This window comes from Streptomyces sp. NPDC001514 (assembly GCF_053597075.1).
The window spans coordinates 57,672-113,983 of record NZ_JBSFHO010000027.1; the positions used below are offsets into that span (position 1 = coordinate 57,672).

Annotated in this window: 47 protein-coding genes and 4 pseudogenes (1 of these 51 only partly in view); 27 read left to right on the forward strand and 24 right to left on the reverse strand. The window is 69.2% G+C overall.

The features are described from left to right. Positions 1 to 1,063 carry the 3' portion of an amino acid permease gene (locus tag ACWCXB_RS25485; RefSeq protein WP_450725850.1) on the forward strand. It extends 371 nt beyond the left edge of the window, so only the last 1,063 of its 1,434 coding nucleotides appear in the window; its start codon lies beyond the left edge, outside the window; its stop codon occupies positions 1,061 to 1,063. Between the two features lie 186 nt (positions 1,064 to 1,249). Here the strand turns inward: ACWCXB_RS25485 and ACWCXB_RS25490 are convergent, their stop codons facing one another. Then, positions 1,250 to 2,080 carry a helix-turn-helix transcriptional regulator gene (locus ACWCXB_RS25490; protein ID WP_450725852.1) on the reverse strand — a complete coding sequence of 277 codons (831 nt, stop codon included), beginning with the start codon at positions 2,078 to 2,080 and terminating at the stop codon, positions 1,250 to 1,252. A 103-nt stretch (positions 2,081 to 2,183) separates the two neighbouring features. On the opposite strand from ACWCXB_RS25490, the gene ACWCXB_RS25495 reads away from it, so the two are divergent. The 4 genes from ACWCXB_RS25495 to ACWCXB_RS25510 all read left to right on the forward strand — a co-directional run bounded on the left by ACWCXB_RS25495 (position 2,184) and on the right by ACWCXB_RS25510 (position 5,814). Then, entirely contained in the window at positions 2,184 to 3,029 is an 846-nt protein-coding gene (locus ACWCXB_RS25495; protein WP_450725853.1) for an NAD(P)-dependent oxidoreductase, read from the forward strand. 46 nt (positions 3,030 to 3,075) lie between these two features. Then, positions 3,076 to 3,705, forward strand: a complete 630-nt coding sequence (locus ACWCXB_RS25500) for a nuclear transport factor 2 family protein (RefSeq protein ID WP_450725855.1) — start codon at positions 3,076 to 3,078, stop codon at positions 3,703 to 3,705. Further along, positions 3,702 to 4,682, forward strand: a complete 981-nt coding sequence (locus tag ACWCXB_RS25505) for an alpha/beta hydrolase (protein WP_450725857.1) — start codon at positions 3,702 to 3,704, stop codon at positions 4,680 to 4,682. Before ACWCXB_RS25500 ends, ACWCXB_RS25505 begins: the two co-directional genes overlap by 4 nt. An 88-nt stretch (positions 4,683 to 4,770) precedes the next feature. Next, entirely contained in the window at positions 4,771 to 5,814 is a 1,044-nt protein-coding gene (locus ACWCXB_RS25510) for an SDR family oxidoreductase (protein WP_450725858.1), read from the forward strand. A 59-nt stretch (positions 5,815 to 5,873) separates the two neighbouring features. Here the strand turns inward: ACWCXB_RS25510 and ACWCXB_RS25515 are convergent, their stop codons facing one another. Continuing rightward, complete coding sequence (locus ACWCXB_RS25515; RefSeq protein ID WP_450725859.1) at positions 5,874 to 6,425, reverse strand: DUF6328 family protein; 552 nt, start codon at positions 6,423 to 6,425, stop codon at positions 5,874 to 5,876. Between the two features lie 108 nt (positions 6,426 to 6,533). Continuing rightward, positions 6,534 to 6,800 carry a hypothetical protein gene (locus tag ACWCXB_RS25520; protein ID WP_450725860.1) on the reverse strand — a complete coding sequence of 89 codons (267 nt, stop codon included), beginning with the start codon at positions 6,798 to 6,800 and terminating at the stop codon, positions 6,534 to 6,536. A gap of 406 nt (positions 6,801 to 7,206) precedes the next feature. Here ACWCXB_RS25520 and ACWCXB_RS25525 point away from each other — a divergent pair, with 406 nt between their 5' ends. From ACWCXB_RS25525 to ACWCXB_RS25540, 4 genes are all read left to right on the forward strand, one after another. Further along, complete coding sequence (locus ACWCXB_RS25525) at positions 7,207 to 7,431, forward strand: zf-HC2 domain-containing protein (RefSeq protein ID WP_450725862.1); 225 nt, start codon at positions 7,207 to 7,209, stop codon at positions 7,429 to 7,431. A 250-nt stretch (positions 7,432 to 7,681) separates the two neighbouring features. Then, positions 7,682 to 10,567 (forward strand): ATP-binding protein, encoded by a 2,886-nt coding sequence (locus ACWCXB_RS25530; RefSeq protein ID WP_450725863.1) that lies wholly within the window; start codon positions 7,682 to 7,684, stop codon positions 10,565 to 10,567. Between the two features lie 219 nt (positions 10,568 to 10,786). Then, positions 10,787 to 11,428: a sigma-70 family RNA polymerase sigma factor gene (locus ACWCXB_RS25535; protein ID WP_450725865.1), complete on the forward strand. Its 642-nt coding sequence runs from the start codon at positions 10,787 to 10,789 to the stop codon at positions 11,426 to 11,428. A gap of 196 nt (positions 11,429 to 11,624) precedes the next feature. Continuing rightward, entirely contained in the window at positions 11,625 to 12,191 is a 567-nt protein-coding gene (locus ACWCXB_RS25540; RefSeq protein WP_450725866.1) for a BlaI/MecI/CopY family transcriptional regulator, read from the forward strand. Between the two features lie 134 nt (positions 12,192 to 12,325). On the opposite strand, the gene ACWCXB_RS25545 is transcribed toward ACWCXB_RS25540, so the two are convergent. Beyond that, complete coding sequence (locus ACWCXB_RS25545; RefSeq protein WP_450725868.1) at positions 12,326 to 15,202, reverse strand: helix-turn-helix transcriptional regulator; 2,877 nt, start codon at positions 15,200 to 15,202, stop codon at positions 12,326 to 12,328. 317 nt (positions 15,203 to 15,519) lie between these two features. Between ACWCXB_RS25545 and ACWCXB_RS25550 the strand changes: the two genes are divergently transcribed. The 3 genes and pseudogenes from ACWCXB_RS25550 to ACWCXB_RS25560 form a co-directional block, all read left to right on the forward strand. Continuing rightward, on the forward strand, positions 15,520 to 15,897 hold the full coding sequence (locus ACWCXB_RS25550) for a hypothetical protein (protein ID WP_450725869.1): 378 nt from the start codon (positions 15,520 to 15,522) through the stop codon (positions 15,895 to 15,897). Positions 15,898 to 15,916: 19 nt separating this feature from the next. Beyond that, positions 15,917 to 16,624, forward strand: a complete 708-nt coding sequence (locus ACWCXB_RS25555; RefSeq protein ID WP_450725870.1) for a type VII secretion system-associated protein — start codon at positions 15,917 to 15,919, stop codon at positions 16,622 to 16,624. Between the two features lie 68 nt (positions 16,625 to 16,692). Next, a pseudogene (locus ACWCXB_RS25560) lies at positions 16,693 to 16,875 on the forward strand (DUF6924 domain-containing protein); the annotation flags it as partial. Positions 16,876 to 17,053: 178 nt separating this feature from the next. On the opposite strand, the gene ACWCXB_RS25565 reads toward ACWCXB_RS25560, so the two are convergent. After that, complete coding sequence (locus ACWCXB_RS25565) at positions 17,054 to 17,590, reverse strand: CAP domain-containing protein (RefSeq protein ID WP_450725872.1); 537 nt, start codon at positions 17,588 to 17,590, stop codon at positions 17,054 to 17,056. Between the two features lie 376 nt (positions 17,591 to 17,966). Between ACWCXB_RS25565 and ACWCXB_RS25570 the strand changes: the two genes are divergently transcribed. Then, the gene (locus ACWCXB_RS25570) at positions 17,967 to 19,001 is read left to right on the forward strand and encodes a zinc-binding dehydrogenase (protein WP_450725873.1); all 1,035 of its coding nucleotides are present in this window, start codon (positions 17,967 to 17,969) and stop codon (positions 18,999 to 19,001) included. Between the two features lie 40 nt (positions 19,002 to 19,041). Beyond that, the gene (locus tag ACWCXB_RS25575; RefSeq protein ID WP_450725874.1) at positions 19,042 to 20,016 is read left to right on the forward strand and encodes a competence/damage-inducible protein A; all 975 of its coding nucleotides are present in this window, start codon (positions 19,042 to 19,044) and stop codon (positions 20,014 to 20,016) included. A 437-nt stretch (positions 20,017 to 20,453) separates the two neighbouring features. On the opposite strand, the gene ACWCXB_RS25580 is transcribed toward ACWCXB_RS25575, so the two are convergent. From ACWCXB_RS25580 to ACWCXB_RS25600, 5 genes are all read right to left on the reverse strand, one after another. After that, positions 20,454 to 20,783, reverse strand: coding sequence for a polyprenyl synthetase family protein (locus tag ACWCXB_RS25580; RefSeq protein WP_450725876.1), 330 nt, complete (start codon positions 20,781 to 20,783; stop codon positions 20,454 to 20,456). After that, positions 20,711 to 21,364, reverse strand: a complete 654-nt coding sequence (locus ACWCXB_RS25585) for a polyprenyl synthetase family protein (protein ID WP_450725918.1) — start codon at positions 21,362 to 21,364, stop codon at positions 20,711 to 20,713. The genes ACWCXB_RS25580 and ACWCXB_RS25585 overlap by 73 nt, the downstream gene beginning before the upstream one ends. A gap of 815 nt (positions 21,365 to 22,179) precedes the next feature. Beyond that, a complete protein-coding gene (gene istB / locus ACWCXB_RS25590) occupies positions 22,180 to 23,019 on the reverse strand; it encodes an IS21-like element helper ATPase IstB (RefSeq protein ID WP_450725878.1) in 840 nt (279 codons plus the stop codon). Further along, a complete protein-coding gene (istA, locus tag ACWCXB_RS25595; protein WP_450725880.1) occupies positions 23,019 to 24,269 on the reverse strand; it encodes an IS21 family transposase in 1,251 nt (416 codons plus the stop codon). The genes istB and istA overlap by 1 nt, the downstream gene beginning before the upstream one ends. A gap of 596 nt (positions 24,270 to 24,865) precedes the next feature. Then, positions 24,866 to 25,813: a hypothetical protein gene (locus tag ACWCXB_RS25600; protein WP_450725881.1), complete on the reverse strand. Its 948-nt coding sequence runs from the start codon at positions 25,811 to 25,813 to the stop codon at positions 24,866 to 24,868. 358 nt (positions 25,814 to 26,171) lie between these two features. Between ACWCXB_RS25600 and ACWCXB_RS25605 the strand changes: the two genes are divergently transcribed. Beyond that, positions 26,172 to 27,572: an APC family permease gene (locus ACWCXB_RS25605; RefSeq protein WP_450725882.1), complete on the forward strand. Its 1,401-nt coding sequence runs from the start codon at positions 26,172 to 26,174 to the stop codon at positions 27,570 to 27,572. A 181-nt stretch (positions 27,573 to 27,753) separates the two neighbouring features. Then, positions 27,754 to 30,630: a SpoIIE family protein phosphatase gene (locus tag ACWCXB_RS25610; RefSeq protein ID WP_450725884.1), complete on the forward strand. Its 2,877-nt coding sequence runs from the start codon at positions 27,754 to 27,756 to the stop codon at positions 30,628 to 30,630. Between the two features lie 65 nt (positions 30,631 to 30,695). Here ACWCXB_RS25610 and ACWCXB_RS25615 read toward each other — a convergent pair whose 3' ends face one another. From ACWCXB_RS25615 to ACWCXB_RS25635, 5 genes and pseudogenes are all read right to left on the reverse strand, one after another. Continuing rightward, positions 30,696 to 31,742 (reverse strand): IS4 family transposase, encoded by a 1,047-nt coding sequence (locus tag ACWCXB_RS25615; protein WP_450725886.1) that lies wholly within the window; start codon positions 31,740 to 31,742, stop codon positions 30,696 to 30,698. A gap of 114 nt (positions 31,743 to 31,856) precedes the next feature. Then, positions 31,857 to 32,805: pseudogene (locus ACWCXB_RS25620) on the reverse strand (ISAzo13 family transposase); the annotation flags it as partial. Positions 32,806 to 33,152: 347 nt separating this feature from the next. Next, positions 33,153 to 33,980, reverse strand: a complete 828-nt coding sequence (locus ACWCXB_RS25625; RefSeq protein WP_450725888.1) for an SDR family oxidoreductase — start codon at positions 33,978 to 33,980, stop codon at positions 33,153 to 33,155. Then, the gene (locus tag ACWCXB_RS25630) at positions 33,977 to 35,626 is read right to left on the reverse strand and encodes an AMP-binding protein (protein ID WP_450725889.1); all 1,650 of its coding nucleotides are present in this window, start codon (positions 35,624 to 35,626) and stop codon (positions 33,977 to 33,979) included. The genes ACWCXB_RS25625 and ACWCXB_RS25630 overlap by 4 nt, the downstream gene beginning before the upstream one ends. A gap of 7 nt (positions 35,627 to 35,633) precedes the next feature. Continuing rightward, on the reverse strand, positions 35,634 to 37,391 hold the full coding sequence (locus ACWCXB_RS25635) for an acetolactate synthase catalytic subunit (RefSeq protein ID WP_450725890.1): 1,758 nt from the start codon (positions 37,389 to 37,391) through the stop codon (positions 35,634 to 35,636). A 247-nt stretch (positions 37,392 to 37,638) separates the two neighbouring features. On the opposite strand from ACWCXB_RS25635, the gene ACWCXB_RS25640 reads away from it, so the two are divergent. Further along, the gene (locus ACWCXB_RS25640; RefSeq protein WP_450725891.1) at positions 37,639 to 38,373 is read left to right on the forward strand and encodes an IclR family transcriptional regulator; all 735 of its coding nucleotides are present in this window, start codon (positions 37,639 to 37,641) and stop codon (positions 38,371 to 38,373) included. 97 nt (positions 38,374 to 38,470) lie between these two features. Here the strand turns inward: ACWCXB_RS25640 and ACWCXB_RS25645 are convergent, their stop codons facing one another. Both ACWCXB_RS25645 and ACWCXB_RS25650 read right to left on the reverse strand, forming a co-directional pair. Next, positions 38,471 to 39,961 (reverse strand): aldehyde dehydrogenase family protein, encoded by a 1,491-nt coding sequence (locus tag ACWCXB_RS25645; RefSeq protein WP_450725893.1) that lies wholly within the window; start codon positions 39,959 to 39,961, stop codon positions 38,471 to 38,473. A gap of 10 nt (positions 39,962 to 39,971) precedes the next feature. After that, entirely contained in the window at positions 39,972 to 41,264 is a 1,293-nt protein-coding gene (locus tag ACWCXB_RS25650; RefSeq protein WP_450725894.1) for a hypothetical protein, read from the reverse strand. Positions 41,265 to 41,634: 370 nt separating this feature from the next. Between ACWCXB_RS25650 and ACWCXB_RS25655 the strand changes: the two genes are divergently transcribed. The 6 genes and pseudogenes from ACWCXB_RS25655 to ACWCXB_RS25680 all read left to right on the forward strand — a co-directional run bounded on the left by ACWCXB_RS25655 (position 41,635) and on the right by ACWCXB_RS25680 (position 47,632). Further along, entirely contained in the window at positions 41,635 to 42,453 is an 819-nt protein-coding gene (locus tag ACWCXB_RS25655; protein ID WP_450725896.1) for an alpha/beta fold hydrolase, read from the forward strand. 188 nt (positions 42,454 to 42,641) lie between these two features. After that, positions 42,642 to 43,607 carry a phosphotriesterase family protein gene (locus ACWCXB_RS25660; protein ID WP_450725897.1) on the forward strand — a complete coding sequence of 322 codons (966 nt, stop codon included), beginning with the start codon at positions 42,642 to 42,644 and terminating at the stop codon, positions 43,605 to 43,607. Between the two features lie 130 nt (positions 43,608 to 43,737). Further along, complete coding sequence (locus tag ACWCXB_RS25665; RefSeq protein ID WP_450725899.1) at positions 43,738 to 44,181, forward strand: ATP-binding protein; 444 nt, start codon at positions 43,738 to 43,740, stop codon at positions 44,179 to 44,181. A gap of 570 nt (positions 44,182 to 44,751) precedes the next feature. Then, positions 44,752 to 45,447, forward strand: a pseudogene (locus tag ACWCXB_RS25670) (IS256 family transposase); the annotation flags it as partial. A gap of 4 nt (positions 45,448 to 45,451) precedes the next feature. Beyond that, a pseudogene (locus ACWCXB_RS25675) lies at positions 45,452 to 45,865 on the forward strand (Na+/H+ antiporter NhaA); the annotation flags it as partial. Between the two features lie 48 nt (positions 45,866 to 45,913). Next, the gene (locus ACWCXB_RS25680; protein WP_450725900.1) at positions 45,914 to 47,632 is read left to right on the forward strand and encodes a hydrogenase maturation protein; all 1,719 of its coding nucleotides are present in this window, start codon (positions 45,914 to 45,916) and stop codon (positions 47,630 to 47,632) included. Positions 47,633 to 47,690: 58 nt separating this feature from the next. Here ACWCXB_RS25680 and ACWCXB_RS25685 read toward each other — a convergent pair whose 3' ends face one another. The 4 genes from ACWCXB_RS25685 to ACWCXB_RS25700 all read right to left on the reverse strand — a co-directional run bounded on the left by ACWCXB_RS25685 (position 47,691) and on the right by ACWCXB_RS25700 (position 52,248). Then, a complete protein-coding gene (locus ACWCXB_RS25685; RefSeq protein WP_450725901.1) occupies positions 47,691 to 49,391 on the reverse strand; it encodes a beta-1,3-glucanase family protein in 1,701 nt (566 codons plus the stop codon). 136 nt (positions 49,392 to 49,527) lie between these two features. Continuing rightward, positions 49,528 to 50,379, reverse strand: coding sequence for a cysteine/serine endopeptidase inhibitor (locus ACWCXB_RS25690; protein ID WP_450725903.1), 852 nt, complete (start codon positions 50,377 to 50,379; stop codon positions 49,528 to 49,530). 217 nt (positions 50,380 to 50,596) lie between these two features. Beyond that, positions 50,597 to 50,869, reverse strand: coding sequence for an LOG family protein (locus ACWCXB_RS25695; RefSeq protein ID WP_450725904.1), 273 nt, complete (start codon positions 50,867 to 50,869; stop codon positions 50,597 to 50,599). A gap of 134 nt (positions 50,870 to 51,003) precedes the next feature. Beyond that, positions 51,004 to 52,248, reverse strand: coding sequence for a helix-turn-helix domain-containing protein (locus tag ACWCXB_RS25700; protein ID WP_450725906.1), 1,245 nt, complete (start codon positions 52,246 to 52,248; stop codon positions 51,004 to 51,006). A gap of 166 nt (positions 52,249 to 52,414) precedes the next feature. Between ACWCXB_RS25700 and ACWCXB_RS25705 the strand changes: the two genes are divergently transcribed. From ACWCXB_RS25705 to ACWCXB_RS25720, 4 genes are all read left to right on the forward strand, one after another. Beyond that, positions 52,415 to 52,717 (forward strand): hypothetical protein, encoded by a 303-nt coding sequence (locus ACWCXB_RS25705; RefSeq protein ID WP_450725908.1) that lies wholly within the window; start codon positions 52,415 to 52,417, stop codon positions 52,715 to 52,717. 32 nt (positions 52,718 to 52,749) lie between these two features. After that, positions 52,750 to 52,905, forward strand: coding sequence for a hypothetical protein (locus ACWCXB_RS25710; protein WP_450725909.1), 156 nt, complete (start codon positions 52,750 to 52,752; stop codon positions 52,903 to 52,905). A 237-nt stretch (positions 52,906 to 53,142) separates the two neighbouring features. Beyond that, the gene (locus ACWCXB_RS25715; RefSeq protein WP_450725911.1) at positions 53,143 to 53,994 is read left to right on the forward strand and encodes an IS5 family transposase; all 852 of its coding nucleotides are present in this window, start codon (positions 53,143 to 53,145) and stop codon (positions 53,992 to 53,994) included. Between the two features lie 70 nt (positions 53,995 to 54,064). Then, the gene (locus ACWCXB_RS25720; RefSeq protein WP_450725912.1) at positions 54,065 to 54,307 is read left to right on the forward strand and encodes a DUF7848 domain-containing protein; all 243 of its coding nucleotides are present in this window, start codon (positions 54,065 to 54,067) and stop codon (positions 54,305 to 54,307) included. 108 nt (positions 54,308 to 54,415) lie between these two features. Here the strand turns inward: ACWCXB_RS25720 and ACWCXB_RS25725 are convergent, their stop codons facing one another. From ACWCXB_RS25725 to ACWCXB_RS25735, 3 genes are all read right to left on the reverse strand, one after another. Further along, complete coding sequence (locus ACWCXB_RS25725) at positions 54,416 to 55,090, reverse strand: hypothetical protein (protein ID WP_450725914.1); 675 nt, start codon at positions 55,088 to 55,090, stop codon at positions 54,416 to 54,418. A gap of 89 nt (positions 55,091 to 55,179) precedes the next feature. Beyond that, positions 55,180 to 55,695 carry an LOG family protein gene (locus tag ACWCXB_RS25730; protein ID WP_450725916.1) on the reverse strand — a complete coding sequence of 172 codons (516 nt, stop codon included), beginning with the start codon at positions 55,693 to 55,695 and terminating at the stop codon, positions 55,180 to 55,182. After that, positions 55,692 to 55,919, reverse strand: a complete 228-nt coding sequence (locus ACWCXB_RS25735) for a hypothetical protein (RefSeq protein ID WP_450725917.1) — start codon at positions 55,917 to 55,919, stop codon at positions 55,692 to 55,694. The genes ACWCXB_RS25730 and ACWCXB_RS25735 overlap by 4 nt, the downstream gene beginning before the upstream one ends. Between the last annotated feature and the right edge of the window lie 393 nt (positions 55,920 to 56,312).

The window sequence follows — 56,312 nt, forward strand, 5'->3', positions numbered from 1 at the left end:
GGAGGCGACGGCGGGCGCGGTGATCCTCGAGGGCTGGGTCCCGGCGGTGCCGCAGTGGGCCTGGGCGCTGATCGTGATGGTCGTCCTGACGGTCACCAACCTGGCCTCGGTGTCGTCGTACGGTGAGTTCGAGTTCTGGTTCGCGGGTATCAAGGTCGTCGCCATCGGCGCGTTCGTGGTCGTCGGCCTGCTGGCTGTCTTCGGTCTGCTGCCGGGCTCGGACAATCCGGGCGCGGGCTTCGCGCACCTGACCGACGCCGGTGGTTTCCTGCCCAACGGTGCGGGCGCGATCCTCACCGGTGTGCTGATGGTCGTCTTCTCCTTCATGGGCAGTGAGATCGTCACGCTGGCCGCCGGTGAGTCGCAGGACCCGCGCCGCGCGGTCACCAAGGCCACCAACAGCGTGATCTGGCGGATCGCCGTCTTCTACCTGGGCTCGATCTTCGTGGTCCTGACGCTGCTGCCCTGGAACGACAAGTCGATCGTCGAGAAGGGCTCGTACGTCGCCGCCCTGGACTCCATCGGCATCCCGGCCGCCGGCCAGATCATGAACGTCATCGTCCTGACGGCCGTGCTCTCCTGCCTGAACTCCGGCCTGTACACCGCCTCGCGCATGGCGTTCTCGCTGGGCGAGCGCGGCGACGCCCCGAAGGCCTTCGCCAAGGTCAACGCCAAGGGCGTGCCGACGTGGGCGATCCTGGGCTCCGTGGTCTTCGGCTTCATCGCCGTCTACTTCAACTACGCGTTCAAGGACACGGTCTTCCTGTTCCTGCTGAACTCCTCGGGTGCCATCGCTCTGTTCGTCTGGCTGGTGATCTGCTTCACCCAGCTGCGGATGCGCGGAATCCTGATGCACCTGGCCCCTGAGAAGGTGACGGTGAAGATGTGGCTCTTCCCGTACCTGACCTGGGCGACGGCCGCGATGATCGTCTTCGTGCTGGGCTACATGCTCTACGACGACGCCAATCGCGAGGTCGTGCTGCTGTCGCTGCTGGTCGCGGCGGTCGTGCTGGCCGTCGGCTTCGTGCTCGACCTCAGGCGCAAGGCGGCCGCCAAAGCCTGAACCGCTCCCCAGCCACGCCGACCGGGCAAGCCCGGGTCACGCACTCTGCGGATTCCACAGGGCGTGGCACCACAGGACCGGTGGCTGGTCACGCCGCGAGCATTTCATACAGGTGCTCGGCTGGGACCTCCCAGCCGAGCACCTTGGCGATCAGGCGTGCTGCAACCGTGGCCGACGGATTGTCGGCTACCCGGTGAGTGCCTGGGTGCCTATGACGGCGAGGAGCGCGAGGCGTTCGGCGTCCTGGCTGCCGGGTTCGGCGGTGTAGATCATGATGCGCAGGTCGTTGCCGGCGACGACGAGTACGTCGCAGTCCAGCGTGAGAGCGCCGACGTGGGGGTGGTCGATGGTCTTGCGGGCGGACTGGTGCTGGCCGACGGCACCGGATTCCCAGAGGTCATCGAACTCGGCGCTTTTGATGCGCAGTTGGGAGATGAGGTGCTGCAGTCGCTGATCGGCCGGGTAGCGGCCTGCTGTTCTGCGCAGGTCGGCGACCTGCGCGGCACGTAGTGCGCCCCGGGATTCGGGGGTGTGACGTACGCGGGTGCCGGTGCCGAGGAAGTTGCGCCACACGGCGTTGAGGTCGTTGCCGTGCCATTCCCCCATCAGCGCCGTGTACAGGGGGTTGGCGAGCAGCTGGGTCCATGCGGCGTCGAAGACCACGACGGGTGTGCCGGCGAGCCGGTCCAGCATCCGCTGGACGTTGGGCGTGATGTACGCCGCGACCGTTTCCGGGCCCGGGGGAACGAGACCGGCGAGTTGGAAGAGATGGGCGCGCCCGCCGCCGGTGAGCCGCAGGGCCCGGGCGAGAGCTTCGACGACCTGTGCGGAGGGGTTGGTGGCCCGGCCCTGTTCGAGACGGGTGACGTAGTCGACGGAGATGCCGGCCAGCTGGGCCAGCTCTTCGCGCCGCAGCCCCGCGGCGCGCCGGCGGCCGCCGGCGGGAAGGCCCGCCGTCTCCGGTGAGACCTGGTCACGCCATCGCCGCAGGGCTGCGCCGAGTTCTGTCGTTGCCATACCGGACAGTCTCGCTCATGCGCCACAAGGCGCGCCTGGTACTGGCAGTCCTATGAAGGCGGGTCTACTGCCTGTTCCTGTGTTCTGTGCCCATCGTGGAGGCATGACAGCGACAGGAACATCTGCCGTCCCCGCGGTGGGCTGGATCGGACTGGGCGACCAGGGCCTGCCCATGGCGAGGGCCGTCGCCGAAGCCGGGTTCCCCCTGCACGCCTGGGCCCGGCGGCCCGTTTCCCTCGACGGGCTGAGCGGTGTGCCGCACGTCCGCCACAACGACATCAAGTCCCTGGCCGCCGCGAGCGACATCGTCGCCCTGTGCGTCGGCACGGACGACGACGTTCTGCGGGTGGCCGAGCGGTTGCTGGACGGGCTGCGTCCGGGGTCGGTCGTCGTCAATCACGGTACGGGCCTGCCCAGCGCCGCCGTGCGGCTCACCGAGGTGTGCGCCACGGCCGGCGTCGCGGTGCTGGACGCCCCGGTCAGCGGCGGCCGACCGGCCGCTGAAGAGCACCGGCTGACCACCATGGTCGGCGGACCGCAGCCGGTGGCCGAGCGGTGCGAGAAGGTCTTCACCTCCTTCTCCCGCCACGTCGTCCACCTCGGCGCCGCAGGAGCCGGGCAGGAGGCGAAGCTGTTCAACAACGCGCTGCTGATGCTGAACCAGGCCGCCATCGTGGACATCGTCGACCTGGCCACCCGGCTGAAGCTGAATGTCCCCCAGCTGGTCGGGGTGCTGAAACTGGGCAGCGCCTCCAGCGCCGCCCTGACCTTGCTGAACACCATGGTCACCCCCGACACCGTCGAGCACCTCTCCGCTGTCGAGGCGCTGGACATGGAGCTGTTCGACCAGGCCATGGGCGAGGCGGGCATCGACTCTGCCGCTGTCACCGCGCGGGGACTCGCCGGCGCCCGCGGGCTGCCCGGCCTCTTGGGCCGGCTCAACCCCTGAAATCCCTCTTCACCTCACCCGTCGGCAAGGGACAAGGAGGCCCGTCATGAGCGCGGAAGACGTCGCGCAGCTGGTGCTGCGTGAGCGGCAGAGCCGGGATCGCGGCTGGTACGAGGAGATGGCGGCCTGCTTCGCCGAGGACTCGGTCGTGAAGATGAGCTGGTTCTCCGGCAGCGGCGCCGGCTTCGTCCGGGCGACCCGAGACATGACCGGCCGCGGCGACCTTGCGGTCCACCGCCTGGGCCCGCCGACCGTGCGCATCGATCAGGACCGCGCGCTGGTGGAACTGCCACTGGTCATCGAGCGGCGTATCGATGTCGACGGGGTCGAGGCCGACATTGCTTCCGCCTGCCGCTCGCAGTACCGGGCCCAGCACGGCACTGACGGCGTCTGGCGAATCGTACGGATCACGTCGATCTACGAGAAGGACTCCCTCACCCCGGCCCTGCCCAACACCCGCCTGGCCATCGACCCGCAGCTCCTGGCCGCTTACCGACCCTCCTACCGGTGCCTGGCCTGGGACCTGAACCGCAAGGGCTACCAGGTCGGCGACGACCAGCTCGGCGACGATCGGCCGGAGGCCGTCCAGGCCCAGTACCGGGACGACATGACCTGGCTTCACGAGAGCCGCACCCCGGCCACCGCGGCCGGCGGCCGAAAGGACGGATCCGCATGAGCAGGGAACAGCGCCTCCGGGTTGACGCAATGCTGAGGCAGCCCCGCCCCGGGGGCCCGCAGTCGGTCGAGGCGTTCCGAGACCGATTCACGTCGGTGATGGCCCAGATGATCGTGCCGGGCGGCATCCGCACCACGCGGACGACGCTCGGCGACCGACCCGCACTGCACGTCGCGCCGGACAGCAACCCGCGCCTCGGGACGATCCTGTACTTCCACGGCGGCGGCTGGGTGGCCGGCTCCCCTCAGACCGCGCTGTCGATGACGGGACACCTCGTGGCCAAGACCGGGTTCACGTCGTACTCGCTGGACTACCGGCTTGCCCCCGAGCACCCGTTCCCGGCAGCGATCGACGACGCGCTCAGCGCCTACCGCGCCCTCCTCGACAGCGGGCAGGAGCCTTCGGCCATCGCGTTCGCCGGGGACTCCGCCGGCGGCGCCCTCACCGTCACCACCTGCCTCGCCGCCCGCGACGCAGGGCTCCCGCTGCCCGCCGCGATCGTGGCCTTCTCGCCCTCCCTGGACGCTACCGGGTCGGGCGAGAGCATGGACACCAAGGCGGGTACCGACCCGATCTTCACCCGCGAGTACCTCAAGGAAACCATCGCGCCCCTGTACCTCGCGGGTCAGGACCCACACCAGCCGATGGTGAGCCCGGCCCTGTCCGCCGACCCGACCGGCTTCCCGCCGATGCTCCTCCAAGCGGGCACGAACGAGGTCCTCCTGGACGACTCGACCCGCATGGCCGCCCGCGCCCGCACCGCCGGCGTGAGTGTGATCCTCGACATCACCGCCGACGTGCCCCACGTGTTCCAGTCCTTCGCCGGCGTTCTCGACGAGGCCGACGCGGCACTGGAGCGCGCAGCCCTCTTCCTCACCCAGCACGTCCGCAGCGGCGAACCGGCGGCCGTGTCAGCGCGGGTAAGGCCCGGAGCCGCCCGGCCCTCCAGCAGGCGGGCTCCGGGCCGGGCTGCCTGACGGCCCGAACAGGTGTCAATGGCCCAGTGAGCTGGGCGAGCAAGGAAGGAAGACAGATGATCAACACGCAGTCCCCAGGGGTGCAGACATGACCGCGCCGCAGCCTCGCGTCCTCGTCACCGGCGGGTCCGGCTTCATCGCCGGACACTGCATTCTCCAACTGCTCGAGCAGGGATACCGGGTGCGCACGACCGTACGCACCCTCGGGCGCGAGTCCGAGGTCCGGACGCAGCTCAGCGACGCCGGGATGGTGAACGGCGGTGGTTTGAGCTTCGTGGCAGCGGACCTCACAAGTGACGCAGGGTGGGCTGACGCCGTCGCCGGTTGCGACTTCGTCCTGCATGTGGCCTCTCCCGTGCACGTGGAGCACGTCGAGAACGAGGACGATGTCATCCTTCCGGCGCGTGAAGGCACTCTGCGCGTGCTGCGTGCGGCACGCGATGCCGGCGTCAAACGGGTTGTCCTCACCTCTGCGTTCCATGCGGTCGCCTACGGATACCCGCGCACCGACCACCAGTTCACCGAGGAGGACTGGAGCGTCCTCGACGGGCCAGGCGCCACCGCGTACACCAAGAGCAAGACGCTCTCCGAGCGCGCCGCGTGGGATTTCATCGACACCGAGGGCGGTTCGACGGAACTCGCCACGATCCTTCCCGTCGCCGTCATGGGACCCGTGATGGGCAAGTCAATCTCCGGATCGAACCACCTCGTTCAGCGAATCCTCGACGGGGCGATGCCCGGCTATCCCGATCTGTGGATCCCGATCGTCGACGTACGCGATGTGGCAAGCGCGCACCTGTTGGCCATGACGGCTCCTGAAGCTGCTGGTCAGCGCTTCGTCACCGCCGGCGGACCAGCGATCCCGATGAAACAGATCGGCGACATCCTCAGAGCCAACCTCGCAGACGCAGCCAAGTACGTCCCGGCCCGGTCCATCCCCAACGCCGTGGTGCGCATGGTTTCCCTCTTCGACAAGGAGCTCCGTACGCTCGTGCCCGACCTTGGCTTCGCCAGGAAGACGACCAGCGCGAAAGCCCACCGCGTACTGGGATGGGAGCCCCGCCGTACCCCCGAGGCCGCCATCCTCGCAACCGCCGAGAGCCTGATCAGGAAAGAGCTCGTGAAAGCGTGACCCGGCGGCACTTCGCCAGGAGACCGCCGGCCCCGTACCGGCTTGGGGCCCGAAGCGGCTCAGCGGTCCGCCCTGCCCTGCCGTAGCCGGTGCCACATGGGCACGCCGAACCAGAGCCAGACGATGCCGCTGAACGTCGCCCCCGCCAGAACCGCGGAGAGGCCCGGGTTCAGGACCATCGTGAAGATGAGCAGGAGCGCGCTGCTCATGGAGATCATGAGCAGCCCGAGCCCCACGAGCGCCAGCTTGTTGGAGACGGCGACCAACTGGTTGCGCAGGCCGTGGTGGAAGACCACTCGGTGGAACGGGGCGGGAGCCGTCAGGCACGCGGCCGCCGCGAAGGCGATCACCAGCGTCAGGAGGTACTGATAGATCTGCGAGCTGCTCAGTGCCGTGAAGCGGGAGCTGAACGCGAAGGTCATGAGGAAGCCGAGCAGGAACTGCACGCCCGTCTGCGCCACTCGCACTTCCTGGAGGAGCTCGGCATAGGCGGCGTCGGAGGCCGACTTGCCCGTGCTCGGGGCGGAAGCCGGTCCCGCGGTGCCGGTTACGGGCTTCGTCTTCGCGGTGTCGCGAGCCCGCTTCCGCCGCGCACCGAGTTCCGGCTCCAAGGCACGGGGACGAGGGATGCGTTTCCCACCTATGACGGGCATTCGGGACCCTTTCTCGTACACTTCTCGGCCGGCGACACGTCGACTGGTCGACGTGCCGCCCGTCTGCTAGCTCCGTCGGCCGGCACGGGCCAGGACCGTCAGCACGCCGAACGCGATCAGTGAGACGACGACCAGACCCGCGCCCACGAGCGCGGACTTCGTGTACGCGGCCCACTCCTGTCTGCCGGACGCGAGGGCGAAGGGAGGCCGCGTCATCTCGTCCGCCGCCTGCGTCCCCGAGGCGGGCGCGTGTGCGGAGGCCGTCGCGGCGGGCAGCCCCGGTGAGCCGAAGTAGCGGCCCGTGTCAGGGACACAGGCCGAGCTTCGGCTCACCGGATTCCACGGCGCGCCGGTTGCCGTTGCCTGCCCGGTGGGCACCAGAACCGCAAGGGCCGTCAGCGCCAGGACAGCCCCTGCTCGCAGGTGCCGGCTGATTCTCATAGCGATCCTCACCGTCTCTTCCCGATGTGGGTGGCGGCCCGGATTCGCGATCCATCGGCGGGCCGATGTCAGCATCTACGGGTGTTCCTCGCCGCGTGGTTCAGCGCAGCGGCACGACGTGTTCAATCTTCCTCCATGACGTGAACGGGCGGCGGAGACTGCGCTGATACCGTCTGATGTGAACCTGTTGGATTCTCAGGATGGCCGGTTCACCGGAAGGCGCCTCGTAGCATGACGGGCGTGGAGCGAAGCTCCGCGGTCCGAACAGATCCACGCCCCTGTGAGGAGGGTCCCCATCGTGCCTCTTCCCGCCCGTGCGCATGCACGAGCCGCCGAATTGCTCACCGGGTACGTGCAGGGCTTGCTCGACGCGCCAGAGGACGGCTTCGTCTCCGATCACCTCGCGATCTGCCCGCGCTGCGAGCACGATGTGATCAGACTGACCGACGCCCTCTGCGTGCTCCACTGGGCCGGCGCGCAAGTTTTTCCCAGTGACCGAACCCTTCAGGGGCGGGGCGCGTAGTCATGGGTGACCCCTCCGCGGCGTAGCTTTCTCCTCCCCCGGTGAGCCGCGGAGCCGGGCCCGGTTCCGCACCTGCTCCGCCTCCCGCGGAACCGGGCCCCTCCATGCCCGCACACAGAACCCCTTCGAGTCACCGGGAAGTCGCCGTACAGGCATGTTCTCTTCACCCACCCAGGCCTACGATCTTGAAATGGAGCACAGTCGGCGGGCCCCCGCATCCAGGTCAGGAGCCGTCACCATCCCGAGTTGGGTGGGTCGTGACCAGGAACTCTCCTGGTTGAGCGGCCTGTTGGCGGACGTGGAGCGCGGTTCGGGCGGGTCCGTTCTGGTGGAGGGGGCACCGGGGATCGGCAAGAGCGGTCTCGTCGCCCAGGCGCTCGCCTCTGCGGCCGAGGGCTTGGACGGCCGGGCGGCGGTGCTCCGCGGCAGCGCGGACGAGTTCTGCGTGAACCTTCCCTTCCAGCTGATGTCCGATCTGCTGAGGACGACACGGCCCGGCGGCTCCGCGGTCGCGCCCAGCGGGCCCCGGTCGCCGAGCGGAGTGCCGGCGGCCGACCCGATCGCCGCGGGAGTGGAGGCGACCGTCGCGGAGTTCGAGCGGCTGTGCATGGCCGGCCCCGTGGTCGTGGCCGTCACCGACCTCCAGTGGGCGGACCGGGCCAGCCTGACGGCGCTGGCCGCTCTGGCGCGACTCACCGAACAACTGCCTCTGCTGTTGATGGGCGACCTGTCCCGGGCCCCCAGACGTGCCGAAGTGGGACGACTGCGCAGGGCGCTGCTGGCACACGGCGGGCGGGTGATCACCCTGGAGAGGCTGTCTCCCGAGGAGTCGGCCCGCCTCGCCGGGGAGTTCCTCGGCGCCCCGGTCGGGCCGGGGCTGCGGGCGTGGATCGAACAGGCGGGCGGCAACCCTCTCCACGTACGCGAACTGGCCCTGGCCCTGCAGCGCGAAGGGTATGTCCGACTGCAGGACGGCGTCGCCGAGTCGTGGCCGTCCGCGGACAGGGCGGAGTCGCTGCCCCCCTCGCTGAGCGCGGCGATCGCGGACCGCATCGGTTTCCTGTCCCCGGACACCCTGGAGGTGCTGCGCGCGGCCGGCGTGCTGGGCTCCGCGTGCACGCTCGCGGAGCTGTCGGCCGTGCTCGACTGGCCCGACCCACGAGTGACCGAGGCCCTGGAGGAGGCCGAGGCGACCGGGATCCTCTCCGACACCGACCAGGGCCTGCGTTTCTCCTCACCGCTACTGCGCCTCGCGCTGTACGAATCGATGCCGGCGGCCATCCGCGGCCTGCGCCATGAACAGACCGCACGGGTCCTCGCGGAGGCCGGCCTCGCCCCCGAGCGGATCGCCCTCCAGCTCGCGCAGACCGAGACCCCCGGCGGCTGGGTCGTCGACTGGCTCGTCGAGACCGCCCCCACCCTGATCTACCGGGCGCCGGAGGTCGCGGTCGACCTGCTCGGGCGCGTCCTGCGAGAGCAGACCGGGGACGAGCCCGGGAAGCCGTCCTGGGATCCTGCCGGACCCGCCCTCACAGAGCTGGCCTGGGACGATCCGCGGCGCGAGCCGCTGGAAGCGGTGTTGGCCACAGCGGCCTTTCTGCGCGGCGAGTACGAGCGGGCCGAGGACCTCGCCCAGCGGGTGCTGGCACGAACCGACGACGGGGACCGGGCCGGCGAGATGACCTGGCTCCTCGGTCGTGCCCTGATGCGCCAGGAGCGCTACACGGAGGCCATCGAGGTGGTGACCTCGACCGGTCGGCGCTGGCGACTCGACCCGGTCTGGGACGCCAGGCTGTGCTCCATGCATGGCCCGATTCTGTTCTTCGCCGGACTGCTGGAGGAGAGCCGGGCCGTCGGCGAGGACGCTCTGGAACGGGGCCGCCGGCTCGCCGACGCCCAGAGCATCGCCTACGCGTCGGCGATGCTGGCGATGCAGGCCCGGGTCACCCACGACACAGAGCGGGTCACGCCCCATCTGGAGGAGGGCCTCACCGCGGCCGACGAGACACCCGAACTGACCGACTGCCGTCTCATCCTGCTCGGCACCAAGAGCCAGTGGCAGATGGAACGAGGGATGCCGGACGAGACCGTCGCGGAGACCATCCGGCTCGGCCGACGGGTGGCGGAGCGCGCCGGCTCGACACGGGTCGGTGTCTTCGCCGTCCTGGCGGCGGTCCTCGCCCACAAGCAGGGGTACTGGGACGACGCGCTCGCCGAACTGGAGGTCTTTCCCGAGTGGCCCGACGCCAACAGCTGGGCGATCGCCTACCACGGGCTGAGCGCGCTGATCGCCGTTCAGCGTGACCGGCTCTCCACGGCGCACGAGCATCTGGCCCAGTGCCCGGACGGCCTCGCCGCCACGGACCCCTTCGTCCGCGTCTGTGCCGTCCATTCGATCCGGGCCCGGGCGTTGCTGGCGGAGCGCGAGGGCCGGCGGGACGAGGCGCTGGCGATGCTGGAGGAGACCGTCACCGACGCGTACGCCGCGAAGTGGTTCGACCGTCATGTGTGGATGCCGTTCCTGGCCAGGACGGCCGTGGAGGCGGGGCGTACGGACCTGGCTGCCGCGGCGGCGGAAGCGGCACGAAAGGACGTCGCCAGGGATGCTCGTCCCGACCGCGTGGCGGCCGCCCAGCAGTGCGCGGGGCTGGTCTCAAGGGATCCTGGACCCCTGCGGGAGGCCCTGGCCCGTTACCAGGAGACCTCACGTGTCCCCGACGCGGTCGGCTGCGCGGAGGACCTGGCGTGGGTGCTGGCCGTCACGGGAGACCCGGAGGCGGCCAAGGCGGCCATGCACGAGGCCGCCCAGGGCTATATCGCGCTCGGCGCCGTCGGCGAACTGGCCCGTGCCGACGCCCGCTGGCGCGCGGCCGGACTGCGCCGGGGTGTCCAAGGCGCGCGTAAACGCCCTGCCACGGGCCCGGCCTCCCTCACCCCCACCGAGCAGCGCGTGGCCGAACTGGTCGCCGAAGGGCTGTCCAACCCGGACATCGCCGACCGCCTGCACTCCTCCCGGCGCACCGTGCAGACCCATGTCTCGCGCATCCTCGGCAAACTCGGCATGCGTTCCCGTACTGAGATCGTTCACGCCCTCGCCACCGGCCCCGAGCAGGAAGGCCACGCATCACACCACTGATCCCGGCCGCGCCGGGGACCGCGCGGCGACGTGGCTCGAGCGTGCGCGAAAACGCCCTTGCCGTACGAGCGCCACCGCCTGACGTACGCCTCCCCGTACGTCCTCCGGAAGGACACGTACGTCAGGTGGCCGATGTTCATCCGTGCCCGCCGGAACAGAGTGTTCCTCGCCAGCGCAAAGGGCAGGGCGGCCGACCGCCCCGTCGACAAGGGGATCATCATGACAACCGCGCTCCTCACCAGGACCACCACCGACAGTCGCGAGACCGCTCGCCATCACGTGGCCCGACGTCGCCCGGCGGACCCCCGTACCCCGCGCCGTCCGGCGCACGCCGCGCCCCGGCAGACGGCGACCGCGGCCGACCTGGAAGACATCGTCGAGCAACACGGAGCCGCCCTGGGCCGGTTCTGTCTCTCCCTGACCCGCGGCGATGCCTGGCGCGCGGAGGAGATCAAGCAGGAGACGCTGATCAGGGCCTGGAAGAACCCGGACGCGATGGCCGCCAGCCGGGGATTCGGATCCTTCCGGCCCTGGCTGTTCACCGTCGCCCGGCGGATCGCGATCGACGCGGACCGTGCCCGCCGGGTACGGCCCCAGGAGTGCGACGACGCGATTCTCGCGATGATCCCCGAGCCCGACTGCGCCTACGACCGCCTCCTGCTCGTCGAGCTGGTCCGCAAGGCCGTCGCCGCGCTGTCGCCGGAGCAGCGGGCGGTCATCCACTGCCTGCACTTCCGATCGATGACCGGAGTCGAGACGGCCAGGGAGCTCGGAGTGCCGCTGGGAACCGTCAAGTCCCGCTCGCACTACGCTCTCAAGGCGCTGCAGGCCTCCCTGCAGGAAGACTTCGCCGGGGTGTGAGCCGGCGCCCGGCGCCATGCCTGTGATCGCCCCACCCAGCACCTGCCGCCGACCGGGGACAACCACACACGCTGAACCCGGCGGTGTTCGCCGGCGCCGGTATCTGTGTCGTACAGCTCTCCCTCCAACGAGGGACACCGAACACCAACTGCCGGGTAGCATCGACTCACCAACCAATGACGAGAAGGTGAGTCTTTTGCCCGAGCCCGCCCACGTGCTTGACGAGTACGCCCGGCGTATTCGTGAGGACACCGAGGCCAACCTGCTGCAGCAGGAAGAACTCCGCAGCCGCCTTCGCGTGCTGGAGGAGGAGCACGCCGTTCTGGCCAACATGCGGAAGACGCTGGAGTCGGCCGCGGACGCCCTCGCCGGGGCCACGACCGAATCCGTCGCGCCCGCCAAAGCGCACGATCCGGCCACGCGACGTGTGCCTCGCCCGGCCGCGGCTGCGCCCCGGGGGAACGGGCGCGGCGGATGGGGCGGCAAGGACGGGGACAAGTCGCTGATCGACGTCGTCGCCACGGTCCTGCGCCGGCAGAACGAGCCCCGGTCCGTCTCCGAGATCCTCGACCAGGTGGTGTCCGTGCGTCCCACCACCGAGCAGACCGTACGCAACACACTGGACCGTCTGGTCGCCGGCAGCCGGGCCGAGCGCACCAAGCAGGGGCGGTCGGTCTTCTACAGCGCCGTCGACGTCACACGGCCCGCGGCCGGAGACGACACCGACGAGGACGAAGCGGCCCTGACCCAGGCCGCGAGCTGAGCCTTCCGGGCGAGTGCCGCGATGCGCGAGAGCCGGCGCGGCACTTCGGGCCGGGCAAGGCCCGGCCGCGAACCTCCGGCCCGGCCGGCGCGGCTCCGGGGGCCCGCCGCGCGAGCCGGGTCTGCGCGCCGCCGCTACTGGGCCGGCTCCAGAGCGGCCGTGGCCCGTGCGAAGTCCCGTACGACTTCCGCGCGCGAGTGCATGCCCAGCTTTCCGAGGATCCGGGACACGTGGGTACCCACGGTGCGCCGGGAGGAACACAGACGCTCGGCGATATCCGGGTTGGACAGCCCTTCGGCCACGAGTTCGGCGACACGGACCTCGGTGGGGGTGAGCGACCCCCACCCGGTGGCGGGACGACGCGCGACATGGTCGCTGCGACGGAGCCCGAGCTGACGCCAGCGGGACGAGGCCCGGCCGAGTTCACCCAGGTCGCCGGTCGCGCCCAGAGCGAGGTAGCCCGTCACGGACTCCTGCATGGCGGCCCGGGCAGCCCCGAGCTGGCCCGCCGCGGCGAGTACGGCGGCCAGATCCTCCGCGCACTCGGCGGTCTTCGGGACGCGCCTGGCGCCCCGGTAGTACTCCAGCGCCTCGCGCAGCGGCGCGGGGTCCCCCGTCAGCAGAGCGCGGCAGTGCCGCGCCGCCGCCCGGTACTCGGGGTGCCGGGCGACGAGGGCATCCTTCTCCACGGCCTCGGCGGCCGCTTCGGCCAGGTCCTTACGGCCCTCCGCCAGAGCGGTCCTGACCAGGAAGGGCATCCATTCATGGCGGTTGGGTACCTGGAAGAAGTACGCGTCCGCCGTGGTCCGCTCCAGTAGGGCGAGGGCATCCTCACTCCGCCCCTCGCGTTCGGCGAGCATGGCGGCCGCCCGTATCCCCAGCACGGCGTTCTTCCGGGTCTTGGGCAGCAGCTGATCCACGTCGCCGATGGCGTCGAGGTGTTCGTGCGCCGTACTCAGCTGACCGCGCTGGACCGCGATGAGCGCGCGCGTCCCGTGGGCGCCGACGACCCAGAAGTCACAGCCGGGCAGGCCGACGACGTCCTCGAGTTCGGCGAGCGCGTCGTCCCAGCGCCCCTTGTGGTATGAGATGGCCGCGGCGGAGTCCGACACCCTGCGGGAGATCACCGTGCCCGCCTCGTCCGCCACCCGGCGCGCCAGAACAACCGTTTCCTCGACGCTGTCGTCGGCCACGTCCAGCAGGAGCTGCCCGGCCATCTTGGTGGTGAGCAGCAGAATGCGGCAGTCACTGAGTTCGGGTATCTCGGCAACCGCCGTCAGTCCCTCGTCGACATGGTCCATCAGCCGCGCCACGTCGTGCTCCGCGCGACTCAGTGTCGCCAGCATGTTCGAGGAGTAGCCGACGGTCCGCGCGTCACCGAGTCGGCGGCCCTGCTCAAGCGCCTCCGTGAGGTCCTTCCTGCCGACGTCGCGCATGCCCGAGGTGCAGAGGATCACGCCGTGCAGGCAGCGGAGGCGGGCCTCCCACAGCGCGCCGAGCTCCCGCTGCCGGGAGACGGCGGTCACGACCTCGGCGGCCTCCTGGAAACGGTCGATCACCCACAGCATGTAGCCGAGCAACCAGGCCATCTCGCCGGCCCGTTCGGTGCTGTCCGTCCGGCCCAGGACGCGGGTCGCCGTGGTCTCGGCCTCCGCGAACTGTCCGCGCAGGTAAGCGGCCATGGCCAGGGCCGCCTCCAGTGGTTCGCGGCGGTCGTCGTCCCAGGCCAGATGACCGGTCGCGCGGCGGAGCAGCTCACCCGCGAGCCCGGGCGCGGAGTAGAGCAGGGCGGGGGCCGCCTCGCCGAGCCAGTCGATGGTCCACTCGTCGCGCTCGTCATTCGCCTGGACGAGCTGGGCGGCCACCCGCTCGGGGGCCAGACCGGTCTCGGCGAACACCCGCGCGGCCCTCCGATGGCGCAGGCTCCGCAACGACACGGGCATCGACTCGTACAGCGCGCTGCGCAGCAACGGAGCGGGAAAGCGCAGCCGGTTCGCGTCGTCCGCGACGATCCCCGTCGACACCGCTTCGCCGATCGCGTCGATCACTCGGTCGGTGGGCCAGCCGACCACGGCGCACAGCTCACTGAGCCCGAACCCACCGCCCAGCAGGCTGGCGGAGTGCAGCACCTCCAGCGTGTCCGGCGACAGCACACCCAGGCGATCGGCGATCGCCGCGCTCAGCGAGGTCGGCAGCGGGTTGCGATTCTCCGGGGCCGGCAGCAGTTCGGCCTTCCCCTCGTGCACGCGGACATGGCTGTCACGCACGAGTGCCGCGGTCAGCTCTCTGATGTACAGCGGATTGCCGCCGGTCCGCTGGATCTCCTCGCTCAGCGTGCCGGAGGCCGGCGCACCGAGGAACTCCCCTGCCAGCAGGACGGCTTCCTTGGAGGAAAGGGGACCGAGGGTCAGCACGGTCGCCTGTCGCGACAGCAGGGCGCGGCGGAACTGGCCCACGTCGTCGCGTCGACGCAGGGTCGAGAGGTCGCCGACGATCAGCAGGGGCAGCTGGGCGGTGAGCCGGACGAGGGCGCCCAGAACGGTCAGACTGGCCTCGTCGGCCCACTGGAGGTCGTTCGCGATCAGCACCACGGGGCCGCGCGCGCACAGGCGCTCGATCTCCGCCACCGTCGCTTCCATGCCCGCGACCAGTGGGTTCCGGGTGGTCGCGGCCCACAATGATTGTGGGGCGACCTCCTGCCTCCCCACATCGGTCGTCCGTATCTGCCGCAGCGCGTCGTTGATCAGCTGGAACGGCAGGTTCGTGCAGAACTCGTCCGCGCCGCCCCGCAGTACGGTCACCCGGTCGGGGTCGACCGAGCGGAACGCCTCGTTGATCAACTCGGTCTTGCCGATCCCCGGTGGCCCCTCGACCAGGGCGCAGCCACCTCTGCCGCTCCTCAGGTCCGCCAACAAGTCGCGGAGTGAGGCGAGTTCGTTCGCACGCCCGACCCATCGCGCATCAGCGACCGATGCGGTGCCTGCCAAGGAAAGGTGCCGACTGTGTTCCATGCGGGTGATGGTAACGGTTGCTGAGTGAACGGAAAGAGGTGTGGAACAAAAACGGAGGGAGACTCGCGCGGTGGGACCCCCGCCCCTGGGACCCCGCCCCTGGGACCCTTCTTGCCGGTGGCCCCGCGGTGAGCCGCAGCTCAGCGTCCGTGACGGGAGCGCCCCGTCCCCGCTCCGACCACCACCTTCATGCACATGACCAACCAGTCGCACTCCTCCGCTCCTTTGATGACCGGGGCATTGGATGGGATCCTCATGACCGGAACGTGGTGTGGCGTCGGCATGGTGTGAGGGGACGTGGCTTCAGCCCATGGGTCTTGGACACGTCGTCCGGGCTCGCCGCGGAGCTGACGGCGGACGGCGCGCGGCCGGACGCCGCCGGCGTCCCGCTGACGCTCGCGACCCGCACCACGCTGGAGCTCCTGGGCGGCGCGATGACGGTCGCCCAGCTGGGACTCACCCCCTTGCTACGATTCCAGGCGCTGCTCCACAGCGGAAGCGGCCCAACGGCCCCCGGGAGCCCGCTGGAGGCCTTCCTGGCCCGGGCCGTCGCCGAGGAACTCGGTATCCGGCTCGTCGTCGCCCAGCGGGACGATCGATCCGGACTCGCCTTCGCCTCGTATGGTTCAGAGGAGAGCCCGATCATTCTCCTGGTGGGCGACCCCGACCATTCCTACGACATCGCACTCCCCTGACACGGAAACGGAGATCATGATGAGCGAGAGGGAACCGCAGCCGGGCGAGGCCGCACCCCTGGACGAGCGCGACGCGAACGCGCCCGGCGACGCGAACGCGCCCGTACCGCAGGAGCCGCCCGCCGAGGGGGAGCCCGGCGCCGCGGAGGAACAGCCTGAATGGCCGGAAGAACTGGTCAGGATGGCGAAGCTGGCGCCCGACCACATCATCCAGATCGTCGACCCGACGTGGCAGGGCGACGGCGGCATGCCGCCCGAGTGGGCCGTCGGCGGCGCCTGGCGGACCGACTCCGAGGGCAACATCGTCGAAGGCGAGATCAACAAGGAGTACCGCCCCACGCCGGCCGCCCTCGGATGGCCGGTCGCCATCGACCCCTTGGACGAGGCCGTCCAGCTTTCCGCCACCGGACACATCACCGAGGACGTGGTGGCCCGGGAGTTCGCCAAGGCCCAGCTCATGGTGTTCGTCGACGAGGAGGGCGCCCCGACGGTGGTGCAGGCACCCGACGGGACGGACGTGGTCGCCGTCTCCTCGCCCACCGTGGACGTGGACGAGGACGAGCATCCGCATGTGCGCATGCCGCTGCCCGAACTGCTCGAACGCACCGACGAGCGGTACGACGTCTACTACCTCAGCCCGTCCGCGCCGGTGAGCGTGGTCGTTCAGGTCGACGCGCTGCTGACCGCCCTCGCGCAGGGAGGCGGCGACGAGGCGACCGCTTCCTGAGGGACAGCAACTTCCAGATCCGCACCGACCTTGGCTCACCGCGGGTCTGGCACGAACTGCGCGAGCTGATCCGGTACCACACGGGCGAGCGCCTGCTCACGGGGGGACGGATCGTCGACGATCCCGCGTACGAGGGCATGGCCGCGGAGCAGTTGCTCGGCCTGGTCCCGGATGACGGCGACTGCGTCTGCCTCGCCGTGGCGGACGCGCGGACGGCGGCGCCTGACCGCCGCGTCCAGGACCGGACGCCGCTGATCGTGAACGTGGACCCCGAGAGTGAGGAACACGGCCGCGCCTTCCGTGCCCGGTCTCCGAGTTTGCGTCCGGCGACGCCAACCGGCCCTTGGCGAACGTGGAGTTCAGCGAGCACATGGAGGGTCAGGGCGATGTCCACCGGGGATGACGACCGCACGACGACGGCCGGAAGGCTCACAGGTAGCCGAAGTTCTGGGTCCACCAGGCCAGGCCCGTGCCGGGGGCCAGGAAGACGCCGACCCCGACGGACCGCACGCGGGGCCGCAGAATGTTCACGCGGTGCCCGGGGCTGTTCATCCAGGCCCGCACGACCACCCACGCGTCCGGCGGGCAGATGGCGACGTTCTCCGCCGCGGGGAACGGATACCCCGCCGCCGTCATGCGCTCAGCCGGTGTGCCGCCCTCGGGGGTCACATGGTCGAAGAAGCCCCGGGTGGCCATGTCCCGGCTGTGGGAACGGGAAGAGATCCGCAGAAGTTCCTCCGCGCGGAGCCGCGCCAGTCCGCGATCGGACCGCTCCTGGTTCACCAGGGACACGACGAGGTCTTCGAGCGCGTGCTGACGCGTCCGTACGAACGGACGGGCACGGGACGAGCCGCCGCCCGCCCGCCCGAGGAACCGCAGCCCGGTGCCGCTTCCGCCGTCCCACTGGGCGTCCCACTCGTCACCGTCCTCGTCCAGCATCGGGATCTCCTCGGATCCGGTGTCCACAAGGGATCTCCGGGGTGACTACGGTGGTGTTGCTCTGGGAGGTTCAGTCAGGCCGCCGTCACGGGGCGCGGAGTTCTCCCTAGTTCACCGGCGGGGAGTTCCTCTCTCGCCCCAGACCGGGCGGTGGTGGACCTCGGCAGCCAGGCGAGCGCTGCCGATGGTATGTCAGCCGCCGATATACCAAGGGGTATTGGCGGCCACATACCCACCCAAGCTCGGAATCCACGCTTGTCAGCGTTCTCCGGGAAGGCCTACCATCGGTCCCGATACAACCCCGGCCAGCAGCGGAAATGCCGATGACCGTTGTGTTTGCCGCTCGTTCGTATCACCGACGGGTTCCCACCCAACTCCCCAACCATCGATTCAGGGAGATCTGTTGCTGGCAACCGTGCTGTACGCCGCTGGAGACGTCCGAGTGGAGCAGGTGCCGGACCCCCGCATCGAACAGTCGACGGACGCAGTCGTCGAGGTCCTGGTCACCGCGGTCTGCGGCACCGACCTCGGCGGCTACCTGGGAGTCGACCCCATCCCGGCCGTCCAGCGGATGGGGCACGAGTTCGTCGGCCGGGTCGTGGACACCGGTGCCTCTGTGCGCTCCGTCCAGGCCGGTGACATCGTCGTCGCACCCATGGCCTGGTCCGACGGGACCTGTTCGCACTGCGCGGCCGGCCTGACGACGTCCTGCCGGGACGGCGGGCTCTGGGGCGAGGCGGGCGCCGACGGCTGCCAGGCCGAGGCGGTCCGGGTGCCCCACGCGGACGGCACCCTGGTACGCGTACCGTCCCGTGACTGCGCGGACCTACTGCCCCGGCTCCTTCCGCTGTCGGACGTGCTCGGTGCCGGACACCACGGCGCCGTCACCACCGGCGTCGGACCCGGTTCGACCGTCGCCGTGGTCGGTGACGGCGCCGTGGGCCTGTGCGCCGTGCTGGCGGCGCGCAGGCGGGGCGCCGAGCACGTCATCCTGCTCGGCGCGCACGCGCCCCGACTGGCGATGGCCTCCAGGTTCGGCGCGGACGACATCGTCGTGAGCAGAGACCGCGAGGCCGTCGAGGAGGTCAGGGAACTCACCGGCGGCGACGGCGCCGACGCGGTGATCGACGCCTTCGGCAGCGAGCAGTCCCTCGCCACGGCCGTCGGCATCGCGAGGGACGGCGGCAACGTCTGCCTCGTCGGTGTGACCGGCCAGCCGACCTGGATGGACGCCAACCAGATGGTCAGGCGGAACCTCTCCTTCCGGGCAAGTGTCGCACCGACCCGCGCCTACATACCCGAGTTGCTCGAAGACGTCCTGGCCGGCCGGCTCGACGCCTCACCGCTCTTCGACCTGGAGCTGCCGCTGGTCTCGGTGGGCGACGGGTACAAGGCGATGGGCGTCCGTTCGGCGATCAAGGTCCTGGTCCGTCCGTGATCACGTAATTCCGCACTCCGCACGTCGAAGGGACAGACCGATGACGGGTACCGCGGCGATCGTGGTGATCGGTGACGAGGTGCTCAACGGCAGTACCACGGACACCAACAGCGGCTGGCTGTGCCGTCAGATCACCGGGCGGGGGGCGCGGGTCGCGCAGATCTGCACGGTGCACGACGACCGGCAGCGCATCCGCACCGCACTGTCGCAGGCCTTCGCCCTCGGCCCCGACCTCGTCATCACCGTCGGCGGCCTCGGACCGACCCGCGACGACCTCACCCTGTCCGCGATCGCCGAGTTCGCGGGCGCCGAGCTGACCACGCACACCACCGCACTGCGGATGGTGCGACGCCGGTACGAGGAACTGGGCCTCGGCCACCCGAAGAACCCCGGAGCGCCCGCCGCAGCGGACCAGGCCAGGTCGAAGATGGCCCTGCTGCCGGCCGGGGCGGAGCCGATACCGAACGACGTCGGCGTGGCCCCCGCCGTCCACCTGCCGAGGGGGAACACGGGCATCCTGGCACTGCCCGGGGTCCCGCGCGAGCTCATGCATATCGTCTCCCACCGCTCCGGCGAGGTCTTCGGGCGGTGGCTGGGAAGCGGTCACCTCCGCTGTGCGACGGTCGTCACGGACACCAACGACGAGGCTTCGCTGGACCCCGCGCTCAGGGCGTTCGACGCCGATGCGCGCAGCGGGGTGTACATGAAGTCGCGGGCCCGTCGCTTCGGCCAGGGCGTACACATGCACGTCACCGTGGCGGTGCGCGGTGACGACCTGACCGCGGTCGAGTCCGCGCTCACGGATTCGCTCCGGACGTTCCGCGAGGCGCTCAGGACGTGGGGGATCGACGTCATCGCCGAGATCCGGGAGGAGCCCCCGGCGACCGGGGCGGGCGAGCCGGCCGAGGTGATCCCGGCGGTTCCGCACCAGCGGTCCCGCGACGCGTCGGCGTCGCCCTCCGAGCCCGCGCGGGGCATGATCCCCCGGCAGAGGGTGCGGCCGACCACGTACTGACCGGACACCGCCGGCGACGTTCACCACACGACGGCAGCCCCGTTGCTCCCACGTGGTGAGTGGGGAGCAACGGGGCGATCCTTCATCCCTTGTGATGGCCGTTTCAAACGACCGTCCCAGCGCTGATACTTGATGACTCACCACATGGTTGCCCATACCCGAGACACCGTGTGTGATGTCGCCGAACCACTGCGGCGATGAACTCCCCATGCATGTAGGCCCTTTCGTACACGATCATCCTTGATCGTGCCATAGTGTGTGATGCCATGAGGTTGGGAAGCGCACTCGCCACGGTCGCGCCGGGGGCGGCATGTTGCCGCCGCTCACGGTGTCGTGTCTCGGCCAGAGTTGATGTTTGACACGAGGCGTACGGCCTGGAAGCCGTACGCCCGGAGCGCGCCCCATCAGGTCGGCGCGCGGTCGGCACCGGGCCTTCCTCATGCCTGCCTCACGGTGGCTGTCCCGGCGATATCGCGCAGGACACCGGCGGCGGCAGAGGGGAACGGAGCCCGGTCCAGCACCGCGAGGGCTGCGTCGCGCCCGGCGCTGATCATCTTCTCGAAGTGTCGTCGGGCACCGGTTTCTTCGAGCCTCCGGACACGGAGGAGGCCGTCGTCCGTCAGGCCGGGGCTGCCGACCAGCGTACGCAGCAGCTGCTTCTCGGCGGCGGAGGCTCCCTGCAGGGCGAGAGCCATCAGCACGGTGGCCTTTCCCTCGCGTATGTCGTCCCCGACCGGATTGCCGGTCTCGGCGGGGTCGCCGAACACGCCGAGGAGGTCGTTGCGCAGCTAAAACGCTTCGCCCAGCGGCAGTGCGAAGGCGCTGCACGCGTCCAGGACGTCCGGTGCGGCGCCGGCGCGACCGCGCCGATGCGCAGTGGCCATTCCATGGTGTACTTCGCGGTCTTGTAGTGCACCACCCGCAGTGCGGCCTCGACGTCGTCGGACAGGCGGTCGGTCGACACAAGGTCCAGGTACTGCCCGTACACCAGCTCGTTGCGCATGGTGTCCACCAGCGGCAGGATCCGAGTCAGGGCCTCGGTGTCGAGGTCCGCGCCGTGCAGGAGGTCGTCGGACCACGCCAGGGTGACGTCGCCGAGCAGGATGGTGGCGTTCATACCGTGTGCCTCGGCTCTGCCGTGCCGGCCTCCACCGGAGGTGTACGCGGCGGCAAGAGCGCGGTGGGCGGTGGGCTGTCCCCGGCGCAGGTCGCTGACGTCCATGATGTCGTCGTGAATCAGGGCGAACGCCTGGAACCATTCCAGGGCGGCGGCCACGCTGAGGACCGCACTGCTGTCCCCCTGCCCGCCGCCAGCATACCACCCCGCGACGCACAGCTGTGGGCGCAGCCGCTTGCCCCGTCCAGGAGGCGGCGCAGCGCGGTGAACAGCGGGGCCATCTCCGGCCCGGGCGCGAGCTGGGCTTTCCGCTCGAGGAACTCCATGAGGAGTCCGTCGACGTCGGGTCGCACCGCGGAGAGGTCCGGTGCGTCATGAGCGGGAGCGCGGGTCATCAGCGGGTTTACCTCGTTGTGTTCAAAAACCGTCATGGGTGGTCGGCACCGCCCGCGCTTCGCAGTGCGCCGCGATCCGTGCGAGCCTCGGCAGGGTCTGGTCGAGGCGGCCCGTGCCGGGGACATGGGCCGGAACCGCGACCATTCCCGCAGACAGGCAGCCGACGAAGCCGGCCCGCAAGGGTCTTCGGTATATCCACTGAACTGATGCTGAACGGAAAATCGATCTTCGGGAGGGCAGGCGGCAGTATCCGGGCCGCTTGCGGACCGGATGTCGGTGATTCAGGGCGGTCAGGCTGTTGCGGGTGCGAGGGTGACGTGGTGGCCGAGGGCCTGAAGCTGGCGGACGAGGTCGCGGGTCTTGCGGGCGGGGCCGCCCGGGGAGCGTGAGGGGTAACGGAGAAGCTGAACCGCGTGTTCGAGACGACAGTGTGCGGCCCCTCGGACAGCTCCCTCACCGGACTCTCTTGCGAGCTCGCAGCCCAAGCAGCGAACGGCGTCGGCAGGCAGCCCCGCACCGATTTTCACGTCCGCGAGACGTCATCCGCAGGTGAACGGGTGACTCTCTTGCATATATTGTCGGCGGCGGCTGAACGGTGACCCACTTTGGGCGGTTGAATTCTGACCCGGTTGGTGTCGGTTGGTGGTGGTTCAGTCGTTGTCGGTTGTGTCGGTGGGGACGCGTCCGAGTTCGCGTCCTCGCATGCGGTAGGAGTCGCCCTTGAGGGAGTGGACCTCGGCGTGGTGGACCAGGCGGTCGATCATGGCGGCGGCGACGGTCTCGTCGCCGAAGACCTCTCCCCAGCGTCCGAAAGGCTTGTTGCTGGTGACGATCACGGACGCGCGTTCGTATCGGTTCGAGATGAGCTGGAAGAACAGGTTCGCAGCCTCGGCCTCGAAGGGGATGTAGCCGACCTCGTCCACCACGATCAGCGGATAGCGGCCGAGTCTGGTGAGCTCGGCCGACAGGCGGCCGGTCTCGTGGGCGGCGGCGAGCTTGTCGACCCACTCGGCGGCGGTGGCGAAGGCGACCCGGTGCCCGGCCTGGCAGGCCCGCACTGCCAGGCCGATCGCCAGGTGCGTCTTGCCGGTGCCCGGCGGGCCCAGGAAGACGACGTTCTCCTTGCCCGCGATGAAGTCCAACGTGCCCAGATGCGCGAGCTGTTGGCGCGTCACGCCGCGCAGATGGGTGACGTCGAGCTCCTCGATCGTCTTGATCGCGGGGAAACGGGCGGCCCGTACTCGTGCCTCGCCGCCGTGCGATTCACGGGCGGAGACCTCCCGCTGGAGGCAGGCGACCAGGTATTCGGCGTGGGTCCATGACTCCTTGCGGGCCCGTTCGGCGAGCCGGTCAGCGGCGGCAAGAAGGGCCGGGGCCTTCATCGCCCGGGCGAGAAAGGCCAGGTCGGAGGCGGTCTGCTGGCCGGTCCTGCGGCTCGTGACCGCGGCAGCAGGTGCCTCACTGTCGACGGTGGTGGGGGTGCGGGGCATCAGCCGGCCTCCTTGCCGGCGCCGCCGTCGATGACGGTGAACAACCGGTCATAGGAGCCCAGCTCGCGCTGCTCGACCTCGACGAGCGGGCCGGAGCCGACGGCGTGGACCTGGCCGGTGGGCCGATGGCGTACATCCTGGCGCATCGCCTTGCCGGTGGCGGCGTGCTCGGGATCGGTGAGGGTCTGGTGGCGGGCCCAGCAGCGCGGATGCTGGGCGACGATCTCGCCCCCGGTGGCCAGGACGATGACCTGGTCGTTGTCACACAGCACGGTGACCTGGTGGCCGATCGCGGTGGGGTCGACGGAGTAGTCGCAGGTGTCAACGCGGACGTAGTGGTCCCGGCCGAGGCGGACCTGGAACCGCCACCAGGCGGGCGGGTCGACCGGCGGCAGGGTGAGCATCCCGGCCCGATCGGCCTCCCACCGGTCGGCCGGACGGGCCCCGAGAGTGCGGTGGATGCGCCGGTTGGCGACCTTCAGCCACGCGGCCAGCTGGCTGTTGAAGTCGTCCGGACCGGCGAAGTGCCGCCCGGGCAGGAACGAGGTCTCCAGATAGCCATTGGCCCTCTCCACCAGCCCCTTCGCTTCCGGGTCCCGAGGCCGGCAGAGATAGATCTTGGTGGCGAGCAGGCCCGCGAACGCCGCGAACTCGCCCGTGACCTTGCCCCGGCCCACCCCGGCCTCGTTGTCCCAGACCAGCAGTTCCGGGACCCCGCCCCACTCGGACAGCAGCCGCCAGTGCCCGTCGATCAGATCACCGGTCCGCTTCGACGGCAGCATCCGCGCGGCGATCATCCGCGAGTAGCCGGACACCATCACCAGCACCGGCGGCCGGCCGCTCTGCCCATAGCCCAGCGGGATGTCCGCCTCGGGAAACCACAAGTCGCACTGGGCCAGCTCGCCGGGCCGGTAGACCGTGCGCGAGACCGGATCGACCGGAACATAAGCAGGCCGAAGCTCGCGCACCCTCTCCTTGAGGATCGTCATCCCACGGTCCCAGCCGATCCGCTCGGCGATCACCGTCGCGGGCATCGTCGGCGTCTCCCGAAGAAGCTCGCGGATCTGCACCTCCACCGCATCCACCACCGAGCCCTTGGGCGGTCGCTCGTACTTCGGCGGCCGGTCCGTCGCCAGCGCACGCTTGACCGTGTTCTTCGAGATGCCCAGATGACGCGCGATCGCCCGGATCGGCATCTGCTCGGCCCGATGCAGCCGGCGGATCTCTGCCCAGTCCTCCACAAGGATCACCTTCCCTCCTGACCTTGATCACCAAGGCCAGAGTCAGACGAAGATCACCAAGTGGGTCACTTTTGATACGCCGTCAGAGGGTCAGCGTTCGACCGTCGTCGAGATATATGGGAACGACTGGGACGCTGCCGTCCAAGCCGCTCGATAGGCGATCGCCAGACCACGCCGGGCCGACCCGGGTTGGAAATCCCGCGTTCGGCGTGTCGCTGAAGTGAGCACTGTCGTTCCATCGTGAGGTCGGCCACCGGGCACCACTTGGTGGGATCCTGAGGACCTTCTGAGGGTGGTGCTCGGTCCCTGCGGTGCGCGGGCGGTGCGCCCTCACCGGACCGCATTCCGGAAGATGCGGGCAATGCCCGGGCAGCTGCGAAACGAACGACGGATCCGCGCCCTCGCCGAACAGGCCGTCGCCACCTCAAGTCCTGGCGGCTCCTCCGCAATCCGCGATGCACGGCCACGCACACCACTGTCCTTGTCCAAGGCCTCTGCGGACATCTGGCCAAGACACCAGTCACTCCCAGCTCGGGCGACGTGCAACCGCGGCGTCACGCTTCCGCGGTCGAGCAGGAAGCGCCATCGTCTCGCGCAGGCGGAGATCAGCGAGCCTTGTCGCGGGCGGACTCGAACACCACCAGTGGATCTCCTTCATAGCGCCAGGGCCACCTGGTGACCCTCCCTGCGATGGCTTCGAAGACGGGTGCGGCTCCTCGCAGCCTGCCGGCGGCGGTCAGCGCGTACGCGAGAAGGTTGAGATCGGACACGGCCGCCGCGTGGGAGAAGAACGCCGGACGGGGCCAGGTGTCTTGCGCCCGGTCCAGGAACCGCGCCGTCTGTGTGCTGTGCCACTGGTCACGTGCCAAGAGCGCCTCCGCTCCACCGCGCGCCTTTGCGGAGTGGTACCGCATGAGATGGACTTCGAGTTCGACGGCAGCGCAGGGGGCGTTCGGTGGCATCCGCGTGAGGAGAGAGTCGACGAAGTCGATTGCCCGGCCGAGGGAACCCGATTCCTGCGGACCGAGGTAGTGCAGCATGCTCAGATACGCCTCGCGATGCCACCTGTCCCGCGCCACGATCTCATCCCAGATCGCAAAGACCTCGCGGCGGTGTGCACGCTCCAGGCGTGCGATGCCCAGCATCACCACCCAGGGCGCCGGGTTTTGCGGGTCGAGATCCGCCGCGAGCTGACATCTGCTCCACGTCGCCGACCCGTCTGTCAGAGTTCCTCTGCTGCGACCGTGTTCGAGTTCGGTCCAGGAGTAAAGGGTCAGAGCGCTGACGTTGCGCGGTTCCCGCTGCACCCAGGCGGCAGGGAGATGCGACTCCGACAGGAAACCGGCAAGGACGGAGAGACGGTGTGCTCGGCGGTCGAAGTTCTGAGGATCCTGATCCAGAACCTGAGCTATCTGAGCCACGGAAATGTCCGTCGCCCCAGCTGGGCTCGACCTTTTCACCGAACGCAGACGCTTCAGGAGCCTACCCAGTTCGACATCGTCGAGTTCCGGGGCAAGACGCGGAGTTCTTCCGCGAGCTGAGAAGAATGACATGCCCAGCATGCTAGTAGCCTCCCCCGCACCAACACTTCCACCAACATTTCGCCAACACTTCACCCTTAACATGGCCTCCGCCCGGTGTCCGAAACGACTGCCGAAGCACCGCCTGACTCGGTACGACCGTGCCGACGACGTTGAATTGCAGGGCGTGACGCGCCCGCGGCTGGCAAGCGGACCGCCCGCCCCGGCCGACAGCTCAGGCTGAATCTTGCTGGGGCCAGGGACAGCCGCCGAACACCATCTGCGCGGATTCTGGAAAATCGCGGCACAGTCATCATGTGGAGGGAAAGTGGAAAATACTTTGGGCACTAGTGCTGCAGCTGATCCGGGGAGCGATGCTCATTTCAGCGGTGTGGATTCGCTGCGATCCGGGGTTCTGTCGGCCCGGCAGGTGATTTTCTTCGTGATCGCAGCGGCGGCGCCGCTGGGATTCTCGGTGGGCGCAATCCCTCTGGCGATCGGACGCGGAGGCATCGGCACTGCGGGCGTCCTTCTGGTCTGCGGAGCCATCTTCGCCGTCTTCTCCGTGGGATATGTCGCGATGGCTCGTCATATCCGCAAGGTTGGCGGCCTGTATCTGTTTGTTACGGAGGGTATGGGGCGGGCGCTGGGGCTGGGAACGGCCTTTCTCGCGGTGATGACCTATGCCGTTGCGTCAATCGGTTCGATCGGCGCGTTCGCGATTTTCGCACAGCACACGGCCCACTCTCTCCTGCACTGGAACACACCGTGGGAGTTGTGGGCCTTCCTGGCGGTCGCCGCGATGGCACTGGTCGGGCTTCTGGGCGTCGACCTCAACGCCCGCGTGCTGGGCATCGTCGTAACCTGCGAGATCGTTCTGCTGCTGGTCTTCGCGCTGGCTGTCACGTTGACCGGTGGCGCGGAAGGGCTGTCGGCCACGGCATTCTCACCACACGAAGTCTTCGGAAGTAACATGGGCCCGATGATGGCGATCGCGATCACGGCGTTTGCCGGCTTCGAGGCGACGGTGCTGTTCGCCGAGGAGGTCCGAGACGGTCATCGCACCATCCGGCGGGCGACCTACGGGGCGATCAGCGTCATGATGGTGCTCTACGCGTTCGTCTGCTGGGCAGTCGTCCAGTCCTTCGGTGACGCGGGTGCGGTGGAGCACGCCAACTCCGACCCGACCAACATGTTCTTCACCGCCACACAGAACTTCATCGGGCTCTGGGCGGCGCAGGCGTTGAGCGTTGTCGTCGTCACCAGCTGGTTCGCCGCCGTCCTCGCCTTCCACAACGCGGCAGCGCGCTATCTCTTCGCTCTGGGGCGTGACCGCGCGCTACCGCCGATGCTCGGCAGCGTGCAGCAGCGCACCGGTTCACCGTGGGTTGCCAGCGCCGGGCTTTCGACCTTCACGCTGGTGGTCGTGTCGGTCTTCGCCATCGCGGGCCTTGATCCGTACCTGGACCTGTTCGTCATCTGCACCACGCCGGCGGTGGTCGCCCTCCCGGTCCTGACCTGCCTTGCCTCGGTCGCGGTGTTTGCGTACTTCCTGCGAGACAGACGTGGCCTGCCGGCGTGGCAGGTCTGGTTCTGCCCCCTTCTCGCCGCAGCCGCCCTCGCCTTTGTCGCCTGGCTGATCGTCAACCAGCTCCCTCTCTTCACCGGACGCTCCGGGATGCTCAACGTCATTCTGGCGCTCGTCGTCCCGGCATCGGTTCTCTGCGGATGCGCCCGCGCGCTGTGGCTGCGGCAGCGACAGCCGGACACGTACGAGCGACTCGCACCGTGAGGACGGCACGGCGCATGCCTCCCGACGGGGGGCATCCGCCTGGCCCCTGACGGGCGGGGCCGGCCGGCGGCCTCTACGGGTCACGGCCGGCACCCGCAACAGAGCACTCGATTCTCCTCATGCCTTGCGAGGATCTGACAAGGAGATCGCGGCTGAGGCGCCGCGCGAGTAATCTCTGGGCATGGGCGTGCATGAGTCCGCGAACACGCGGCTCGCCCTCCTGGCGACCACCGCGCCCGGGATCGCCGAGAGCGAGATCTTCCGTCTGGGTCTGTACCACGCGGCGGCGGAGCTGCAGACGGTGGCAGCCGCTGTCCACATGCGCGGACCGACCCCCGCGCTGCGCCTTGTGTCGTCGGTCGGTCTGCCGTCGGCCCTGGCCGGCTCCTGGGAGATCGTCATGGAGGACGGGCCGACCGCTCCGGCAGAGGCCGTGCGCGGAGGCCGCTGCACCTGGGTGCCGGTGAGATCCGGCGATACCGCCGGGCCCCCGACAAGGCCCTGGCCCGGTGCCGGCCTCGCCTCCGTGCCGTTCTTCAGCGGTGATCGCGCCATCGGCGCGATCACGCTGCTCGTGGGCGCGCGGGGAGAGCCGAACAGGGAAGAGTGGGACTACCTGCGAGCCGTGGCTGCCTGGACCGAGCAGCGGCTGCGCCAGGCACCGCCGCGCGCTCAGCCGACCCAGGAGGAGCTGGCCGGCGGCCGACTCCGGCAGGCGCTGAAAGGTGTCCCGATCGGCACCTGGAACTGGGACCTGCGCACCGGCCATCTGGATTGGGCCGACGCCGCAGTCGCCCTCTTCGGCGCCCTCCCGGCCGACTACGAGCCCCGCATGGAGAACTGGGTGAGGCTCGCCCACCCCGACGACATACCGTCGACGATGGCGGCTGCCGAGAGAGCGATCCGCGAACGCACCGTGTACGAGGCCGAATACCGGGTCCGGCGACCGGATGGGAGTTACGGCTGGAATCAGGCCCGCGGCTCCGTGGCGTGCGACGAGAATGGCCAGCCCATCCGGATGGTGGGCGTGGTCTGGGACAGCAGCGAGTCCCGCAGCGCCCGGGACACGCTCGCCCGCGCACTTCGCATGATGAGCGACGGCTTCATTCTGTTGGATGACGAAGGGCGGATCCTCTTCGTCAACCTGGAGGCCGAGCGCACTCTCGGTGCCACCGAGCAGGAACTCTTCGAGCGCGTCCTGTGGGAGCTGCCTGCCGTGCGGGGGGTCCCCGAACTGGAGGGCCGGTGCCAGGAGGCCTCCGCCGGGGCGGCGCCCGTGGGCTTCGACATGTGGATGACGCCCGACCGCTGCCACCACATGCGGCTCGTCCCGGTGCCCTCCGGACTCACCGTCTATCTCACGGACGTCACCGACAGACGGCGGCGAGAGGCAGAGCGTGACGCCGCCCGGCGCGCCGCCGCGCACCGTTCGACCCGGATCGCCGAGCTGACCGCGGCGCTCGCGAGGGCGAGGACGTCGAGTGACGTCGTGGACGCGGTCGCCCGGCGGGTACTCCCGCCGTTCGGCGCCAGCGGGCTGGCCGTGATCGCCATTGAGGGCGACCGGGCGCACGTCGTCGGAGCCGTGGGCTACCGGAAGGCGCTCCTCGACGCGCTCAACGGCATCCCGATCGCTTCGGACGACCCGATCGGGGAAGCGGTCCTCACCGGCACGCCGCTGTTCATACCGTCAGCGGAGGAATATGTCAGACGCTACCCGCGTAACGCCGAGCGTCCGCGCCTGGCCGGCAAACAGGCGTGGGCGTTCTTGCCGCTGACCGTCTCCGGGCGTACGTTCGCCGTCTGCACCGTCTCCTTCGACCAGCCGCGCCACCTCGCCGACGACGAGCGGAGCCTGCTGACCGCGATCAGCGCCCTGGTCGCGCACGCCCTGGAGCGTGCGCGGCTCTATGACGCCGAGCACACCCGCGCCCAGGAACTGCAGCGCGGCCTGCTCCCCAAGCGCCTGCCCGAACTGCCGGAGTGCACAGCGGCCGCGCGCTTCCTGCCCGCCACGCAGGGCATGGACGTGGGCGGCGACTGGTACGACGTGATCCCGCTGTCCGCGTGCCGCGTTGCGCTCGTGGTCGGAGACGTGATGGGACACGGCCTGCCCGAAGCGGCCACCATGGGCCGACTGCGCACCGCTGTCGACACCCTGGCCAACCTGGAGGTTCCACCCGACGAGATCATGATCCACCTCAACCAGATCGTCGGCAGCCTCGGCGAGGACTCGTTCGCCACCTGCCTCTACGCGCTCCACGACCCCACCACCGGGATCTGCACCTTCACGCTGGCCGGCCACCCGCCGCCGGCCGTGGTCGAGCCCGACGGTTCCGTGTACTTCCCCGACCTGTCGCCCGACCCGCCGCTCGGCGCGGCGGAACCGCCATTCCAGACGAGCGAGTTGCAGCTGCACGACGGCAGTCTGCTCGTCCTGTACACCGACGGCCTGCTGGAGTCCCGGGGCAGCGAGATCGACCAGGGCATGGCCGAGCTCGCGGGGCTGCTCCGGACAGCCGATCGCAAGGACCTGGAGCGGCTCTGCGACCTCATCACCAGTACGGCACTTCAGTGCGGGCCATCCAGAGCCACCGACGATGCGGCACTCCTCATCGCCCGTCTCCACACCTTGCCCGACGACCGGATGGCCACCTGGCAGCTCCCCGACCAGCCGCAGGCGGCGGGTGAGGCCCGGCACCACGTCCGGGAGCAGCTGTCCCTGTGGGGGCTGGACGACCTGGTGCTGACGACCGAACTCATCGTCAGTGAACTCGTCGGGAACGTGATACGGCACGCAAGGGGGCCGGCGCAGCTGCGGCTGCTACGCAGCGCCGACCTGATCTGCGAGGTATCCGACGGAAGCCTGACGACACCCCGCATCCGTCGTGCCTCCGAGACGGACGAGGGCGGACGCGGCCTGCAGCTGGTCGCCGCGCTCTCCCGGCGGTGGGGTACGCGCTACACGACGACGGGGAAGTGCATCTGGGCCGAGCTGACCCAGTCGAGAGACGGCAACGACCTGCCGTGGGATTTGCTGGCCGATGCCGAACTCTGAGCTCCCTGCGGCCAAGGTGTGTGGAGACGACGGCTGTGATCACCGACTTCTACAACGCCAGGCGGCTACACAGCGTGTGCGGGTTCAAGAGCCCGATCGACTACGAACGTGACTACCGAGCCACCCTCGCCGAGGGACTGGCCGCATAGACCGTCTCCACGCTGCGAGGGGATTGACAGATCCGGGTCGCCTGAACGCAGGACCTCGGGCGGCCCATGCTGGAAGGTCTTGATCTGCCGGAACGCCGACTCCGCCTCCCACCTCGAGTGGTAGAGCCCTGCCAACTCCGCCGCTGGATAGACAATCGGGTCTGACAGATCGGTCAGCAGCCTGACCACCTCGCCGCCGTCGATGCGGTACTCGATCACACGGACCAGCACCCCGCCGGGATGCGCGCCTTTCTGCCCGGCCAGGTTCATCCTCGCCAGGTAGGTCCCGTCGGGCAGGTACTCGACCGGGCGAGCAGCGACGCTCGACCGGGCCCGGATCAGCAGATGAGCCCCGGTCCCGGTGTATGCCTTCCACAGCGCCACGCCAGGAAAGCCCCGGTCCATGACGACCAGCATTCCGGCAGCCGCTTCGGCCATGCTGATCGCCAGTTCCGGCTCGCCGCCGTTGAACCCGCCCACCGCCGCGTCGATCTGCGCGTGCGTGCCGCACTCGGTCAGCGTCACCACCCGCGCCTGCGGGAACCCCGCGGGCTGGCCATTCTTGACCGGCCCGCCGAATACGGCCCGGTTGGCCGGTGTATCCGGCACATCCAGCACGAACCCGTCCACTGCGGCCAGGCGCATCCCGCGATAGAAGGCGCTCTTCAAACCGACGGGTGCCAGTGGGCCGGCCAGCTCGCGGAACAACGTCTCCAAGACCCGTGGTCCCAGACGCCTGCGCGTCCGCGTGAACGAAGACTTGTTGGGAATGCTCTCGCTCAACTCCGGGATGCTGCCGACCAGTTGCTCCGCCACGTCGTCGTAAGAGTCCTGCTGGAACAGAGCCAGGGCGAGCGTGAAGTAGACCATGAACCCGGCCGGCAGGGCGCCGGACTTCTTGTCGCGAACCCCGCATATCTCCAGCACTTCACCGACGAGCTCCGGCGTCACCCAGCGGGTCACTACTCCCAGCCGCACATCATCGGATATCCCCACCCGCGGATGCATGCCAGGTCCAACGACCCCGTGCCCCCAACGTCACCGCGAACTGCTTGCCCCACTCAAGCAACGGCATTGTGTCCCGGGTGGGAAGTGCAGGACGGTGATGGTCAGTCCGCACTCGTCGGCGAAGGCGGCCAGGTCCTTCTTGAACAGGTGGGAGTCGGCGGAGTTCGCTCCTCCGGAGTCGGCGGTGATCAGCAGCCGTGTCGCGTCGGGGTAGTCCTGCTGGCCCTGCTGGTTCCACCAGCGGCGGATGGACTCCACCGCGAAGGCGGCGGTGTTGCGGTCGGTGCCCACGTTCACCCAGCCGACGTCCTGCCCCAGGTCGTAGACGCCGTAGGGGATTGCGATCGGAGTGTCGGGGTCCACGAAGTCGTGGTCCGGGGCCGTGATCGGCGCCCCCTTGGGGCGGTAGGTGCGGCCCGCTCGGGCGCAGTCGCCGATCGGCTCCTTCTTCTTCGCATCCACGCTCACCACCGGCAGTTCCTGGGACAGGAACCGCTCGACCGTGGCGTTGATGTGCCGGAACTGGGCGTCCCGGTCTGGGACGTGGCTCCCGGAGCGGGTCTTGGCCATGCCCTGGAGGCTGAAGCCCATCGAGCGCAGCAGCTTGCCCACAGCCGGGGCGCTGATCGGATGGCCTGCCGCGGTCAACTCCCGGGCCAGGTCCCGCAGCGAGGCAGTGGTCCAGCGCAGCGGGGAGACCGGGTCGCCGACCTCCCGCGGCTCGATCAGGGTCTCGAGTGCCGGCACCAGGCCAGGGTCACGCTCGGCGGCCGGTCTGCGTCCGCCGCCGGGGCAGGCGGCGGACCCGTCCCAGTACCGGCGCGCCGCCCGCGAGTTCGTCGCGGCCCCGCGCGATGGTCGACTCCGATACCTCCGCCAGCCTGGCCACCGCCGCGGTTCCGCCATGCCCGAGGGCATCGGCCTCCAAGGCCAGATACAGGCGGCGCTGCCGCTCGTCCAGATGCGGCAGTATCGCTGCGAACTTCACGTCCAACACTGTCAGGGTGGCTTCCGTGATTCCCACGGAATCCCCTCTACCACCCCAGACCGCAGTCGAGTCAAATCAAGCAGTAGTTACAGTAGTTGACGACTCCTCGCCAGCACGTCTCCCCGGCGAAATACTTGGCCGCCGGCCTCGCCGGGATGGCGAGCGGATCCGCCCAGCCTGACTGCTGGCACGGGGCAGCGAGCACGGCCCGCACTGGAACGAGTGAAGCCACGGCGAGGGTGCCGGAGAGCAGGAAACCGAAGAAGACCGGGGCCGCTGACCAGCCAGGTCGTACCGCAGTAAGCGAACCCCGGTCTGAAACGCGACCGTCCGGGGTGGTGCCGTCGCCGACCGGAGAGCCGACGGGGCCGGCCACTTCAGGCGGGTGTCACGAAGAGATCGATCTCGGGTGGCGTGCCGGGAACGAGTTCGTACCTCGCGAGGTCAGCGTCGGTGGCACCCTCCTGGCGAAGGACTTCCTCATCGAGGAAGAAGTTGCCGGTGCACTGGGCGCTGGGACGGGTGAGGACGGCGTGAGCCGCATCGGCCATGATGTCGGTCGAGCGGCAGCCGGCTGGGCCGAGACCGAAGATCGCGGAAGCGGCCGTGAAGATCATCGTCTTCGGCCACAGAGCGTTGACGGCCACGGTGCTGGCTCGCAGTTCTTCGGCCAAGCCCAGTACCGTCATGCTCATCGCGTATTTCGACATGGTGTAGGCGGTTCGGTCGGTGAACCAGCTGGGCCGCAGATCGATGGGCGGCGACAGGGTCAGGATGTGTCCGTTGTCGGAATTCCTGAGGTACGGGATGCAGGCCTGCGAGGCGGCGAGCGTCCCCCGCACATTGATGTCAAACATCAGATCGAACCGCTTGAGCGGTGTGTCCTCGGCCCGCGCCAGGAACACAGCACTTGCGTTGTTCACCAGCACGTCGATGCCGCCGAAGTGGTGTGCTGCCGATGCGACGGCCTCCGCGACCTGGTTCTCCTCGCGTACATCGAGTGCAAGGGGGAATGCGCGCCCTCCTGCCTCCTCGATCTCAGCCGCGACCGTGTGGATGGTCCCGGGAAGCGTGGGATGCGGTTCGGCCGTCTTGGCTGCTATGACGACGTTGGCGCCGTCCGCAGCAGCCCTGAGCGCAATGGCGCGGCCAATGCCACGGCTCCCGCCGGTGATGAAGAGCGTTTTGTCCTTCAGGGAGGTCACGCTTCCCTCCGATCCATGTTGTCCGGCTGAGGCACTTGGCCGATGCGGCTGAGGTAGTCGTCGCGAAGCGCAAACTTCTGAATTTTCCCCGACGCGGTCTGCGGAAACTCGGTGACGAATTCCCAGACCTGCGGAATCTTGTAGCTGGCGATCCGGCCGGTGCAGTGGCTGATGAGGTCGTCCTGCGTCAGGGTTGCACCCTGTCGGACCCGGACGAACGCAGCCACGATCTCGCCCCACTCGCTGTGGGGCAGCCCTACGACGGACACATCGGCGACTGAGTCGTGAGTGAACAGAAAATCCTCGATCTCGCGGGGGTAGATGTTCTCGCCGCCGCGAATGATCATGTCCTTGACTCGGCCCTTGATGCGTACGTATCCCGCCGCATCCATGCTTCCCAGGTCTCCGGTGTGCAGCCAGCCGTTCTTGTCGATGGCTGCGTCGGTGGCCTTCGGGTTCTCGAAGTAGCCGCTCATCACGCACATGCTCCGCGTGCAGATCTCGCCTAGCTCACCGAGGGGTACCGGCTCTCCGCTGTCCTGGTCGGCGATCTTCACTTCCACATGTGGCAGTGGACGTCCGACTGTCTCCGACCAATCCGGATGGGTATCGCTGGGGACGGTGTGGGTGATGTAGGGCGCCGCTTCGGTCTGTCCGTAGCCGATCCCCACGTCGACACTGAAGTCGTTTCGTGCGCGTCGAATGAGCTCGACCGGGACAGGCGCGCCTCCCAGCGTCGCGAGCCGCCATGAGCTGAGGTCGCGCGCTGCCGCACGCTGAGCGTCGAGCATCCGGATGAGCATGGTGGGCACTGACAGCAGGATGGTCCCGTGGTGGTGCTCGAAGAGGTCCAGCATGAGATCGGCGTCGAACTTGGCCGGCAGGACGTGGACGCCGCCCGTCTGCAAGGCGCCCAGCGTGACGAGCCCGCAGCCGGCCGTGTGGAACAGCGGCATCGGGTTGACCCACACGTCCTTGGGCGTCGCTCCGATCGTCTCCGCGTAGAGACGGCCGTTCACAGCAAGTGCTCGGTGAGGCAGCACGGCGCCTTTGGGGAAGCCGGTCGTCCCCGAGGTGTACTGAATCTGGGCCGGATCCGTAGGGCGGACGTTCGGCAGAGGGGTGGTGACGGCCGCAGATCGGGAAACACCCTCGACCCACTCGCCCAAGGACTGGACCGGTCTGAGCTCGGGCAGCTTCTCGGCGACTTCCCGCGCTATCGCCGGCAAGTTGCGTGAGTTGACCTGCGCTTGGACGAATATGCCCTGTGCCCGCGACTGCCGGAGGACGAACTCGAGTTCAGCAGATCGATAGGCGGGGTTGACGGTCACGAGGGTGATGCCGGCCAGCGCCGCTCCCAGCTCCAACAGGACCCACTCTGGGGAGTTGGCCGACCACACGGCAACCCGTTCGCCGGGGTGGAAGTGCGCCAGCAGGGCATACGCCACCGCCTCCGAGTGATCAAGAAGCTCAGCGTAGGTCCACGTGCGTGCGTCAGGACCGGCGATGCCCTCAACGAGTGCGGTCCGAGAAGGCCAGCGGGCCGCGGCCCTGCGAAGAGCGTCTCCGATCGTGTAGTCGCAATCGGAGATTGTTCCGATGCTCGGCCAGTGTGACGCCTTGGCTTGGTGGTCTGTCGATGTCACGTCTCCCTCATCCCTTCGCAGCGTTGGGCGAGGTAGGGGTGTCCTGTCCGGCCTGGGGTCCGGGGGTGATGCGGTCCGTGTTCCCGTCCCAGGCACGCAGCGGAGGATAGGAGTCCGGGTCGACCACCACGTCCAGGACGGTCACCGTCGTGGAGGCCAGAGCATCCTTGAGTGCGGGCTCCAGTTGGTCGGGGCTGGTGATCCGGGTTCCGACGGCCCCGACCGCCCGCGCGATCGCGGCGTGATCGACGGGCTGGAAGTCAACGCCTGAGGTCGTCTGCCCGAAGAGCAGCAACTCCACGTGCCGCTGCGCGCCGAGAACCTGGTTGTTGAGCACGATCACGGTCAGGGGGAGGTCCTCGCGGATGGCTGTCTCCAGTTCCGACCACACGTGAGCGAATCCGCCGTCCCCGACGATGGCGACCACGCGTGCGTCGGGAGTTGCCAGCTTGGCCCCGAGTCCCAGGGGCAGACCCCACCCCAGCCCTGCCAGACCACGGGGCAGGATGAACCGCTGACCGGCCCGCTTGGCGGTGAGGTAGCTCGCCACCCAGAACGAGGAGTAGCTCGCGTCCGCGACGACGATGTCGTCCGGAGTGAGCGCCGCGTCCAGCTCCCTCAGCAGCCTTTCGGTGGCGATGGGACGAGCGTCGAAGGACACCGTCGCCTGGATCTCCTCCGTCCGGCGTTGCCGCCCATCAGCGATGCGCCGGCGGAGCGTCTCGGCAGCGTTCTGACGCTGTGTGAGGTCGCATGCCTCCAAGGCGTCGGTCAGGTCGCGAAGGGCCGACCGTGCGTCACCGACGAGCCGCAGCGCTTCGTAGTTGCGGCCGACCTCCAGTGGGTCCATGTCGATGTGGATGTACGTTGCGTCAGGGGAGGTGAGAGTCCACCCTTCCGTTCCGTTCTCGTTGGTCCGCGTACCGACCAGCAGAACGACGTCGGCCTCCTGGAGAAGGGACAGGTGGTGGTGCGCCGGGCCTCGCTGACCCGTCACATTCGCTGCCACGCCCAGCGACAGGGCGTCCAGCTCACTCACAGCCCCCTTCCCCATGTTCGTCGTCACGACGGGCAGGTGCGCTACGCGCTGAAGCGCGGTCAGTTCCTCCACCGCCCCGGAAAGGTGCACCCCGCCACCTGCGACTACCAGGGGTGAGCGAGCCTCCGCGATGAGACGAGCCGCCTGTGAAACTGCCGCGGCCTCAGGCCGCGGACGGTCGAGCGGAAAAGCGCCCAGGTCACGTCCGCGGGGGAAGCGGGCGGGCGCTGCCGGCGCCTGCAGGACGTCCTTCGGTAGCAGCAGCACGACAGGCCCCGGCCTGCCGCTGTTCGCGACAGTGATGGCCATGTCGACGTTGTCCTCTACGCGCGAGGGGTCGTCGACTCGGCGCGTCCATTTCGAAACCCCGGCGAAGAGCGCGAAGTGGTCCATCTCCTGAAACGCGTTCCGGTCCCGGGCTGAAGCCGGTACCTCCTGCACCAGAACCAGCATCGGGATGGAGACCTTCTGGGCCTCCGCCATGGGCGGCACCATCAGCGTGGCAGCCGGCCCGTTCTGGGCGGCGACGACGGCGATCCGCCCGCCGACCCGGGCGAACCCGTCAGCCATCACACCTGCGGCGTTCTCCGTGCGGTACAGGACCTGGCGGATGCCGATCCGCTCGGCCGCCAGCATGAAGGCGGTCGGGTTGCTCTGACCGAAGATCGACGTCACGCCGTGCCGGGCCAATGCGCCGGCGAGTACGTCGGCAACCGTGTCACTCATGATCTTCCTCCTCGTTATCACGACCATGTTTTCACACTATGAAATCCATGTCAACTATTGAAATCCTTGGCGGTGCCGACCGCTGAAGTCTCGGCGGGACCGGGTCTGCGGCCCGGCCCGCCCCCACCCGCGGGTTCGGGAAGGCATCGTCGGGCGACCCGTCGAGGGCTGCTCGTGACGCGCGGTCCCCGCGTGCTAGTTTCAGAATGTGAACAAGAGGTCAAGCAGGCAGCCGCCGCTCCAGACCGTGGAGCGTGCGTTGAATTTCCTCGAGTGCGTGGCAGGACGCGAATCCCCGCCGACGGTTCAGCAGGTCGCGTCCGAGCTGGGCTTGAACATCACGACCTGCTACCACCTCATGCGCACGCTGATCGGCCGTGGATATCTCGAACGACGCCCCGACCTGACGCTCACCCTCGGCCCGAGCGTCGGTGCCTTGTTCAATCAGTACCGGCGCAGCTTCAACGTCAGCGAGAAGCTGTCCGCGCTCGTGACCGACCTCGCGCGGAAATCCGATGAGACTGCCTTCTTCTCGACCCTGGAGTCCAGCAACCGGGTGATCCTCAAGGTGCTCGTCGAGGGATCGCAGCCCCTGCGGGTCAGCGGCCTGTACGTCGGGCTGACGGGCAGAGAGTACATACGGGCGGCGGGCAAGGCCGTACTTGCACATCTGGATTCCGAGCGGCAGCGCGAGATGGTGCTCAAGGACCTGGGCGAGTACACGAAAGCGCAACAGGAAGACCTGCTCGCCGCGCTGGAACGGGAATTCGAAGTGATCCGCAGTCAGGGCTGGGCGGTGGACGCGCAGGAGACGAAGCTGGGCATCTCCGCCATCGGCTCACCCGTGTTCGACAAAGACGGGAAGGTGTACGGCGCCGTCGGCATCGTGGCCCCGACGTCCAGGATGAGCAGCGCACACTCGGAGCGGGTCCACGAAGTGCTCGACGCCGCCCGTCAGGCGACCGAACTCATCAGCAGCTGACACGAGGGGTACGTGTAGGGCGGCCGCGCGCCCGATGGGTGCGCAGCCGTACACGTCCCTACACAGCTGCAGGCGGCTCCTCGAGGTTCGAGGCCGCTCAGAGCCCGACTATCACCGACTTCGTCTCGAGGTACTGCTCGAGCACCTCATCGCCCTTCTCCCTTCCCCAGCCGCTCTGCTTGTAGCCGCCGAAGGGCGTCTCCGCTGCGAAGACGTGGTAGGTGTTGACGTGCACGGTGCCGGCCTTGAGACGCCGCGCGAGGCGGTGGGCCTTGGAGATGTCGTTCGTCCAGATGCCGGCCGCGAGGCCGTAGACGGTGTCATTGGCCTGCTCGGCAAGGTCGTCGATGTCATCGAAGGGCAGAGCGGTCACGACCGGACCGAATATCTCCTCACGAACCAGCCGGTGGTCCGCGTTCGGCCGTGCGATCACGCTGGGCTGCACGAAGAAGCCCGGGCCCTCCATCAGCTTCCCGCCGGCGAGTACCTCTCCGCCGCAGTCATCACTCAGCTCCAGGTACCTGCCGACGCGGTCCTGGTGCTCCTTCGAGACGAGAGGTCCCATCTGGGATTCGGCATGCAGCCCGTATCCCACCTTGATGCCGGAGGCGTACGAGGCCAGTGCCTCGACGACCCGGTCGAACTGCGCCTCCTGCACGTACAGCCGGGATCCCGCCGAGCACACCTCCCCCTGGTTGTAGAAGGCGCCCAGGGCGGCGCCCTCGATGGCGGCGTCGATGTCGGCATCGGAGAAGATGATGTTCGGTGACTTCCCTCCGAGCTCCAGCGAGACCCTCTTCAGGTTGCCGGCTGAGGCGCGGACGATCTCCTTGCCGACCTCGGTCGAGCCCGTGAAAGCGATCTTGTCGATGCCCGGGTGCTGGGCCAGGTGGACGCCGGCCGTCTCACCGAAGCCCGGCACGATGTTGACGACCCCTGCGGGAAGCCCGGCTTCGAGGAGCAGTTCGCCCAGGCGGAGCGCGGACAGGGGAGTCTGCTCCGCCGGCTTCAGCACCACGGTGTTCCCGGCCGCGAGTGCGGGTGCGAGCTTCCATGCGGCCATCAGGAGGGGAACGTTCCAGGGAATGATCTGCCCGACGACTCCGACAGGCTCACGCACGGTGTAGGCGTGAAACTCCTTGCCCGGCATGTAGGGCACGGACGGTGTCACCGTGGCGCCTCGCAGGCGTGTGGCCGCGCCGGCCATGTAGTGGAACATGTCCGCGGCCAACGGCACCTCGACGCCGAGCGCGGCGCTGTAGGGCTTGCCGTTGTCGAGGCTTTCCAGCTGAGCGAACTCCTCGGCATGCTCGATCAGCAGATCGCCTATCCGATGGATCATGCGGCCACGCTCGCTGGGCGACAGACGTGACCAGGGGCCATCGAGTGCCCGGCGTGCGGCCGCAACGGCGCGGTCCACATCCTGTGCCGACGCCTCCGCGACATCAGCAAGGGGCTCGGCAGTCCCTGGATCCACGGTCGTGAAGGTGCGTCCGTCCGCGGCGTCGACAAACTCCCCATCGATGAGCAGCCTGACGGGCTTGGACAGGAAAGGCGTCCGCCGGTTGGCTGCCAGCGTTTCTGACATCCTCGTCTCCTTACCACGGCAGCACAGTGCCGTCTTGGGCGCCGACCGTACGTCCGAGATGTTGGCGAAGTGTTGGCGCAGGGGAGGCCGAGGCCGCCAGGCGCCCCAGCAGCAGGGGGACGCTCGGATCCTCTTGCGGAGCGCGGTCTATCGCGGTGCGAAGGACCTCGTCGTCCCAGGGGAAGATCTCGGCATACCGGAGGGCATCGCCGACGCACCCCGAGAGCAGCAGACGGTTGCGAAGTGAGACGCATACATGGGTGCAGACCTCTTGGAGATACGGCGAGGTCGACCCGGGCAGCGGTTCTCCATAGAACAGATCAAGGACCTGACGAGTGTCTCCCGCCGCCAGGTGCGCGAGGGCCCGAGACAGGTCGAGATCGATCTCGGCGTTCAAACGGTAGGGGCGGCTGACCAGCAGGTTCTCTCCGAGGATTGCCCGCAGCTTCGACAGCTCGACTCGCAACGTCGTGGCGGCAACGCGCCGGTCGCCATACAGGTGCGTGTGCAGCTCATCGAACGAGGAACCGCCGGGCCTCATCGCGAGGATGGCAACGATCTCCGTCTGCCGCGGTGAGAGGTGAACGGGCACTCCTCGCAGAGCGACCCGGGGAGGGCCGAGCAGGCGTACGGACAGCCGTTGCGGTTCCCGGCAGTCTGGGAACCCCAGCCTGTCCACGGCGTCCTCTGCCATGAGCGCGACGCTGCGCGCCAGTGCCGTACCCATGGGTGCGGAGTGAGTCCATGGGGCGGCGATGTTGACAACCCCGCACAAGGCACCCGTGTTCCGGGTTCGAATGGGTACCGCCCAGCAGGTCCAGTCGTGGAGCTGTTGAGCAGCATGCTGGGTTGCGAACACTCGGGCGGGACGCCCGGTGCGGAGTGCGAGATCCAGGGCATTCGTCCCCATCACATGCTCCGCCCAAGCGCTCTCAGGCACTGCGTTCACACGCTCGGCCCGTCTGAGCATCTCCCGGCCTGCCGAGGTATGGATCAATGTGGCCGTCGAGTCCGCGATCGCGATCAGGTAGCCGGACTCGTTCGACAGCTCACGGATGCCGGGTGCCAAATGCCGTGCCGCCTCGGACAGGACGAAGCCCTCGTCACTCCTGGCCGGCAGGTGCGCCGCAGTCGTTGTCAGCGGCGCGGCGGACGTCATCGTGCGACGCCAGCTGTCGCGGATGACACGCGGCAGGGCGGGCGGCGCTTCCCCGCCGCCCAGCTCGAAGAACCCTGTCCAGTGCGTGGCCCATTCGTCCCGCAGCGCACGCAGCTCCTCACCCGAGATCACCGGCCGTCCCATGGCTGCTCTCCTCACCACGCTGGATTTCAATATTTGAAGAGGATGGCAAATATTGACATGCTGAGAGTGGTGACCATACTCTGATAGCCGCGTGGTGAAAACCACCCGCCATACAGCAGAGTTCGTGGCCCCAAGCGATCAGCAGCGTGAGTGCCGTCGCAAGAGGTGCCAGTTCCGACCTTGGTCCCGGCCGCCTGAGAACCAGCGGGAACCCGGGCCCGCAGGTATCGGCACCACTCGACCTCGTCGCGTACCGGGCCACGTCCTGAACGTGTCCCTCAACGCCCATCCCCCGGTCCACGACGGGCCGGCAATGTGGCCCATCGGCCCACCGCAACAGCGACTGATCGACGCAGAAAGAAGCGGCACCATGAGTACAGCTGACACCGTCCAGGTGGCTGGAACCTCTCTGCATGTTGACGACACCGGCGAGGCGTCGCTGGACCCGGTCGTCTGTCTCCATTCGCTCTTCCTCGACAACCGGATGTTCGACGGCCTCGTCGAGGCGGCGACCGGCTCGTACCGGCTGATCCGCCCGGACTTCCGCGGCCAGGGCCGAAGCGCTGGGACGGACGTCGACGTGGTCACGATGGAGCAGTGCGCCGGCGACATCGCGGCGCTGCTGGATCGACTCGGTGTCACCCAGGCCCACCTGGTGATGTCCTCCATGGGTGGAGACGTCGGGGCCCGGCTCGCTGCGTACCGTCCTGACCTTGTGAAGTCAGTGGTGTTCATCGGATCTTCGGTACGGTCTGAACCGGCTGAAGCGGTCGACGCCTACATGACGTGGATCGACGACGTCACCAGGAACGGCTTCACGGGAGAACGGCTCGAGTTCCTCGTGCAGGTGATGTTCGGAGAGTCGACTCGTGCCTCGAACCAGATGAAGGAGACGGTTGCGCACTGGACCGATCGACTGGCTCAGCTTCCGTCCACGCTGAGGCCGGCCATGGTCGGTGTCGCTTTGCGGGGCGACGCCACGGGCCTGCTGCGCGATGTGCGAGTCCCGGCATTGATCATCAGTGGTGAGGAGTGCCCGGTGCGGCCGCGGCCCTGGGCCGAGGAACTCGCCCACGGGCTTCCCGACTCGGAACTGGTGATGGTACCGGCCGTCGGACACAGCCCCCTGCTGGAACGACCGGACTTCGTCATCCCGAAGGTACTGGACTTCCTGGGGACGCGGCGCTGAGTCTCAGCCCGCGCATGCCACGAGGGATCGAACCTCGGTCGGCATGCTGCACAGGCCGCGCCAGGACAGCCGGCTGCTGATCGAGAACTGGAGAGCGGGCTGTCACCCGTTCTCAGAGAAACCACGGGCCGCGCCACCCGCTCCGGCCAAGCCCCGGGTGGTGTCACGTAACCGACAAGGATGACCTCATGACGACAGAGATACACACAGCAGCCGGCCCGATCCGCCCCGAGAATCTTGGCAGGACACTCGTCCACGAGCATGTCTTCGTCCTCGGTGAGGAGTTCCGCAACAACTACCAGGCGGACTGGGACGAGGAGCAGAAGGTCGGTGAAGCGGTCCGCGACCTGCGCGAGCTCAAGAACCTGGGGATCGACACCATCCTCGACCCGACGGTGCTCGGTCTGGGACGCTACATCCCGCGCATCCAGCGGATCGCGGAACAGGTCGACCTCAACATCGTCGTCGCGACCGGGCTCTACACCTTCAACGACATCCCGCACCAGTTCCACTACCAGGGCCCAGGGCTCATGTTCGACAGGCCCGAGCTTCTGACCGAGCTCTTTGTCAAAGACATCACTTCCGGTATCGCCGACACCGGCGTCCGCGCCGCATTCCTCAAGTGCGCCATCGACGAGCCAGGACTGACACCAGGAGTCGAACGCACGATGCGGGCGGTGGCGCAGGCGAGCGTCGAGACCGGAGCCCCGATCACCGTGCACACGCACGCGGCGAGCCAAACCGGCCTGACGGCGCAAGCTGTGCTGGAGCAGGAAGGCGTCGATCTGTCCAAGGTGATCGTCGGTCACTCCGGGGACTCCGACGACCTCGACTACCTCACCCGGCTTGCGGAACGAGGTTCTTTGCTCGGCATGGACAGGTTCGGCCTCGACCCGTTCCTGCCGCTCGCCCGGCGCCTCGACGTGGTCGCCGAACTCGTGCGCCGGGGTTTCGTCGAAAGCATCGTGATCTCCCATGATGCTTCCTGCTTCATAGACTTCTGTGATCCAGAAGCCAAGCGGGTCATGCTCCCCAAGTGGAACTACCGCCACATCAGCGAAGACGTCATACCTGCCCTACGCGAGCGAGGGCTGAGTGAACAGGACATCGACACCATCCTCGTCGCAAACCCCCTGCGCTATCTGACCGGCTGAATCGGCGCCAGTTGCCTCAGAGGCTGCGGGGGAAGGGTCCTGCACGACCCCCGCGTCCCAGCGTCGCGACCGGACCGTCACACGCAGACTGAGGGAACACCTCGTACAGTCACAAGGGAACGAGCGCACCATGCGCACTGCACATCCCGCCCTCGAACCTGGCGCGGCCCCCGAGTCGGCCGCCTCCTGGCCGCTCTGCCCTGAGCATCTCTCGGCAGCGCAGGCGCGGCGACTTGCGGCCGGACAACTGGCCGAGTGGGGCCTGGACGGTCTGATCGACACGGCACAGCTACTGATCAGCGAGATGGTCACCAACGCAGTGCGTCACGCTCCTGGCCCGATTCGGCTCAGTCTCCGTCGGTACCCGACCGCTCTGCGGTGTGATGTCGAGGACGCCAGCCCGAAGATACCGCAGCCCAGAGCGGCGGGCGACGAAGCTGAGAGCGGCCGCGGCCTGGTGCTGCTCGACGCGCTGACCAACGCCTGGGGAAGCCAGCGGACCCCGGTCGGCAAGAGCATCTGGTTTGAGCTGCTGCTGCCCCGTGGCGCCCACCCATGCATGGGAAATGTATGATCACGGCCTTCTGGAACACGCCGCAAAGCGTGCTGGAACGGACTGAAAGTCGTTCCCTGTGCGAGTCGAGCGGGCGGTGCGCGCGCCAAGTCACCGACTGTCGGCACCACACCCATCGGGTCGGCTGCCGCGCGGACCCCGACCGAAACACGCGAGGGCCCTCGCCCGGGCCCGGCAGCCCGCCAGTGGCCGGCCGGCCGCTGAGGTCACTCGGCCAGGAAGGTATCGACGTGGGACAGGAACTCGTCCCAGGCCGGTTCGACGCGGTGAGCAGGTGATTGCGGCTCTTGAGCAGGACCAGCCGGCTCAGGCGTTGCTCAGGGCAGGCCCTGTGGCGGCCCCTGCGCTGAACGACAACACCTGTACGACGACCCGGGGTTGCCGGGCCGCCTGGCCCGGCCCGACCTGGGACCGGACCTGGTCACCGAGCTGAGGGAGGACCCGGACGAGGACGTGCGGATGCGCGCACGCCTCCACCCCTTCCCCCGTACCTGGGTGTCGCAGCCCGCCTCGTGCTCCAGGTAGCGCACGAGGGCCTGGCGGGCGTGGCCGCCGCCGTAGGCCTGGTCGAGCGTGCGGAAGAGCAGGCAGGGCTCTTACTTTCCCGAGTGGCTGCTGGAACGCCGCCGCCGGTCCGAGCAGGCCCTGATGTCGGTGATCGCGACGTGCTACGTGCGTGGCGTGAGCACCCGCCGGGTCGAAGGGATCGCGAAGGACCTCGGAGTCGCACAGCTGTCGAAGTCCCAAGTCTCCGCTCTCGTCCATCACTTGGACGTCCAGCTCGACGCGTGGCGCAACCGGCCGCTGGACGCGGGACCGTATGTGTTCGTGTGGGCGGACGCGCTGACCATGAAGGTCCGCGAGGAGGGCAGGGTGGTGAACATCGCCTGCCTGGTCGCGGTCGGCGTGAACAGCGAGGGCCGCCGCGAGGTCATCGGTCTGGACGCGGTGACCAGTGAGGACAGTGCCGGCTGGCTCGCCTTCTTCCGCTCGATGGTCGCCCGCGGCCTGTCCGGCGTGAAGCTGGTCATCTCAGACGCGCATCAGGGCCTGGTCGACGCGATCGGAGCCACGCTGCCCGGCTCGTCGTGGCAGCGATGCCGCACGCACTACGCCCGAAACCTGGCGCCGCTCGTTCCGAAGTCCGCGGTCAGCGGGGTGATGACCTTGCTGCGGGCGGTGTTCGAGCAGCCCGACGCCGACGCGATCGAGCGGCAGATGGACCAGGTCATCGACACCCTGCACCAGCGATTCCCCGTCGCTGCCGCCCAGGGCGTCGCTCAACCCCGACCTCGCCTGGGCCGACGTCTTCGGCCTCGCCGTCCTCGCGGGCATCGGTTTCACCGTCGCCCTGCTGCTCGGCGAACTCTCCTTCACCGACGCCACCCTGACCGAACACGTCAAGGCCGCCGTCCTCCTCGGCTCCCTCACCGCGGCCGCCCTCGCCGCCGTCCTCCTGCGCCGCCGCAACCGCGCCTACAAGCGCCTGTACGAGGAGGAGAACCGCGACGAGAACACCGACGGAATCCCCGACATCCACCAGTGCGGCGCTCAGCCGGACGGACTGCGACGAGCGCCACGACCCGTTCCCGGGACGGCCGTGCACCCCTCACACCACCCGGCCGCACACCAGGCGACGGGAGCGATGGAATCCGGCCGAACCTCAGCGCCGTCCCATCCGTAGGCGAGGCAAAAAGCCCCGCTCTCATGGTTTGTCGACGGAGGGTCCCCCTTGCGCATTCTGCTGATCTCCGGTGCCTTCAACAGTCTGACCCAGCGTATCCACACCGTCCTGCGGGACCTCGGCCATACCGTCGGCCTGCAACTCGCGCTCAGCGACGACGCGCTGCGCGAAGGGCTCGACCGTACCCGGCCCGACCTGGTCATCGCCCCTATGCTCACCACCCCCGTGCCGGAGGACATCTGGTCCACCCGGCCCGTTCTGATCGTCCATCCCGGCCCACTCGGCGACCGGGGCCCCTCCTCCCTCGACTGGGCACTGCACGACGATGCGCCCGAGTGGGGCGTCACCGTGCTCCAGGCGGCGGCCGAGATGGATGCCGGCGATGTGTGGGCCTCGGTACCGTTCCAGGTTCCGCCCGGCGTCTCGAAGAGCGACCTCTACCGCGGCGAGGTCGCGGACGCGGCGGTGGAGGCGGTGCTGCTCGCGGTGGAACGATTCGCCGACCGGAGCTGGACCCCCGTACCGCTCGACCCCTCCGCCCCGGAGGTCCACGGCCGGCTGCGCCCCTACCACGACCAGCAGTACCGCCGCATCGACTGGGACACCGACGACACCGCCACCGTCCTGCGCAAGCTGCGCGCGGCGGACTCCCGGCCCGGCGTCCTCGACGAGGTCCACGGCACCGCGTACTACCTGCACGGCGGCCACCTTGAGGACGAACTGCGCGGTGGCCCCCCGGGACGGATCCTGGCCACCCGCGACGGAGCGATCTGCCGTGCCACCACCGACGGCGCCGTATGGATCCCCGAACTGCGCCGCCGCCGTACGAAGGGCTCGCCGCCGGCCTGGAAGCTCCCGGCGGCGGACGTCCTCGGCGAACACCTGGCCGACGTCCCCGAGGTACCGGTGTCCCCGGCGCAGGCCGCGGGCCGCGACACGTACACGCAGATCCGCTACCGCGAGGAAGGCCCGGTCGGCTTCCTGGAGTTCTCCTTCCCGGGCGGCGCCATGAGCACGGGTCAGTGCCGACGGCTCCTCGCCGCCTACCGCGCCGCCTGCACCAGGCCGACCTCGGTGCTCGTGCTCGGCCCGGACCGGGACGTCTTCTCCAACGGCATCCACCTCGGCGTGATCCAGGCCGCGGCCGATCCGGCGGCCGAGTCCTGGGACAACATCAACGCCATGGACGACCTGGTCGAGGCCGTCCTGACCACCACCGACCGGCTCACCGTAGCCGCCCTGCCCGGCAACGCGGCGGCCGGCGGCCTGATGCTGGCCCTGGCCGCCGACGAGGTCTGGTGCCGCGAGTCCGCCGTCCTCAACCCCCACTACCGCCTGATGGGCCTGTACGGCTCGGAGTACTGGACCTACATCCTGCCGCGCCGCGTCGGCGAGGCGACCGCCGAACGGCTCACCTCCGAAGCCCTGCCGATGAGCGCGTCCACGGCCAGGTCCCTCGGCCTCGTCGACGCCTCGGTCCAGGACACTCCGGACGGGTTCCGCGCGTGGACCGCCCGCCGCGCCGCAGAGCTGGCCGCATCCGAGGCGTGGGCCGTCCGACTGGGCCTGAAGAAGGCCCAGTTGGAGGAGGTCGAGGCCGGCCGCTCCCTGTCGTCCTACCGGGCCGCCGAACTCTGGAACATGTCCCGCAACTTCCGCGGCGGACCGGACGAACCCTACCCGGACCTGCGCCAGGCCTTCGTCCTCAAGGTCCCGCCGCAGCGCACCCCGGACCACCTCGTCGTGACCAGCCTCTCCACGAGCTGATCCGCCGAAGCCGAAGCGGCGGCGCGGTACGCCCGCGCCGCCGCTTCGGCGCGTGCGCTCAGCCGGCCCAGGGCGGGGCGACCGCCCATGTGGTGTCGGCGCCGAAGGCGCTGCCGCCGTCCCAGGCGTGCGGCCCGTCGGCCGACGAGAGCCAGAGTTCGGCGGACCGCTGGCGCAGACAGCGGTCCGGGTAGTTCGAGGAGAGCAGCTGGAAGCCGCCGGACGCCTCGACGGCGTTCCAGGTCGCGTCCGACCGGAAGACCCCGCTGCCGTCGTTCGGCTCGCGGCGGACCCGGTATCCCCGGTGCCGTAGGAACTCGCCGGGGTGGTTGCGGGACTCGAAGGAGTAGCCGCTGCCCGCGAGCCCCGGGACGATGGCCCAGGTGGCGTCCTCCTTCAGGAGGCTGTCGCTGCCGGCGCCGATCACCTCGGTGAAGCCGAGGCCGTCGCGGTGGCGCACGTACTGGTCGGTGAGCCCCGGACTGGTCAGGCGCAGCGACTGCCACTGGCCGGTCGGCAGCCCGGCCGGCTGAGCGGCCGGCGCGCCCCCCTGGACGGGGCCGAGGGAGACGGTGAGCAGGGCCGGGTCCCCGGCGGTGACGAAGCCGGACTGGTCGGCGCCGCCGGTCGGCGTCACATCGTCGTACGGGAAGGCGTAGCCGCGCCCCTCGCCGCTGTGTGCGTGGGCCAGGCGCGCGTAGTGGTTGGTGGGGGACGTGGTGTAGTAGGCGGCCGGGTTCTCGCGTTCCGGCTGGTGGTCGTTGACGAGCAGGGTGCTGCGGTTGAACGCCGCGCTGATCCGGGCGGCCAGCGCGCCCATCGCGGGCGTGGTCACGGCGAACGGTCCGGTGGAGCAGCTGAAGATGTCGGCGGTGGTCGGCCGCCCGAAGGAGCCGTGGCCCGGGAAGTCGAGCCGGTCACCCGACACCCTGCCCCGCAGCTCGCCCCACTCCGCCTGGGTGTTGACGACCAGATCGGTCTGGGCGTACGTCCCCCAGACCTGGTCCACGTAGCCGTCGTAGTAGCCGGCCAGGAAGCCCGGGTCGGTGGCGATGACCTGGGTCGGGTTCAGGACGCGCAGGTTCCGCCCGCCGGATGACACCACGAGCCGGTCCCAGGGCAGGCCGTCGGCGGTTCTCTGCGCGAGCAGTCCCTGCGCGACGGCGTCGACGGCGCCGGGCCGCAGCCCGGGTACGTGCTGGACGGCGCCGGACAGGGTGTTCAGGCGGAGCTCCACCGGTACGGACACGAAGTCCACGGCGGAGACGTTCGCGTACACGACGGCTTCGTTGAACGTGAACTCGGCGAACGACCACAGGATGCCGGCGTTCGGATCCGAGGGGTTGGCCGCCGAGGGCTCGACGAGGGACGGCCCGGGGTTCAGCCGGAAGTCGAGCGGGGCGTCGACCGAGAACCAGATCCGGCCGCCCGCCATTCTGGGAACGGTGATCCGCCGGGGGCCGCCTCCTGACGGGCCGAGCGGAATGGCGCAGTCCGCGCCGAGCGGTGTTCCGGGGGACCCGGGCGAGTCGGGGTAGTAGGGCGTACGGCCGTCCGAGCCCAGCAGCATCCACGCGTTGCCGCGGTCCAGGGCCTGACCGCTGACGTACGCGAAGACGGTGTCGGAGCCGGTGTTGTTGACGAGGTCGATCTCGAGCGTCGGGCCGGTCTCGGCGGCGAGGGCGGCCGGGCGGGCGGTGAGCGCGGTGGCGGCGAGCGTCAGGGCGGACGCGCCGAGCAGCTTTCTGCGGGACAGCACGGTGTGGACTCCTGGGGGTCGGTGCGAGGCGGGCGCGCCGGGGGCCGGAGGGGCCCCGGGGGACACCCGCTGCCCGGCGCACACGGCGCCGGGCGGCGGGCGGCGGGCGGAGCGGATGAGCGCGGGCGGTCCGGGTTCAGCAGGCTCCGTCGACCTCCCAGACGGCCCACGAGATGGGGTCGCCCGGGGCGGCGCCGGTGGAGTAGAACGTGGCCGTGTACCGCTTGCCCGCGTGCGTGACCTTCTCGCCGGGTACGTACGACCGCCCCGCGTCCCAGCCGGGCGCGGTGCCGCAGCCGGGTTCGCCCGGCTGGGTGGGCGCCTGCGTCGACGGGAGGGGAGCCGGCGTCGCGTACGACTCGGTCACGGGGATCTCGTACGTCTCGCTCTCAGGCCCGTCATCCGCCGCGACCGTCTCGGTCGGGGCCGGTTCGGGTGCCACGGTCTCCGCAGCGTCAGGCGTCCCGGTCTCTTCCGCCGCGGGCGTCTCGGTCTCGGCCGGCGCGGGTGCCTCGGTCTCGGGCGTTTCGGGTGTCTGGCCCGGTACATCCTCGCCGCCGCTGCCGACGAACCTCCACGTGATGCCGTTGACCACGCCCACTTCCAGCGGCGCGAGCTTCTGGAACGCGGACTTGCTGAGGTCGATGTGCCCGGGACCGCATTCCGCCGCCGGGCACTTGTCCCGGACCGGAACCGTGATCGTCTTCCCGTTGTAGGAGACTTCGACGTAGACGCCCTTGCACAGGTCGTCCTCGTTGGGGTTGGCCGCCGTCCACCAGGCGTGCGGCACGGCCACGAGGTCCTCGACCTCAGCGTTGACCGGCGTACCGCAGGCGCCGACACCCACGAGGTCGTACCAGGTCATCTTGGACTGGTCTGACTCGGCGACGGGATCGGTCGCGATCGCCGTCCCCGCCCCCAGGAGCGCGAGCGACACCGCGCCGAGCACACCGGCCGCCCACCTTCCCCTGTGCTTACGTACGTTCACATCGTCCTCCAGTGCGTCGGATTCCAGTGGCGTGTCCCGCCTCGGAGTCGGCGGGTGGCGCTGCCGCCGCCCACCGGTTCCCCGGGCAGCCGACATGCCGCGACAGGGCGAGCGTCCGCGCTCGTGCTCCTGCACAGAGATCTACGACGTCACGGAGCCAACCGTTCGAATGTCACCAACGGGCGCAAGGTTGTGACAATCCACGGGTGTTGGCATCTCAGGTGCCACCCCGGCGGTTAGGTGTGCCGTGGGCGGGTCTTCGCCGGAATCCTTCGGTGGTCACGCGGACAGCGGCCGGGACCGCCGGCACGAGCCGGTCGAGGGCCTCCTCGACGCTGCCCGCGACGCTGACGATCGCGCGATCCGAGGCACTGAGGAAGCCCTCGTCGGCCATCTCGTCGATGAGGTCGACGAACCGGCTGGAGAAGCCGCTCGTGTTGCCCAGGACGACGGGCTTGGCGTGGAGTCCGAGCTTGTTCCAGGTTGTCAACTTACTTAGGAGACAGGCTCACTGGCATGTCACGGAGTGTTAGGGGCATCCCAGTCGGGCGATCGGGGCGTATCTGTGCTGGTCACCGGGCCACCGGCGCCGGACGGTACCCCCGCCGAGCGTCAGCCACTTCCTCACGCGCTCAGCAGATGCCCGTGATCGTGAAGAAGGTCGCGAACCTCGGGCACTTGCTCGAAGTCCTGAAGCCGCCTGAGTACGACACGGGCGCGCGAGGCGGTGCGGTCGCTGGACATGTCCGCAGACACGGACACGACGCGTCGAGCTTCCTCGGCCGCCTGCTCCGGTTCGTTGGCGTCGGCGAGGGCGACGGCGAGCCATGACCGATACAGCGCCACTTCGCGCGCGTGGGTGGCGTCGTACCGACTAAGGACGTCGGTCAACAGCGGAACGGCCCGTAACGGGCGGTGCAGCTCCGTGAAGACCCGGGCGTCCATCACCTCCAGTTCTTCCCTGCTCACCCAATACGCCCACTGAGGCGCCTCGTTGTCGCCGGCCTCTGTCAACGCATCGTGTGCCTGCCCGAGCGCCTGAATGGCGGGTTGTGCCTCTCCGGCGCATGTGTGGGCCCACGCGACGCGGTCAAAGAACAGAGCGCGCGTCTTGGGCGGGGCATCCGGTCCGGCTTGCGCCAATGCGGCACTGGCGAGCTCAAGGCCCGCGCGCTGCTGTCCGGTGTTGCTGAGCTGGTAGGCGAGGCTTCCCGCGAGGTTCGCGACCAAGGGGCCGTCACCTGCCTGGCGCGCTGCTTCCATCCCAATGCGATACGCACGTTCAGCCTGCTCGTGCTGCCCGGCATCACTGGCGATCCAACCTGCGATCTGGGCCAGTTCACCAATCTGGGCCAGCAGCGCGGCGCCGACTGCTTCCGTGTGCGTGCTCTCTCTGTACAGCCGCATCGCTGCCTTGAGTTCGCGGAACACGGGGGCCATGAGGTCGCCCCCGGCAAGCACGTCGTCAGCAAGCCGGAAGCCGTGCACGCGGGCGGCCAGGCTCGCCACGTCGTCGCCGCCGATGCGGCGGCCCGTCCGCGTGGCAAGCGGCGCTAGCGAGTCGCCCGGCGGAATTAGCTCAGCGAGTACCACGGCGGCCCCGAACGGCCGTCCGTCCGACTCGCCCCGGGCGTACGCGGCGGCCAGTTCGAGCTCCCCGAAGGGAACGTTCAGGACTTCCGCGATGAACGGGAGCCAGGAATCCGGGATGCGCCCTCCCCGTTCCCATCGGGAGACCTCATTCCGCGTGAGGGAATGTGTGCCCGAGACTGCGCACAGCATCGCGGCGAGCTGCCGCTGACTCTTGTGGGCATCCCGTCTCAGACGCGCCAAGTACGCGCCGAACTGCCCTCGCCGTTCATCACTCATCTGCTGGCCCCCTCTCACCCTCAGTGTGGCCCCTCCCTGGCCCCCTGTGCGGCTCCTCTCTAGGTCTACCCCCGAACGGTTCGATGGAGTTTCTGTCATCGACAGACCCCGGCGACCGTTCGCGCGGCCCCGGGGCGTGGTCCACGCTGCTGAGGAGCGCAGACACATGGACTGTATCGCCCGTTTCTTCGAACTGCTGTTGCGGTTTTTACTGCCTGCCCGTGGCTGTCACCGGGGGGCCGTCCGGCCGCCGGTCGTAGGCCCGGACACGCCGACGCTGCGACTGCCGCGCGTCCATGTCCCGCTGCTGCGCGGGGAGGACACAGCGCTGGTGCGCCCGTATCTGGTCGCCTTGGAGCAGCGGCAGAAGGCGCGGTTGCAGGCGGCGCGGCGGCGTGCGCTGCTGTTCGCGGTGCACGGCATCGATGTCGAGCCGCTGCGGGTGCATGAGGCGGGGACAGGCCGGTGAGCGCGGGGGACCGTATCGCGTGGCAACCGCGCATGACGGACGATGGGAAGCCGATCGGTCTGCATGTGTGCTGGGAGTCGATGCCGGGGTGCAGTACGCGGAACTGCACGCTCGCCAAGGGGCACGACGGCCAGCACTACCACGAGTACACGGCCACGGTGTGGCCCCGGGCTGGGGCCGAGCGGTGAGCGGCCCCGGAGCCTCGAAGCGGGGGCACACGATGACCATGCGGGTGTACCAGGCGGCGCCGGACGGGACGGTGACCGGTGAGCGGGCGGAAGTGACGGTCGTCGGTGATCCGGACACGGTCCCGGTGGGCTTGGCGTTCCCGGCGTGTACGTGCCCGCGCTGCCTTAGACCGACCGGCAATAGGCGGCCGCTGTGATCATGGAGTTCTCTACGCTCAGTGATCACGAAGGACGGCCGTGCCCGCGCTGCCATCTTGCCTGCTTGAACCCCTCTGGGACCAGTTCGCTGCTCTCCTGCCCGCCCGGGGAGAGTTCGTCGCGGACCATCCGCTGGGCTGTCACCGCCGCCGGATCGCCGACCGGAAGGTCTTCGAGCACATCGTGCTCGCGCTGGTCCACGGCTCCGGATACGAGCGCATCTCCACTCCCGGATGTTCTGACCGTACGATCCGACGACGTGTCAGAGAGTGGGCTGAACTGGGGATATCCGAGAAGGTGCACGCCCTCGCGCTTGAGGCGTACGACCGGATGATCGGCCTTGGGCTGAGCGAGATCTCCGTGGACGGTTGCATCACCAAGGCCCCGTCCGGCGGCGAGAAGGCCGGGCGCTCCCCGGTCGACCGGGGCAAGCAGGGACTGAAGCGCTCGGTCGCCTCCGACGCGTGCGGTGTCCCGCTCGGGATCGTCTCCGACGGTGCCAACCGGCATGACTCGCCCCTGCTCGGCCCCACCCTGGACGCGGCGAAAGCTCAGGTCGGCGCGATGCCGACGACGGTCAACGTCAACCTCGACCGCGGCTACGACAGTGTCAAGTCCCGTGCATTGATGGCAGAGTTGGGATTCACCGCCGAGATCGCACGCAAGGGCGTGCCGGCTCCGATCCAGGCCGGCAAGCGCTGGGTGGTCGAGCGCACGCACTCATGGATGAACGACTACGGCAAGCTGCGGCGCTGCACGGAGAAGACCGGCACCACCGTGGACTTCTACCTCTACCTCGCCGCTACCCTCGTCACGCTCCGCATGCTGATCCGCCGAGCAACGAGCCGCTACCGCTGGGACGGCCGACCCACGACCCGACGCCTCAAGTGATCCATTTGCCGGTCGGTCTTATCGGCGCCCCTCCGGCCGGACTGCGCCCAGAGACGGGAGGGAGCGCGGAATGAGTGCGGGCAACGGCACGGCACGGGGCCGCTTCCGGTTCGCCGAGTGGACGCTGACAGCGGACGCGGAACTCGGGCTGCGGCACTATGCCGAATGCCGGAACTGCGGCGCAAAGAGCGTCGACACGGCCGACCCGGACGACGCGCAGGTGTGGTGCCTCAAGCACGCGGGGTTGACCGGGCACACGTCGTTCGAGATGACCGCGTTCCAGCTCTTCGAGGCTGCCCCCACGGGCCGGTAGCGGCCCCTCCATCGGCCGTCCGCCCTGTTTCCCGTCCCCCAGGCGGCGGGGCGGACGGCCTTCCCTGGCCCCCGGAATAGTCCCTCCTGCTCCGGGGGCCGACCCATGTCAGGCGAGGCGGCCGGGGTGGAGCGTCGGGGGTGTGGTGCCTGTGCCCTGAGTATGCGCGGCCTCAGCCAGGCGACGCAGCTGCGGAAGCTGCCGGACTTCCTCCGGGGCTCGTACGGCGCCGAACGCCTGCACCGCGAGCCGGTGATCCGGCCTCGTCGAGCGGCCCGCGATCGCCTCGCGCAGGCTCGCGACCTCATCGAGATACCCGGCGGTGGTCAGGTGCTCGCGCGCCCAGTCGTGGATCGTGTGCAGCTCGGAGAAGTCGACGATCGCGGTGAGCGCACCGCGGCGGCCGGCGTCGTCGTCGAACCGCTCGGCCTCTTGGAGCAGGCGGATACGCCCTGCGTGGTCGGTGTCGGCGGCCTTGTCGGACGCGGCACGGAACGCGGCCATGAGGAGTGCGCGGTCCGCGCGTGAGGCATCAGCGGGGATGCCGGGCCCGGTCGGTACCTGGGTCTCCAGCCATTCGAGGCGCGCCCGGCGGCGGGCTTGGAGCCGATCCCACGCCCCTTGGAGCGCTTTGAGGTACGTCGTGTACGCGGCGTCGACCGCTTCGGCCTTGGCCAGGGCGGACAGCCGGTATGACGAGCGGGCCTCCTGCGCCGCTTCGAGGTATGCGGCCTGCGCTGCACGGGCGGCAGTGACGTCGTGGTCCTGGTCGTGGGTGGTCATCGGTTCGGGGATGGGCCTGCGAGACCCGGGCGGAGATGACTGCCCGCAACGGGGCGGAGCTACGGCGCGCTGCCGCACGGGTCGAGCGCCTACGGACGGCGGTCGTCATCGCACACCCCCGTCTTCCGCGCCCGGATCACCAAAGACGCGATCGTCGCCACGGTCGGACCGTCCCAACCGGCAAGCCAGTCAATGATCTTCCGGTCGTACGCGCCCAGCTCGATGCCCGCGAACGCTTCCGTCAGCGCCACCGGGAAGTCCTCATGACGCAGTGTCGTCCACGGGGCCGACTCAATCGGGCCCGTGGGGATACCCAGGCTGCTTCCGCCGTGGGGCGTGCGGCCGATAGCCTCGCTCATGGTCCTCTGCCCTCTCTCAGGGTTGGAGGTCAAGGCCCTGTCGGACGTTGGAGCGTCCGGCGGGGCCGACTCGTTAGGGAGTCTCACAAGGAAGCTGGTGGTCGCCACCTCCATCAGCTCGTCGAACGTGCCGAATCCCCCCGGAAGGACGGCGAAAGCGTCCGAAAGCCGGTACATCAGCGCCTTGCGCTCGTGCAATGGAGGACACCACGTAGAGTTTCCCCGGCGGCTCGGCGGGGCGCTCATGGCCGCAGAGGTGGGCAGGCCACACCCCGGTGACGGATGCCCCGGGCCGCGAACGCGCTGGTGGCCACGGCACCCATCGAACCGGTCGAGCCTCCTCCGTAGACCAGGGTCGCTCCCCGCGAGGCGAGCGCGGCGTCGAACTCCCGTGCCTGTGCGAGGTGGTGGGGCCCGACGTTGCCGCGTGCCCCGCAGAAGACACCAATGCTCCGCGTGCTCCGGTTCATGTCAGTCACGTCCCTTTTCTGTGCGTGTCCGTCCATGTCGTTCTGTCTGTCTCAGCCGCGTGCACGTGGTGCGGGTGCGGGTAGGCCTACGCGCAGGGCGTCTCCGGTCACAGCCACCACGGCCTGCGCCAACCGCCGGCGTAGCCCGGCGTTCGCCAGGACCTGAATGCCACGGTTCGGTCGGGCGAAGGCGTCGGTTGAGTGGCCACGGAGCCACGGGCGACGTGAACCTGCTCGACAGAACTCTTCCGGCCCCCGCGACGTAGAAGCGGTGGGGTCGGCAGGTGCGCCGAGGTCTCGCCGGCGGACAGGCCGGCGCTTCGGGCCGTCCCTTGGCCTGTGGCTGCGGTTGCGACGTTCGTGCTCGCGCCGATGGTGAGCCAAAGGCGCGAG

Coding starts and splice junctions, on each gene's coding strand:
- ACWCXB_RS25720 (WP_450725912.1), top strand. CDS start 54,065: ATGAGTGCGGGCAACGGCACGGCACGGGGCCGCTTCCGGTTCGCCGAG.
- ACWCXB_RS25535 (WP_450725865.1), top strand. CDS start 10,787: ATGACAACCGCGCTCCTCACCAGGACCACCACCGACAGTCGCGAGACC.
- ACWCXB_RS25495 (WP_450725853.1), top strand. CDS start 2,184: ATGACAGCGACAGGAACATCTGCCGTCCCCGCGGTGGGCTGGATCGGA.
- ACWCXB_RS25735 (WP_450725917.1), bottom strand. CDS start 55,919: ATGAACCGGAGCACGCGGAGCATTGGTGTCTTCTGCGGGGCACGCGGC.
- ACWCXB_RS25700 (WP_450725906.1), bottom strand. CDS start 52,248: ATGAGTGATGAACGGCGAGGGCAGTTCGGCGCGTACTTGGCGCGTCTG.
- ACWCXB_RS25555 (WP_450725870.1), top strand. CDS start 15,917: ATGAGCGAGAGGGAACCGCAGCCGGGCGAGGCCGCACCCCTGGACGAG.
- ACWCXB_RS25545 (WP_450725868.1), bottom strand. CDS start 15,202: ATGGAACACAGTCGGCACCTTTCCTTGGCAGGCACCGCATCGGTCGCT.
- ACWCXB_RS25645 (WP_450725893.1), bottom strand. CDS start 39,961: ATGTCAGAAACGCTGGCAGCCAACCGGCGGACGCCTTTCCTGTCCAAG.
- ACWCXB_RS25490 (WP_450725852.1), bottom strand. CDS start 2,080: ATGGCAACGACAGAACTCGGCGCAGCCCTGCGGCGATGGCGTGACCAG.
- ACWCXB_RS25655 (WP_450725896.1), top strand. CDS start 41,635: ATGAGTACAGCTGACACCGTCCAGGTGGCTGGAACCTCTCTGCATGTT.
- ACWCXB_RS25710 (WP_450725909.1), top strand. CDS start 52,750: ATGACGGACGATGGGAAGCCGATCGGTCTGCATGTGTGCTGGGAGTCG.
- ACWCXB_RS25635 (WP_450725890.1), bottom strand. CDS start 37,391: ATGAGTGACACGGTTGCCGACGTACTCGCCGGCGCATTGGCCCGGCAC.
- ACWCXB_RS25610 (WP_450725884.1), top strand. CDS start 27,754: ATGGGCGTGCATGAGTCCGCGAACACGCGGCTCGCCCTCCTGGCGACC.
- ACWCXB_RS25730 (WP_450725916.1), bottom strand. CDS start 55,695: ATGAGCGCCCCGCCGAGCCGCCGGGGAAACTCTACGTGGTGTCCTCCA.
- ACWCXB_RS25505 (WP_450725857.1), top strand. CDS start 3,702: ATGAGCAGGGAACAGCGCCTCCGGGTTGACGCAATGCTGAGGCAGCCC.
- istB (WP_450725878.1), bottom strand. CDS start 23,019: ATGCCCCGCACCCCCACCACCGTCGACAGTGAGGCACCTGCTGCCGCG.
- ACWCXB_RS25725 (WP_450725914.1), bottom strand. CDS start 55,090: ATGACCACCCACGACCAGGACCACGACGTCACTGCCGCCCGTGCAGCG.
- ACWCXB_RS25660 (WP_450725897.1), top strand. CDS start 42,642: ATGACGACAGAGATACACACAGCAGCCGGCCCGATCCGCCCCGAGAAT.
- ACWCXB_RS25705 (WP_450725908.1), top strand. CDS start 52,415: ATGGACTGTATCGCCCGTTTCTTCGAACTGCTGTTGCGGTTTTTACTG.
- ACWCXB_RS25665 (WP_450725899.1), top strand. CDS start 43,738: ATGCGCACTGCACATCCCGCCCTCGAACCTGGCGCGGCCCCCGAGTCG.
- ACWCXB_RS25500 (WP_450725855.1), top strand. CDS start 3,076: ATGAGCGCGGAAGACGTCGCGCAGCTGGTGCTGCGTGAGCGGCAGAGC.
- ACWCXB_RS25510 (WP_450725858.1), top strand. CDS start 4,771: ATGACCGCGCCGCAGCCTCGCGTCCTCGTCACCGGCGGGTCCGGCTTC.
- ACWCXB_RS25600 (WP_450725881.1), bottom strand. CDS start 25,813: ATGTCATTCTTCTCAGCTCGCGGAAGAACTCCGCGTCTTGCCCCGGAA.
- ACWCXB_RS25575 (WP_450725874.1), top strand. CDS start 19,042: ATGACGGGTACCGCGGCGATCGTGGTGATCGGTGACGAGGTGCTCAAC.
- ACWCXB_RS25650 (WP_450725894.1), bottom strand. CDS start 41,264: ATGGGACGGCCGGTGATCTCGGGTGAGGAGCTGCGTGCGCTGCGGGAC.